This window comes from Kitasatospora phosalacinea (genome assembly GCF_000716545.1).
GTDB classification, from domain to species: domain Bacteria; phylum Actinomycetota; class Actinomycetes; order Streptomycetales; family Streptomycetaceae; genus Kitasatospora; species Kitasatospora phosalacinea.
The window spans coordinates 1-54010 of record NZ_JNWZ01000057.1; the positions used below are offsets into that span (position 1 = coordinate 1).

General features: G+C 76.5%; 30 protein-coding genes and 2 pseudogenes. 11 read left to right on the top strand and 21 right to left on the bottom strand.

Annotated elements, in window-relative coordinates; translation table 11 throughout:
* Positions 1-490 precede the first annotated feature (490 nt).
* The 5 genes and pseudogenes from OO48_RS25200 to OO48_RS25210 all read left to right on the top strand — a co-directional run bounded on the left by OO48_RS25200 (position 491) and on the right by OO48_RS25210 (position 22410).
* A complete protein-coding gene (locus OO48_RS25200) occupies positions 491-709 on the top strand; it encodes an MbtH family protein (protein WP_033220196.1) in 219 nt (72 codons plus the stop codon).
* Between the two features lie 220 nt (positions 710-929).
* Positions 930-2925, top strand: a pseudogene (locus OO48_RS40140) (condensation domain-containing protein); the annotation flags it as partial.
* Positions 2926-3039: 114 nt separating this feature from the next.
* Positions 3040-9181: pseudogene (locus OO48_RS40145) on the top strand (amino acid adenylation domain-containing protein); the annotation flags it as partial.
* Between the two features lie 78 nt (positions 9182-9259).
* Positions 9260-14929 (top strand): non-ribosomal peptide synthetase, encoded by a 5670-nt coding sequence (locus tag OO48_RS40150; protein ID WP_245194793.1) that lies wholly within the window; start codon positions 9260-9262, stop codon positions 14927-14929.
* Positions 14926-22410, top strand: coding sequence for a non-ribosomal peptide synthetase (locus OO48_RS25210; RefSeq protein ID WP_033220198.1), 7485 nt, complete (start codon positions 14926-14928; stop codon positions 22408-22410). The genes OO48_RS40150 and OO48_RS25210 overlap by 4 nt, the downstream gene beginning before the upstream one ends.
* A gap of 93 nt (positions 22411-22503) precedes the next feature.
* Here OO48_RS25210 and OO48_RS25215 read toward each other — a convergent pair whose 3' ends face one another.
* Positions 22504-22884, bottom strand: coding sequence for a bleomycin resistance protein (locus tag OO48_RS25215; protein WP_081952359.1), 381 nt, complete (start codon positions 22882-22884; stop codon positions 22504-22506).
* A gap of 406 nt (positions 22885-23290) precedes the next feature.
* On the opposite strand from OO48_RS25215, the gene OO48_RS25220 reads away from it, so the two are divergent.
* Together OO48_RS25220 and OO48_RS25225 are read left to right on the top strand one after the other, a co-directional pair.
* On the top strand, positions 23291-23893 hold the full coding sequence (locus tag OO48_RS25220) for a hypothetical protein (RefSeq protein ID WP_245194794.1): 603 nt from the start codon (positions 23291-23293) through the stop codon (positions 23891-23893).
* Between the two features lie 14 nt (positions 23894-23907).
* Positions 23908-25062: a hypothetical protein gene (locus tag OO48_RS25225; RefSeq protein WP_051732735.1), complete on the top strand. Its 1155-nt coding sequence runs from the start codon at positions 23908-23910 to the stop codon at positions 25060-25062.
* 197 nt (positions 25063-25259) lie between these two features.
* Here OO48_RS25225 and OO48_RS25230 read toward each other — a convergent pair whose 3' ends face one another.
* Positions 25260-26243 (bottom strand): LysR family transcriptional regulator, encoded by a 984-nt coding sequence (locus OO48_RS25230; RefSeq protein WP_033220201.1) that lies wholly within the window; start codon positions 26241-26243, stop codon positions 25260-25262.
* 219 nt (positions 26244-26462) lie between these two features.
* Between OO48_RS25230 and snpA the strand changes: the two genes are divergently transcribed.
* Positions 26463-27092 carry a snapalysin gene (snpA, locus tag OO48_RS25235; protein WP_033220202.1) on the top strand — a complete coding sequence of 210 codons (630 nt, stop codon included), beginning with the start codon at positions 26463-26465 and terminating at the stop codon, positions 27090-27092.
* 53 nt (positions 27093-27145) lie between these two features.
* On the opposite strand, the gene OO48_RS25240 is transcribed toward snpA, so the two are convergent.
* Positions 27146-27409 carry a hypothetical protein gene (locus OO48_RS25240; RefSeq protein WP_033220204.1) on the bottom strand — a complete coding sequence of 88 codons (264 nt, stop codon included), beginning with the start codon at positions 27407-27409 and terminating at the stop codon, positions 27146-27148.
* Complete coding sequence (locus OO48_RS25245; protein WP_033220205.1) at positions 27406-27660, bottom strand: hypothetical protein; 255 nt, start codon at positions 27658-27660, stop codon at positions 27406-27408. Before OO48_RS25245 ends, OO48_RS25240 begins: the two co-directional genes overlap by 4 nt.
* Before the next feature lie 204 nt (positions 27661-27864).
* Between OO48_RS25245 and OO48_RS25250 the strand changes: the two genes are divergently transcribed.
* Positions 27865-28629 (top strand): sporulation protein, encoded by a 765-nt coding sequence (locus tag OO48_RS25250; RefSeq protein ID WP_033220206.1) that lies wholly within the window; start codon positions 27865-27867, stop codon positions 28627-28629.
* Positions 28630-28659: 30 nt separating this feature from the next.
* On the opposite strand, the gene OO48_RS25255 is transcribed toward OO48_RS25250, so the two are convergent.
* From OO48_RS25255 to OO48_RS25310, 12 genes are all read right to left on the bottom strand, one after another.
* Positions 28660-28935, bottom strand: a complete 276-nt coding sequence (locus tag OO48_RS25255) for a hypothetical protein (protein ID WP_033220207.1) — start codon at positions 28933-28935, stop codon at positions 28660-28662.
* Between the two features lie 119 nt (positions 28936-29054).
* Positions 29055-30344: a diaminopimelate decarboxylase gene (gene lysA, locus OO48_RS25260; protein ID WP_051732737.1), complete on the bottom strand. Its 1290-nt coding sequence runs from the start codon at positions 30342-30344 to the stop codon at positions 29055-29057.
* Positions 30345-30351: 7 nt separating this feature from the next.
* Positions 30352-31626 carry an ATP-grasp domain-containing protein gene (locus OO48_RS25265; RefSeq protein WP_033220208.1) on the bottom strand — a complete coding sequence of 425 codons (1275 nt, stop codon included), beginning with the start codon at positions 31624-31626 and terminating at the stop codon, positions 30352-30354.
* 75 nt (positions 31627-31701) lie between these two features.
* Complete coding sequence (locus tag OO48_RS25270; RefSeq protein ID WP_033220210.1) at positions 31702-33213, bottom strand: class I tRNA ligase family protein; 1512 nt, start codon at positions 33211-33213, stop codon at positions 31702-31704.
* The gene (locus OO48_RS25275) at positions 33213-33566 is read right to left on the bottom strand and encodes a cupin domain-containing protein (RefSeq protein ID WP_033220212.1); all 354 of its coding nucleotides are present in this window, start codon (positions 33564-33566) and stop codon (positions 33213-33215) included. The genes OO48_RS25270 and OO48_RS25275 overlap by 1 nt, the downstream gene beginning before the upstream one ends.
* Positions 33563-34942: a lysine N(6)-hydroxylase/L-ornithine N(5)-oxygenase family protein gene (locus OO48_RS25280; RefSeq protein ID WP_033220214.1), complete on the bottom strand. Its 1380-nt coding sequence runs from the start codon at positions 34940-34942 to the stop codon at positions 33563-33565. Before OO48_RS25280 ends, OO48_RS25275 begins: the two co-directional genes overlap by 4 nt.
* A gap of 22 nt (positions 34943-34964) precedes the next feature.
* Positions 34965-35435, bottom strand: a complete 471-nt coding sequence (locus tag OO48_RS25285) for a cupin domain-containing protein (protein ID WP_081952361.1) — start codon at positions 35433-35435, stop codon at positions 34965-34967.
* Positions 35436-35442: 7 nt separating this feature from the next.
* Positions 35443-39768 (bottom strand): non-ribosomal peptide synthetase, encoded by a 4326-nt coding sequence (locus OO48_RS25290; RefSeq protein ID WP_051732738.1) that lies wholly within the window; start codon positions 39766-39768, stop codon positions 35443-35445.
* 110 nt (positions 39769-39878) lie between these two features.
* The gene (locus OO48_RS25295) at positions 39879-43355 is read right to left on the bottom strand and encodes a non-ribosomal peptide synthetase (RefSeq protein WP_033220220.1); all 3477 of its coding nucleotides are present in this window, start codon (positions 43353-43355) and stop codon (positions 39879-39881) included.
* A 176-nt stretch (positions 43356-43531) separates the two neighbouring features.
* Entirely contained in the window at positions 43532-44998 is a 1467-nt protein-coding gene (locus tag OO48_RS25300) for an MFS transporter (protein ID WP_081952362.1), read from the bottom strand.
* Positions 44992-46407, bottom strand: coding sequence for a hypothetical protein (locus OO48_RS25305; protein ID WP_051732742.1), 1416 nt, complete (start codon positions 46405-46407; stop codon positions 44992-44994). The genes OO48_RS25300 and OO48_RS25305 overlap by 7 nt, the downstream gene beginning before the upstream one ends.
* A gap of 315 nt (positions 46408-46722) precedes the next feature.
* A complete protein-coding gene (locus OO48_RS25310) occupies positions 46723-47709 on the bottom strand; it encodes a DUF5937 family protein (RefSeq protein WP_425338577.1) in 987 nt (328 codons plus the stop codon).
* 85 nt (positions 47710-47794) lie between these two features.
* Here OO48_RS25310 and OO48_RS25315 point away from each other — a divergent pair, with 85 nt between their 5' ends.
* The gene (locus tag OO48_RS25315; protein WP_033220222.1) at positions 47795-48706 is read left to right on the top strand and encodes an aldo/keto reductase; all 912 of its coding nucleotides are present in this window, start codon (positions 47795-47797) and stop codon (positions 48704-48706) included.
* Between the two features lie 62 nt (positions 48707-48768).
* Here the strand turns inward: OO48_RS25315 and OO48_RS25320 are convergent, their stop codons facing one another.
* Positions 48769-49863: a polyprenyl synthetase family protein gene (locus OO48_RS25320; RefSeq protein ID WP_033220224.1), complete on the bottom strand. Its 1095-nt coding sequence runs from the start codon at positions 49861-49863 to the stop codon at positions 48769-48771.
* A 69-nt stretch (positions 49864-49932) separates the two neighbouring features.
* The gene (locus OO48_RS25325) at positions 49933-50361 is read right to left on the bottom strand and encodes a MarR family winged helix-turn-helix transcriptional regulator (protein WP_033220226.1); all 429 of its coding nucleotides are present in this window, start codon (positions 50359-50361) and stop codon (positions 49933-49935) included.
* Between the two features lie 60 nt (positions 50362-50421).
* Between OO48_RS25325 and OO48_RS25330 the strand changes: the two genes are divergently transcribed.
* A complete protein-coding gene (locus OO48_RS25330; protein WP_033220228.1) occupies positions 50422-51183 on the top strand; it encodes an alpha/beta fold hydrolase in 762 nt (253 codons plus the stop codon).
* Positions 51184-51204: 21 nt separating this feature from the next.
* On the opposite strand, the gene OO48_RS25335 is transcribed toward OO48_RS25330, so the two are convergent.
* From OO48_RS25335 to OO48_RS25345, 3 genes are read right to left on the bottom strand one after another with little or no spacing between them, the layout of a single operon-like run.
* Positions 51205-52188 carry an NAD-dependent epimerase/dehydratase family protein gene (locus OO48_RS25335; protein WP_051732743.1) on the bottom strand — a complete coding sequence of 328 codons (984 nt, stop codon included), beginning with the start codon at positions 52186-52188 and terminating at the stop codon, positions 51205-51207.
* 2 nt (positions 52189-52190) lie between these two features.
* A complete protein-coding gene (locus OO48_RS25340; protein WP_033220230.1) occupies positions 52191-53153 on the bottom strand; it encodes a daunorubicin resistance protein DrrA family ABC transporter ATP-binding protein in 963 nt (320 codons plus the stop codon).
* Between the two features lie 35 nt (positions 53154-53188).
* A complete protein-coding gene (locus OO48_RS25345) occupies positions 53189-53953 on the bottom strand; it encodes an ABC transporter permease (RefSeq protein ID WP_033220232.1) in 765 nt (254 codons plus the stop codon).
* Positions 53954-54010: the final 57 nt, after the last annotated feature.

A 54010-nucleotide genomic window follows, 5' to 3' on the forward strand; every position in this document is an offset into this window, starting at 1 on the left:
GGGCGGGGTGGTCGCGGGCGGGGGCGGGGTGGGGGCGTACGGCGGGCGTACGGGAGCACGCCCGGGCCGCAGGGGCGCTCGGGGGTCACGGGGGGAGCGTCGACGGGCGGGCGGAACAGGCCGGGACATACCGGTCGACAATCGGTCGAAACGGTCGGCGGTGCGCACTGACGAGCGAATTGGCATATGACCGGGGCTTTTTCGCATTCGCTCATTTGAATGATTACGCGGGGATCACGGAGAGATCATTCATCGCGACCTCGATGAACCCGACAACGTGATAGGAATAGTTATGTTTTACGGGGGAAGCCGTGCGCCGGGCGGGTCGCCGACGTGCGCGGCCGTCGCACCGCCGTCCCCCGGGAGCGGAACGCGCGGACGACCGCGCCGGGGGGCAGGGGAATACGGGGGCATCACCACGGCGCGTCCGGGAGACCGGCGGGCCGTTCAGCAGTAACACCGGACCGACAACCGACCAGGGGTGGGAAACGTGAGCAATCCTTTCGACGACGAATTCGGGCGCTTCTTCGTGCTGGTGAACTCCGAGGCGCAGTACTCCCTCTGGCCCGCGCACCTGGACGTCCCGGGCGGCTGGGAGCAGGTGGGCGGCGAGGGGTCCCGGCAGGAGTGCCTGGACGTGATCGAGCGGGTCTGGACCGACATGCGCCCGGCCGGCCTGGTCGCGGCGATGGAGTCCGGCACCGGCTGACCCTCCCCGGATTGCCGCGTGGTGGGATTCCCCCGCGCGCACCGGATCGACCGGCGCGGGCCGGGGGCCGCGTTCCGCGGCTCCCGGCGGCATTCCCCCGCGAATTCATCGGGAATTTCTCCCCCACGGGCGTTCCCGGGCCGACCAGGCGGTCGGCCCGCGTCCGTGGTGCTCCCCGTTCACCGCTGGAAATCCCCCACCGAACCGAGGTGTCGTCGGCATGCCCGAAAACCGTCCCGTCCCGTCGGACGAGTCCGCTACCGAACTGCTGGAACTGACCGCGGCGCAGGAGGGCGTGCGGTACGGCCAGCTGCTCGACCCGGACAGTCCGAAGTACAACATCGCCGAGTGCCTGGAGATCCGCGGCGGGCTCGACGAGGAGCTGTTCGCGGTGGCGGTGGACCGGGTGCTGCACCTGTGCGACAGCGCCAACACGGTGCTGGTGGAGCGGGACGGCCGGGTCCGGCAGCGGGTGGTGCGGCCTCGGGAGCCCCGGCGGCGGCTGCGGGTGGTGGACCTGACCGGGGCGGCGGACCCGGTGGCGGCGGCGGAGCGGTACATGGCCGGGGAGACGGCCCTCGTCGACGACGTGGCGGCGCCCGCGCACCACCACGCGCTGCTGCGGCTGGGGCCGGACCTGCACTACTGGTACGTCCGCTACCACCACATCGCGGTGGACGGCCTGAGCGGCGCGGTGCTCGCGCGGGCCACCGCCGAGCTGTACACCCGGGCGGTGGGCGGCGCGGACCCGGCGGCGGTGGCGGTGCCGCCGGGCGGGCGGGCGCTGCGGGAGCTGGTGGCGGACGAGGCCGCCTACCGGGCCTCGGAGCGCTTCGCGGCGGACCGGGCGTACTGGGTGGGGCGGTTCGCGGACCGCGCGGACCAGGGGGCGGGCGGGGGCGGGCTGCTGCGCCGGCGCACCGACCGGGACGGCGGGGGCGCCGGAGGGCCGGGCGCGGGCGGGCTGCACACCGGCGAGACGCTGGCGCTGCCGGTGTTCGACGGGCTGCGGCGGCTGGCCGCGGAGAGCCGCACGACCTGGAGCGCCGTCCTGGTGGCGGCGGTGGCGGCGTACGCGGCCCGGGTCTCCGGCCGCGGGGAGGTCTGCGTGGGGCTGGCCTCGCACGGGCGCCCCGGCGGGCTGCGGGGCGCGGTCGGGATGACCGCGACGATCCTGCCGCTGCCGCTGGCCGTCGAGCCGGGCGTGACGGTCGGGGGGCTGGTGCGGGCGGTGGCCGCCGAGATGCGCGGGGCGCTGCGGCACCGGCGCTTCCCGCGCGAGCAGCTGGCCCGGGAGCTGAACCTCGCGGACGGCGGGGCGCGGCTGACCGATCTGGTGGTCAACATCATGGGGTACGACTACGCGCTGGACTTCGCGGGCAGCCCGGCCACCTCCCGGCTGCTGTCGATCGGGCCGGTCGACGACGTCTCCCTGTTCGTCTCGGAGCGCTCGGAGGGCACCGGCCCGCTGATCGGTTTCGACACCAACCCGGAGCTGTACCACCCCGAGGACGTCCGGCTGCACCAGCGGGCCGTGCTCGGCTTCCTGGCCGCGTTCGCCGCGGCGGGTACCGACGCGCCGGTGGACGGCCTGCCGCTGGTCGACGAGGGGGAGGCCCGGGAGCTGCTGGCCGGCGGGCGGGGCGCCGGACTGCCGGCCGGGGCGGCGCGGGGCGGTCTGCCGGAGGCGTTCGCCGCGCGGGCGCGCCGCCACCCGGCGGCCCCGGCGGTGCGGGACGGCGGCGCGGTGCTCTCGTACGGGGAGCTGGAGCGGGCGGCCGCCGCGCTGGGCCGGGCGCTGACCGGGTGGGGGGTGCGGGCCGAGGACGGGGTCGGCGTCCTGGTGGGGCGTTCGGCGGCGGTGGTGACGGCCTCGCTGGGCGCGGTGGTCGCGGGAGCGGCGTACGTGCCGATGGACCCGGACTGGCCCGGCGAGCGGCTGGACCGGGCGGCCGGGGTGGGCCGGGTGCGGGCCCTGGTGGTCGACGAGGCGGCGGCCGGGCGGGAGTGGGTGGCCGAGGCCGCCGGGCGGCTGCCGGTGCTGGTGGTGGACCGGCTGGGCGGCGTGCTGCGCGGCGCGCCGGAGCGTCCCGGCGCGCTGCCGGGGCCGGTGCGCGGCGACCGGCTGGCGTACACCGTGTTCACCTCGGGCTCGACCGGGCTGCCCAAGGGCGTCGGGGTCACCCACGCGGACGTGGCGGCGCTGGCGGCGGACGCGGCCTGGGCGGACGGGGCGGTGGACGCGGTGCTGATGCACTCGGCGTACGTCTTCGACGCCTCGACGCCTGCGGGTGGTCGCGGCGGGCGGCGAGGCGGCCGCGCCCGACCTGATGCGGCGGATCGCCGGGGCGGCGCCGGGCACCCGGGTGCTGCACGTGTACGGGCCGACCGAGACGACGACGTTCGCGACCCGGTACGAGGTGCGCCCGGAGGCGTCCGGGGTGCCGCCGATCGGCCGGCCGCTGGACGGGATGCGCCTGTACGTGCTGGACGCGGCGCTGCGGCCCGTCCCGCCCGGCGTGGTGGGCGAGTTGTACGTGGGCGGCGCGGGGGTGGCCCGCGGCTACCTGGGACGGCCGGACCTGACCGCGGCGCGGTTCGTCGCCGACCCGTTCGAGGGCGGCGGCGCGCGGGTGTACCGCACCGGGGACCTGGTGCGCTGGACGGCGGACGGCGACGTCGAGTACGTGGGGCGGGCGGACGGGCAGGTGAAGCTGCGCGGCTTCCGGATCGAGCCCGCGGAGGTCGAGAACGCGCTGCTGGCCCTCCCGGACGTGGACGACGCGCGGGTGCTGGTGCGCGAGGACGTCCCCGGCAACCCCCGGCTGGTCGGCTACGTGGTGCCGGCGCCCGGCGCCCGGCCGGACGGCCCCGGCCTGGCCCGCGCGCTGGGGCGGGTGCTGCCCGCGTACACGGTGCCCGGCGCGTTCGTCCTGCTGGACGCGCTGCCGCTGAACGCCAACGGCAAGGTGGACCGGCGGGCGCTGCCCGCACCGGTGGCGCCGGCCGCCCGGACCGCGCCGCGCACCGCGCGCGAGGAGGTGCTGGCGGGCCTGTTCGCCGAGGTCCTGGGCCTGGAGCGGGTCGGCGTCGACGACGACTTCTTCGCCCTGGGCGGGCACTCGCTGCTGGCCACCCGGCTGGCCGCCCGGATCCGGGCGGCCACGGGTGCCGAGGTGGGGCTGCGCGAGGTCTTCGGGCACCCGACGGTCGCCGCGCTGGCGGCCGTCCTGCGCCCTGCCGGTGCCGGTGGCCGGCCCGCGCTCGTCGCGGAGCGCAGACCCGACCCGCTGCCGCTGTCGTTCGCGCAGCAGCGGCTGTGGTTCCTCAACCGGGCGGGGGCCGCCGGTTCGGGGGCGGCCGGGGGCGCGGGCGACGACGTCTACAACGTGCCGCTGGTGCTGGCGCTGGACGGGCCGCTCGACGCGGCCGCGCTGCGGTCGGCGCTGGGCGACGTGCTGGAGCGGCACGAGAGCCTGCGGACGGTCCTCGCGGAGCGGGACGGCGTGCCCCGGCAGGTGGTGCTGGAGCCCGCCGCGGCCGCCGCGCTGGTGCCGCTGGAGGTCGACGCTCCCCCGGCGGGTGACGTGGCGGGTGACGCGGCCGGCGGGCCGGAGGACGGGCCGGTGCGGGAGTGGGTGGCCGGGGTGGTGGCGCGGTCGGCGGCGGAGCCGTTCGACCTCGCCGTCGACCTGCCGGTGCGGGCGCGGCTGCTGCGGCTGGGGCCGGAGCGGCACGTGCTGGTGCTGGTGCTGCACCACGTGGGGGCCGACGGCTGGTCGCTGGCTCCGCTGTGCCGGGACCTGGGGGCCGCGTACCGGGCCCGGACGGGCGGCGGCGGGCCCCAGTGGCCCCGGCTGCGGGTGCAGTACGCGGACTACGCGCTGTGGCAGCGGCGGCTGCTGGGCGCGGACGACGACCCGGAGGGCCTGGCCGCGCGTCAGCTCGGGTTCTGGCGCGAGGCGCTGGCCGACCTGCCGGGGCCGGTCGCGCTGCCGTGGGACCGGCCCCGTCCGGCCGTTCCCGGCCACCGGGGCGGCGCGGTGCCGTTCGAGCTGGACGCCGGGACGTACGGGCGGCTGGTGCGGCTGGCCCGGGAGAGCGGCTGCACGCCGTTCATGGTGCTGCACGCGGCGCTGGCCGTGACGCTGCACGCGCACGGCGCGGGCACCGACGTCCCGCTGGGCACCGCGCTGGCGGGGCGCACCGACGAGGCGCTGGACGAGCTGGTGGGGTTCTTCGTCAACACCGTGGTGCTGCGCGCGGACCTGTCCGGTGACCCGGGCTTCCGTGAACTGGTGCGCAGGGTGGCGGAGTTCGACCTGGCCGCGTTCGAGAACGCCGACCTGCCGTTCGAGCGGCTGGTGGAGGAGCTCAACCCGGACCGGTCCGGCGGCCACCACCCGCTGTTCCAGACCATGCTGGTGCTGCAGAGCCAGCGTCCGGCCGTGCTCGACCTGCCGGGCGTCACCGTGCGGGACCTGTCGGGGCCGCCGTCGACCAGCAAGTTCGACCTGACCTTCTCGCTCACCGAGCTGGACGGGGACGACGGGGTCCGCCTCGGCGGCCACCTGGAGTACGCCGCCGAGCTGTTCGACCGGGGGACGGCGCGGGCGCTCGCGGACCGGTTCGCCCGGGTCCTGGGCCTGGTCGCGGAGGATCCGGAGCTGACCGTCGGGATGATCGACCCGCTGGCGCCCGAGGAGCGCGCGGGGCTCCTGGCGCGGGGGCGCGGCGAGTCGCGGCCGCTGCCGGGCTCCGACGTGCCCGGGATGGTCGCCGGCCGGGCGGCCCGCACCCCCGACGCGCCCGCCGTGCGGGACGCGCGCACCCGGCTGACGTACGCCGAGCTGGACGCCCGGGCCGACGCGCTGGCGGGCGTGCTGCGCGGGCGCGGGGTGGGCGGGGGCGCGCTGGTGGCGCTGGCCTCCGCGCCGTCGGTGGAGGCGGTGGTCGCCATGCTGGCGGTGCTGCGGGCGGGCGCGGCGTACCTGCCGGTCGACCCCGGGTACCCGGCGGCGCGGATCCGGCAGATGCTGGAGGACGCCCGGCCGGTGCTGCTGCTCACCGGGACGGGCGTGCCGGCCGACCTGGCGGCGGGCCCGGTGCCCCGGCTGGCCCTGGACGCCCCGCTCCCGGAGGCGGCCGGTCCGGGAGCGGCCGGTCCGGTGGATCCGGCGGCGGCCGCGTACGTGGTCTACACCTCCGGGTCGACCGGCCGTCCCAAGGGCGTGGTCGTCCCGCACCTGGCGCTGGCCAACCACATGGCCTGGATGGCGCGCCACCTGGAGCTGGCCCCCGGCGACCGGGTGCTGGCCCGCACCTCCACCAGTTTCGACGCCTCCGTGTGGGAGCTGTGGCTGCCGTTGACCTGCGGCGCGGAGGTGTGCGTGACCCCGGCGGAGGCCAACCGGGAGCCGCGCGAGCTGCTCGACTGGATGCGTCGCTTCGACGTCACGGTGGCCCAGTTCGTGCCCTCGCACCTGGCGCTGGTCCTCGCGGAGGAGGGCGTGGAGCCCGCCGCCGCCCTGCGGGCGGTGCTGTGCGGCGGCGAGGCGCTGCCGCGGTCCCTGGCGGCGGCGGTGGCCGAGCGGTGGGGGGTGGCGGTGCACAACCTGTACGGGCCGACGGAGGTGACGATCGACGCGACGGCGCACCGGGTGGCCGGGGCGGAGCCGCCGGCGGCGGGCGGGTCGGTGCCGATCGGGCGGCCGGTGGACGGGATGCGGGCGTACGTGCTCGACGGGCGGCTGCGGCCGGTGCCGCCGGGCGTGGTCGGGGAGCTGTACCTGTCGGGGCCGAACCTGGCGCGCGGCTACCTGGGGCGGCCGGGGCTGACGGCCGGGCGCTTCGTCGCGGACCCGTTCGAGGGCGGCGGGGCGCGGATGTACCGCACCGGCGACCTGGTGCGGTGGTCGGCGGACGGGCTGCTGCACCACGTCGCGCGGGCGGACGAGCAGGTGAAGCTGCGCGGGTTCCGGGTGGAGCCGGGCGAGGTGGCGGCGGCGCTGCTGGCGCTGCCGGGGGTGTCGGCGTCCTGCGCGGTGGTGCGCGAGGACGTGCCGGGGCGGCCGCGGCTGGTGGGGTACGCCGCGGGGGCGGGGGTGTCGGGCGGGGCGCTGCGGGAGGCGCTGGCGGGGGTGCTGCCGGGGCACCTGGTGCCGGAGGCGGTGGTGGTGCTGGACGCGCTGCCGCTGCTGCCGAACGGGAAGGTGGACCGGTCGGCGCTGCCCGCGCCGCAGGACGGGCGCGGCGACGGCCGGGGCCCGCTGGGGGCGCGGGAGGAGCTGGTCGCGGGGATCTTCGCGGAGGTGCTGGAGCGTCCCGCGGTCGGGCCGGAGGAGGGGTTCTTCGAGCTGGGCGGCCACTCGCTGCTGGCGATGCGGGTGGTGGGCCGGGTGCGGGCCGTGCTGGGCGCGGACCTCGCGGTGCGGACGCTGTTCGACCACCCGACGGCGGCGGCGCTGGCCCGGGTGCTGGACCCGGCGGCGCCGCACCGGCCGCCGGTGGTGGCGGCGCGGCGGCCCGATCCGGTGCCGTTGTCGTTCGCCCAGGGGCGGCTGTGGTTCCTGAACCGGATGGAGGGCCCCGGTTCGGTCTACAACCTGCCGCTGGTGCTGGAGCTGCGCGGCGGGCTGGACCCGCGGGCGCTGCGCGGGGCGCTGCTGGACGTGGTGGAGCGGCACGAGTCGCTGCGCACGGTCTTCCCGGAGCGGGACGGCGTGCCGTACCAGCTGGTGCTGCCGGCGGCGCAGGCGGCGCCGTGTCCGCCGGTGGAGGGCGTCGCGCCGAAGGACCTGGAGGCGGCGGTGCTGGCGGCGGTCGGCGAGCCGTTCGACGTGCTGGTGGACGTGCCGTTGCGGGCCCGGTTGCTGCGGGCGGCGCCGGAGCACCACGTGCTGGTGCTGGTGCTGCACCACATCGCGGGCGACGGCTGGTCGCTGGGGCCGCTGGTGCGGGACCTGGGCGAGGCGTACCGGACCCGGCTGGCGGGCGGGGCGGCCCCGGTGGGGCGGCCGTTGCAGTACGCCGACTACGCGCTGTGGCAGCGGGAGCTGCTGCGCGGGGACGGGGAACTGCTGCGGGAGCAGCTGGCTTTCTGGCGGGGCGCGTTGGCGGGCCTGCCGGGGCTGGTGGACCTGCCGTGGGACCGGCCGCGGCCGTCGGTGGCGGATCCGCGCGGCGCGGTGGTGGAGTTCGAGGTGCCGGCCGCGCTGCACGCGGCGCTGCTGGGGCTGGCCCGGTCGGCGGGCAGCACGCTGTTCATGGTGCTGCGGGCGGCGGTGGCGACGCTGCTGCACCGGCACGGTGCCGGGGAGGACGTCCCGCTGGGGGCGCCGGTGGCGGGGCGGACGGACCCGGGGCTGGAGGACCTGGTCGGTTTCTTCGTCAACACGCTGGTGCTGCGCACCGACCTGTCGGGCGACCCGACCTTCCGCGAACTGCTGCGCCGGGTGCGGGAGTTCGACCTGGCGGCGTACGCGCACCAGGACGTGCCGTTCGAGCGGCTGGTGGAGGAGCTGAACCCGGCGCGGGCGCGGGACCACCACCCGCTGTTCCAGACCGTGGTGGTGCTGCAGAACCAGCGGGCGGCCCGGCCCGAGCTGCCGGGCCTGGCGGTGGAGCAGCGGCTGGTGCACAACGGGCTGAGCAAGTTCGACCTGACCTTCTCGTTCTCCGAGGAGGGCGCGGGGCTGTCGGCGGGGCTGGAGTACGCGACGGCGCTGTTCGACCGCTCGACCGCCGGGGCGCTGGCGACCCGGCTGGTGCGGCTGCTGGAACTGGTGGCGGCGCGGCCGGACCTGCGGCTGTCGGGGTACGACCTGCTGACGGCCGAGGAGCACCGGCGGATCGCCCGCTGGGGCACCGCCCGGGCGCTGCCGTCCGGACCGGCCGGCGACGCCGCCGTCGACGCTGCCGCCGCCGACGCCGGGACGCTGCCCGCGCTGTTCGCCCGCCGGGCGCGCTCCGCGCCGGACGCGGTGGCGGTGACGGACGGCGCGGCGGCCCTGTCGTACGCCGAACTGGACGGCCTGTCGGCCGGGTTGGCGGCGGTACTGGCCGGGCACGGGGTCGGGCCGGAGGACCGGGTGGGCGTGCTGCTGGGCCGTTCGGCGGCGGTGGTGGTGGCGTCGCTGGGCGTGGTGCGGGCGGCGGCGGCGTACGTGCCGCTGGACGCGCGCTGGCCCGGCGAGCGGCTGGACCGGGTGGCGGAGGTGGCGCGCCCGCGGCTGCTGGTGGTGGACGAGGAGACCGCGGCCGGGCCGTGGGTGGCGGGGCGCGGCCTGCCGGTGGTGGTGCTGGACCGCCTGGGCCGGGTGCTGCGCGGCGCGCCGGAGCGCCCGGGCCGTCCGGTCGTCGTGCCGGAGCCGCGGGCGCTGGCGTACGTGATGTTCACCTCGGGCTCGACCGGGCTGCCCAAGGGCGTCGGGGTCAGCCACGCGGACGTGGCGGCGCTGGCGGCGGACGCGGCCTGGGCGGACGGGGCGGTGGACGCGGTGCTGATGCACTCGGCGTACGTCTTCGACGCCTCGACTCGCGGGACTGCGGGTGGTGTGCGCGGGCGGCGAGCTGGCCTCGCCGGACGCGATGCAGCGGGTGGCGGCGACGGCGCCGGGCACCCGGGTGCTGCACGTGTACGGGCCGACCGAGACGACGACGTTCGCGACCCGGTACGAGGTGCGGCCGGAGGCGTCGGGGCCGCCGCCGATCGGCCGGCCGCTGGACGGGATGCGGCTGCACGTGCTGGACGGGGCGCTGAACCCGGTGGCGCCGGGCGTGGTGGGCGAGCTGTACCTGGCGGGCCGGGGCGTGGCGCGCGGCTACCTGGGGCGGCCGGGCGCGACGGCGGACCGCTTCGTGGCGGACCCGTTCGCGGCGGACGGCTCCCGGATGTACCGCACCGGGGACCTGGTGCGCTGGACGGCGGACGGCGAGGTGGCGTACGTCGCGCGGGCGGACGGGCAGGTGAAGCTGCGCGGTTACCGGGTCGAGCCGGGCGAGATCGAGGGCGTGCTGGCGGGCCTGCCGGAGGTCGCGGACGCGTTCGTGCTGGTGCGCGAGGACGTGCCGGGCGACCGGCGGCTGGTGGCGTACGTGGTGCCGGCGGCCGGGGCGCGCCCCGGTCCGGCGGCGCTGGCGGGCGCGGTGGGCCGGATCCTGCCCGGGTACATGGTGCCGTCGGCGGTGGTGGTGCTGGACGCGTTCCCGCTGAACCCGAACGGGAAGGTGGACCGGGCGGCGCTGCCCGCGCCGGCCGAGGACGGGCCGCGGCGCGGCCGGGCCCCGCGCACCCCGCGCGAGGAGCTGGTCTGCGGCCTGTTCGCGGACCTGCTGGGCCGGGCGTCGGTGGGCGCGGACGACGACTTCTTCGCCCTGGGCGGGCACTCGCTGCTGGCCACCCGGCTGGCCGCCCGGCTGCGCGCGGCGCTGGACGTGGACGCCGGGGTGCGCACGGTCTTCGAGCACCCGACGCCGGCCCGGCTGGCGGCCGCGCTGGACGGCACCCGGGCGTCGCGTCCTCGGCTGGAGCGGGCGGCGCGCCGACCGGAGGCGGTGCCGCTGTCGTACGCGCAGCAGCGCCTGTGGTTCCTGCACCGCTTCGAGGGGCCGAGCCCGACGTACAACGTGCCGCTGGTGCTGCGCCTGACCGGTCCGCTGGACGCGGCCGCGCTGGAGCGGGCGCTGCGGGACGTGGTGGAGCGGCACGAGGCGCTGCGCACGGTCTTCCCCGAGACGGGGGGCGTGCCGCGCCAGCTGGTGCTGGACGCGGCGGGCGCGGACCTGGACCTGACGCCCCGGGACGTCGACCCGCGGCGGCTGGACGAGCTGCTGTCCGCGGAGACCGCGCACGCCTTCGACGTGGCCGTCGAACGCCCGGTGCGGGCCCGGCTGCTGCGCACGGGGGCGCGGGAGCACGTGCTGGTGCTGCTGGTGCACCACATCGCGGGCGACGGCTGGTCGCTGGCGCCGCTGGCCCGGGAGCTGGGCGAGGCGTACCGGGCCCGCTCGGCGGGCCGGGCGCCGGAGTGGGCCGAGCTGCCGGCGCAGTACGCCGACTACACGCTGTGGCAGCGCGCCCTGCTGGGCGACGAGGCCGACCCGGGAAGCCTGGCGGCGCGTCAGCTCGCCTTCTGGGAGGAGGCGTTGGAGGGCCTGCCGGAGGTGCTGGAGCTGCCGCTGGACCGGCCCCGGCCGGCCGCGGCCTCGTACCGGGGCGACGCGTTCGCCGTCCCGGTGGACGAGGACGTCCACCGGGCGCTGGACGGCCTGGCCCGGGCCCGGGGGTGCAGCCTGTTCATGGTGCTGCAGGCCGCGCTGGCGGCGCTGCTGCGGGCCCACGGCGCCGGGGAGGACGTCCCGCTGGGCACGCCGGTGGCGGGCCGCACCGACGAGGCGCTGGACGGCCTGGTCGGCTTCTTCGTCAACACGCTGGTGCTGCGCACCGACCTGTCCGGCGACCCGACCTTCGAGCAGGTCCTGGACCGGGTCCGGGAGTTCGACCTGGCGGCGTACGCGCACCAGGACGTGCCGTTCGAGCGGCTGGTGGACGCGCTGGAGCCGGAGCGGACCGAGAGCCGCCACCCGCTGTTCCAGGTGATGCTGGTGCTGCAGAACAACGCGGACGCGGAGCTCGACCTGCCGGGCCTGGCGGTCGCGCAGCAGCCGGTGCGCACCGGCGTGAGCAAGTTCGACCTGACCTTCTCGTTCACCGAGCGCCGGGACGGCCGGGGGCGCCCGCTGGGCCTGGACGGGACGCTGGAGTTCGCCACCGACCTGTTCGACCCGGCGACGGCCCGGGCGCTGGCGGTCCGGCTGGTGCGGCTGCTGGGCGTGCTGGCCGGGGACCCGGCGCGGCGGGTGCGGGCCGTCGAGGTGCTGGACGGCGCGGAGCGGGCCGCGCTGGCGGCCGCCGCGCACGGGGCGGTCCGGGCGGGGGCCGGGCGGTCGGTGCCGGAGGCGTTCCGCGCCCAGTGCGCGCGCACGCCGGACGCGGTCGCCGTGCTGGACGGCGCGCGGAGCCTGAGCTTCGCGGCGCTGGACGCCCGCTCCGACGCGGCCGCCCGGCTGCTGCGCGGGCGCGGGGTGGGCCGGGGCGACGTGGTCGCGCTGGCCCTGCCGGGCACGGTGGAGCAGGTGGTGGCGATGCTGGCGGTCGTCAAGGCGGGCGCGGCCTGGCTGCCGCTGGACCCACGCTACCCGGCGGCCCGGCTGCGCTTCGTGGTCGAGGACGCCGGGCCGGTGCTGCTGGTGACGGCGGCGGCGTTCCTGTCCGGGCTGTCCGGCCTGTCCGAACTGACCGGGCTGCCGGTGCTGGTGCTGGACGAGGCGGCCCTCGCGGCGGCGCCGGTGGACGTGCCGCTGCCGGAGCCGGGGCCGCTGGACGCCGCGTACGTGATCCACACCTCGGGCTCCACCGGCCGCCCCAAGGGCGTGGTGGTGCCGCACGGCGCGCTGGTCAACCACATGGCGTGGCTGGCCGGGCACCTGGAGCTGACCGACCGGGACCGGGTGCCGGCCCGGACCTCGCCGAGCTTCGACGCCTCGGTGTGGGAGACCTGGCTGCCGCTGCTGCACGGCGGCGCGACCTGCCCGGTGCCGCCGGAGCTGGACCACGACCCGGCGGGCCTGCTGGCCCGGATGCGCGAACTGGACGTGACGCTCGCCCAGTTCGTGCCCTCGCTGCTGAACCTGGTGCTCGGCGAGACGGCCGGCCGCGAGCAGCCGCCGGCCGCGCTGCGGGCGGTGCTGTGCGGCGGCGAGCCGCTGACGGCCGCGCTGGCCGGGCGGGCGGCGCGGGCCTGGGGCGTCGCGGTGCACAACCTGTACGGGCCGACCGAGGCGACCGTCGACGCCACCGCGCACCGCTGGCGGCCGGAGGTGGACGGGGCGGGCGGCGTGCCGCTGGGCGCGCCGGTGGACAACACCTCGGCGTACGTCCTGGACGAGGACCTGCGGCCCGTCCCGCCGGGCGTGCTGGGCGAGCTGTACCTGGCCGGGGCGGGCCTGGCCCGCGGCTACCTGGGGCGGCCGGGGCTGACGGCCGAACGCTTCGTGGCCTGCCCGTTCGGCGCCCCCGGCGAACGGATGTACCGCACCGGCGACCTGGTGCGCCGGGGCCCGGACGGGCTGCTGCGCTACGCGGGCCGGGCGGACGACCAGGTCAAGCTGCACGGCCTGCGGATCGAGCCGGGCGAGGTGGAGGCGGCGCTGACCGCGCTGGACGGGGTGGCGGCGGCCTGCGTGCTGGTGCGCGGCGGGCGGCTGGTGGCGTACCTGGTGCCGGGCCCGGACCCGCTCTCCGACGCCGAACTTCGGGCCCGGCTGGCGGAGGCGCTGCCGCCCTCGCTGGTGCCGTCGGTGTTCGTGCCCCTGGCGGCGCTGCCGCTGCTGCCCAACGGCAAGACCGACCGGCGGGCGCTGCCCGACCCCGTCCTCCCCGAGCGGTCGGCGGGCGGGGAGGGGCGGGAGCTGACGGCGGACGAGCGGGTGCTGTGCGAGGTGTTCGCGGCGGTGCTGCGGGTGCCGGAGGTCCGTCCCGACGACGACTTCTTCGCGCTGGGCGGTGACAGCATCCTCTCCATCCAGCTGGTCAGCCGGGCCCGCGAGGCCGGGCTGCGGATCACCCCGCGCGAGGTGTTCCTGCACCGCACGCCGGAGGCGGTGGCGGCGGTGGCCGGATCCGCCGCCGAGGGCGGCGCGGCCCCGGCGCGGGCGCAGGACGGCACGGGGACGATGCCGCCGACGCCGATCGCGGCCTGGTTCCTGGAGCGGCCGGGCCCCACCGACGGCTACAACCAGTCCGCGGTGCTGCGCACTCCGGCGGGCGCGGACCGGGAGCGGCTGGCGGCCGCGCTCCAACTGCTGGTCGACCACCACGACGTGCTGCGGATGCGGGTGGTGCGCGCGGCGGACGGCCCGGCGGGTGGCGGGGCGCTGCTGGAGGTGTTGCCGCGCGGCGCGGTGCCGGTCGCGCCCCGGCTGGAGCGGGTGGACGTCGCGGGCCTGGACGAGGAGCGGGTGCGCGCCGTCCTCGCGGAGGCGGGCGAGCGGGCCCGGCGGCGGCTGCGGCCGGCGGACGGGCGGGTGTTCGAGGCGGTGTGGTGCGACGCGGGCGCGGCGGCGCGCGGCCGGCTGCTGCTGGTGGTGCACCACCTGGCGGTGGACGCGGTGTCCTGGCGGATCCTGGTCGAGGACCTGGCCACGGCCTGGCGCGCGGTCGCCGACGGGACGGCGGCGGCGCTGCCGCCGGTCGGCACGCCGTACCGCGCCTGGGCCCGGCTGCTGGCCGAGCAGGGCGCGAGCGGCGCCCGGACGGACGAGCTGCCGCTGTGGGAGGCGGCGACGGCGGCGCGGCCGGGCGGCCCGGCGCTGGACCCGTCCCGCGACACGGCCGGGCGGACCGGGACGCTGACGACCCGTCCGGCGGCCGGACGCACGCGGGAGCTGCTGACCACCGCGCCGCAGGCGTTCCACGCCGGGGTGGACGACGTCCTGCTGACGGCGCTCGCGCTGGCGGTGCGCTCGCGGCGCGTCGAGGACGCGGACGGCCCGGGCGGGGTGCTGGTGGGCCTGGAGAGCCACGGGCGCGAGCAGCTCGCCGAGGGGCTGGACCTGTCGCGGACGGTGGGCTGGTTCACCAGCCTGTACCCGGTGCTGCTGGATCCGGGGCCGCTGGATCCGCGCGACCCGGGCCGCTTCGACGCGGGCCTGGTGGACCGGGCGGTGAAGAACGTCAAGGAGCAGCTGCGCGCGGTGCCGGACCGCGGCGTCGGGTACGGGGTGCTGCGGCACCTGGACCCGGCGGCCCGGGAGCGGCTGGCGGGCGGCGCGGGCCCGCGGATCGGCTTCAACTACCTGGGCCGGTACCCGGCGCCCGGCTCGGGTCCGGCGGCGGACTGGGAGGTGCTGCCGGACGGCGGCGCGCCCGCCGCGGCCGACCCGGGGATGCCGGTGCACCACGTGCTGGACATCAACGCGCACACCGAGGACGGGCCGGACGGGCCGTGCCTGCACGTCCGCTGGACGTGGGCCGCCGACCTGCTCGCCGAGGCGGACGTGGCCGCGCTCGCCGGGGCCTTCGACCGGGCGCTGCGCGCGATCGCGGAGCACTCCGCGCAGCCCGACGCGGGCGGCTGGACGCCGTCCGACCTCCCCCTGGTCTCCCTGGACCAGGCCCAGCTCGACCGACTGAAGAACAAGTGGGGTGGACGCGCATGACCGGGTTCCAGTTGGAGGACGTACTGCCGCTGACGCCGTTGCAGGCGGGCATGCTCTTCCACGCGCTGTACGACTCCGCGGCGGTGGACGTGTACACCTCCCAGTTCGTGCTGTCCCTGGAGGGCGGGGTCGACGCGGAGGTGCTGCGGGCGGCGCTGGGGGCGCTGCTGCGGCGGCACGCCAACCTGCGGGCGGGGTTCCTGCACGAGGACCTGGACCAGCCGGTGCAGGCGGTGGCGGCCGAGGTGCCGGTGCCGCTGGTCGAGCGGGACCTCGCGGCCGGCGGCGGCGACCCCGAGGAGCGGCTGCGGGCGTTCCTCGCCGAGGACCGGGTGCGCCGCTTCGACCTGGCCGAGCCGCCGCTGATGCGCTTCGCGCTGCTGCGCACCGGCGAGGACCGCCACCGGCTGGTGGTCACCAGCCACCACCTGCTGCTGGACGGCTGGTCGGTGCCGCTGCTGCTGCGCGAGCTGTTCGAGCTGTACGCGCGGCGGGGCGACGCGTCCGGCCTGCCGCGGGTCGCCCCGTACCGGAACTACCTGGCCTGGCTGGCCGGGCAGGACCGGGACGCCGCGCTGGCGGCGTGGCGCTCCGCGCTGGCCGGGGTGGAGGGGCCGACGCTGCTGGCGGGCCGGACGGCGGCCGCGGCGCACGCGGGCGAGCTGCCCGGGGCGGTGGTGCTGGAGCTGGACGAGGCGCTGGCCGACCGGCTGCGGGCCACCGCCCGGGCGCACCGGCTGACCCTGAACACCCTGGTGCAGGGCGCCTGGGGGCTGCTGCTGTCCCGGCTGACCGGCCGCTCCGACGTGCTGTTCGGGACGACGGTGTCGGGCCGGCCGCCGGAGCTGCCGGGCGTGGAGTCGATGATCGGCCTGTTCATCAACACGGTGCCGGTGCGGCTGGCGGTGCGCCCCGGGGAGAGCCTGGCCGCGCTGCTGGCCCGGTTGCAGGACGAGCAGGGCGCGCTGCTGGGCAGCCAGCACGTCGGGCTGAGCGACGTCCGGGCGCTCACCGGGCTGGACGAGCTGTTCGACACCCTGGCGGTGTTCGAGAACTACCCGCTGGACCGGGAGGGGCTGCGGGCGGCCGGCCGGGAGTCGGCGGGCGGCCTCGTGGTGACCGGGATGACGGGCGCGGACGCCGCGCACTACCCGCTGACGCTGACCGTCGCCCCGGGCCGGACGCTGCGCTTCACCTTCGCCTTCCGCCCGTCCGTCTTCGACCGGGCCGTGGTCGAGCGGGTGGCGGACCGGCTGCGGCTGCTGCTGTCCGCGATGGCCGGGGACCTGGAGGTGCGGGCCGACGCGGTGCCGGTGCTGTTGGACGGCGAGGGCGGGGCGCTGCTGGCCCGGGGCACGGGCGCGCCGCTGCCCGCCGCCGTCGTCGGCGACCTGGCGGCGGCCGTGGCCCGGGTGGCGGCCGAGCGGCCGGACGCGGTGGCGGTGGGCGGCGTCGGCGAGCACCTGACCTACCGGCAGCTGGACGCGGTCGCCGACGACCTGGCGGGGGCGCTGGCCGGTCTGGGCGCGGCCCCGGAGGAGGGCGTGGGGCTGCTGCTGGGCCGCTCGGCGGCGCAGGTCGCGGCGCCGCTGGCGGTGCTGCGGGCGGGGGCGGCGTACGTGCCGCTGGATCCGCGCTGGCCGGCCGAGCGGCTGTCGGCGGTGGCCGCGGCGGCGGCGCCCCGGCTGCTGGTGGTGGACGCGGCGGGCGCCGCGCACCCGTGGGTGCGCGCGCTGGGCCCCGGGGTGCGGGTGCTGACCGTGGACGGCGCGGGCCGGGTGCTGGAGGGCGCCCCGGCCGTGCCCGGGCCGCTGCCGGGCCCGGCGGACGGCGGGCGGCTGGCGTACGTGATGTTCACCTCGGGCTCGACCGGCCGCCCCAAGGGCGTGGGCGTCACGCACGGCGACGTCGCCGCGCTGGCCGCGGACCGCACCTGGGACGAGGACGGCGCGGGCGGGGCGGTGCTGCTGCACTCGGCGTACGCCTTCGACGCGGCGACCTTCGAGCTGTGGGTGCCGCTGCTGCGCGGCGGGCGGGTGGTGCCGGCCCCGGAGGGGGTGCTGCAGCCCGCGGCGCTGCGGGAGGCGGTCGTCCGGGACGGGGTGCGGGCCGCGTTCTTGACCACGGCGCTGTTCAACGTGGTCGCCGAGACCGATCCGGGCGCGCTGGGCCTGCTGCGGCTGGTGGCCTCGGGCGGGGAGGCGGCGGCGCCGGGGGTGTTGCAGCGGCTGGCGGCGGCGTACCCGGGCACCCGGGTGCTGAACGCGTACGGGCCGACCGAGGCGACCACCTTCGCCCTGCTGCACCGGGTGGGCCCCGGGGACGGGCCGGAGGGGGTGCCGCCGGTCGGCGGGCCGCTGGACGGGGTGCGGGCGCTGGTGCTGGACGGTGCGCTGCGGCCGGTGCCGGAGGGCGCGGAGGGCGAGCTGTACCTGGCCGGGCCGGGGGTGGCGCGCGGCTACCTGGGGCAGCCGGGGCTGACCGCCGCCCGGTTCGTCGCCGACCCCTTCGACCCGTCCGGCGGGCGGATGTACCGCACCGGGGACGTGGTGCGGTGGGGGGCGCGGGGCCTGGAGTACGTGGGGCGGGCCGACCAGCAGGTGAAGTTGCGCGGGCACCGGATCGAACCGGGCGAGGTGGAGGCGGTGCTGCGGGCCCACCCGTCGGTGCGGGCGGCGTGCGTGCTGGTGCGCGAGGACCTGCCGGGCGACCGGGCGCTGGTGGCGTACGTCGTCCCGGCGGCCGGGCGGGTCGCGGACCCGGCGGCGCTGGTGGCGCACGCGGGGCGGCTGCTGCCCGCGTTCACGGTGCCCTCGGCGGTGCTGGTGCTGGAGGCGCTGCCGCTGACGGCCAACGGGAAGCTCGACCGGGCCGCGCTGCCCGCGCCGGGCGCCGGGGCCGTCCGGGCGGCGGGGCGGGCGCCGCGCGAGGGGCGGGAGGAGATCCTGGCCGGGCTGTTCGCCGAGACGCTGGGGGTGGACCGGGTCGGCGCGGACGACAACTTCTTCGCGCTGGGCGGCAACTCGCTGCTGGCGACGCTGCTGGTGGGCCGGATCCGTTCGGCGCTGGACGCGGAGGCCCAGATCCGCACCCTGTTCGAGCACCCGACCGTCGCCGCGCTGGCCGCGGCGCTGCGGGACGCCGGCCGGCCGACCCGTCCGGCGCTGCGCCCGGGGCCGCGCCCGGCGCTGGTGCCGCTGTCGCACGCCCAGCGGCGGCTGTGGTTCCTGCACCGGATGGACGGGCCGTCCGCGACGTACCACATCCCGTTCGCGGTGCGCCTGGACGGCGTCCTGGACGTGGACGCGCTGCGGCTGGCCTGCGCGGACGTGGTGGCCCGGCACTCGGCGCTGCGCACGCTCTTCCCGATGGACGGCGACGGCCCGGTGCAGCGGGTCGTGGCGCCGGGGGCGGTGCGGCTGCCGTTCGCGGTGGAGGACGTGGAGCCGGGCAAGTGCGCCGACCGGATCGCCGCGGCGGTGGCCGAGCCGATCGACGTGGAGCGCGAACTGCCGCTGCGGGCGGTGCTGCTGCGCCTCGCGGCGGACGCGCACGTGCTGGTCCTGGTGGTGCACCACATCGCGGCGGACGGTTCCTCGCTGGCGCCGCTCTTCCGCGACCTGGGCGCCGCCTACCGGGAGCGGCTGGCCGGGGCGGCGCCGTCCTGGGGGCCGCCGCCGGTCGACTACGTCGACTACACGCTCTGGCAGCACGCGCTGCTGGGCGGGGAGGACGGTCCGGACGGCCTGCTCCACACGCAACTGGCTTACTGGCGCGAGGCGTTGGCTGGGCTGCCGGAGCGGGTCGAGCTGCCCGTGGACCGGCCGCGGCCGGCCGGGGGCGGGCACGAGGGCGCCACGCACCGCTTCGCGGTCGACGCCGCCACCGGACGGGCGCTCGCCGCGCTGGCCCGCTCGGCCCGGTGCAGCGAGTTCATGGTGCTCCAGGCCGCGCTGGCGCTGCTGCTGTCGCGGCACGGCGCCGGGGAGGACGTCCCGCTGGGCACCGCGGTGGCCGGGCGCACCGACGAGGCGACGGTCGACCTGGTGGGCTTCTTCGTCAACACCCTGGTGCTGCGCACCGACCTGTCGGGCGATCCGACGTTCCGTGAACTGCTGGACCGGGTCAAGGAGTCCGACCTCGCCGCGTACGCCCACCAGGACGTGCCGTTCGAGCGGCTGGTGGAGCTGCTGAACCCGCCGCGGGCCGGGCACCACCCGCTGTTCCAGACCATGCTGGTGCTGCAGAACCACTCCCCCGCCGCGCCGGTCGAGCTGCCGGGCCTGCGGGTCGAGCCGGTGCCGGTGGACCTGGGTGCCGGCAAGTTCGACCTGTCCTTCACCTTCGCGGCCGACCCCGGTGCGGACGGCGGCTTCCTGGCCACCGTCGACTACGCGACCGCGCTGTTCGACGCCGGCACCGTCGCCGCGCTGGCGGAGCGGCTGGTGCGGCTGCTGCGGGCGGTCACGGCCGACCCGGGCCTGCCGCTGCACGCGTACGGGGTGCTCGACCCGGACGAGCGGGCCCGGCTGGAGCGCTGGGGCACCGGCCCGGACGCCGACCTGCCCGGCCCGGCCTTCCCGGAGCTGTTCGCCGCGCAGGTGCGCCGCACGCCCGACGCCCCGGCGGTCCGCGACCCGCGCGCCGTGCTGACCTACCGCGAGCTGGACGCCCGCGCCGACGCGCTGGCCCGGCGGCTGGTGGCGCACGGCGTCGGCCCGGAGGACCGGGTCGCCGTGGCGCTGCCCCGCGACGGCGGCCTGGTGGTGGCGCTGCTGGCCGTCCTGAAGGCGGGCGCGGCCTACCTGCCGCTGGACACCGCCTACCCGGCCGCCCGGCTCGCCTACATGCTGGCGGACGCCGCGCCCCGGCTGCTGCTGACCACGTCCGGGGTGCGCCGGGGCCTGCCGCCCTCGGACGTGCCGCACCTGGACCCGCAGGAGGTGCCCGCGGCGTCGGCGGCGCCGGCGCCGCTGCCGCCGGTGGACCCGGCGCACCCCGCGTACGTGATCTACACCTCGGGGTCCACCGGCCGTCCCAAGGGCGTGGTGGTCACCCACCGGGGCGTGGCGGCGCTGGCCGCGACGCAGCGCGGGCGGCTGCGGGTGACGGCGGACAGCCGGGTGCTGCAGCTGGCGTCGGTGAGTTTCGACGCCGCGTTCTGGGAGCTGTGCATGGCCCTGCTGTCGGGGGCCTGCCTGGAGCTGGACGACCGGGAGGCGCTGCTGCCGGGCCCGGCGCTGGCGGAGCGGGTGCGCGCGCACGGCGTCACCCACCTGACGCTGCCGCCGGCCGCGCTCGCGGTGCTGCCGCCGGACTCGCTCCCGGCCGGGACGACCCTGGTGCTGGCGGGCGAGGCCTGCCCGCCCGCGCTGGCCCGCTCCTGGGCGCGGGGGCGGTTCCTGGTCAACGCGTACGGCCCGACCGAGACCACGGTGTGCGCCACCATGAGCGGCTTCCAGGCCGCCGACGGCCCGCTCGCGCCGGAGCGCACCGTGCCGGTCGGCGGCCCGGTCGACGGCGCCCGGGTGCGGGTGCTGGACGCCCGGCTGACGCCCGTCCCGCCGGGCGTGGTGGGCGAGTTGTACGTGTCGGGCGCGGGCCTGGCGCGCGGCTACCTGGGGCGGCCGGGGCTGACCGCCGCCCGGTTCGTCGCCGACCCCTTCGACCCGTCCGGCGGCCGGATGTACCGCACCGGCGACCTGGCCCGCTGGGGCCGGGACGGGCAGCTGGAGTACGTCGGGCGGGTGGACGAGCAGGTCAAGCTGCGCGGGTTCCGGATCGAGCCGGGCGAGGTGGAGGCGGCGCTGACCGCGCTGCCGGGCGTGGCCGCGGCCTGCGTGCTGGTCCGGGAGGACCGTCCGGGCGACCGGCGCCTGGTGGCGTACACCGTGGGCGGGGACGGGCCGGAGGCGCTGCGGGCGCGGCTGGCGCAGGTGCTGCCCGAGCACCTGGTGCCCGCCGCGTTCGTGCCCCTGGACGCGCTGCCGGTGACGCCGAACGGCAAGGTCGACCGGCGGGCGCTGCCCGCGCCCCTGGTCCCGGCGGCGGCCGGGCGGGGGCCGCGCACGGAGCGGGAGCGGGTGCTGTGCGAGGTGTTCGCGGAGACCCTCGGCGTGCCGGAGGTCGGGGTCGCGGACGACTTCTTCGCGCTGGGCGGGCACTCGCTGCTGGCGGTGGCGCTGGCCCGGCGGATCGAGGAGCGCTGCGGGCGGCGGCTGTCGCTGCGGGCGCTGTTCGCGGCGCCGACGGTGGAGGGCGTCGGCCGGCTGCTGGACGGGCCGGTCGACGGGCCGGGGGCGGCCCGTCGCGCGGAGGCGGTCGACTGGGCGGCCGAGGTCCGGCTCGCGCCGGACGTCACCGCCGCCCGCCGGAGGCCGGCCCGCCCCTCCCCCGTGCCGCTGCTGACGGGCGCCTCCGGGTTCCTCGGCGCGTTCCTGCTGCGCGACCTGCTGGAGCTGACCGGCGGCCCGGTCGACTGCCTGGTGCGGGCCTCCGACGAGCAGGACGGGGCCCGGCGGCTGGAGGAGAACCTGCGCCGGTACGGCCTGTGGCGGGAGGGCTACCGGCCCCTGGTGCGGGCCGTCCCCGGCGACCTGGGCGCACCGGGCCTGGGCCTGGACCCGGGTGCCCGGGCGGCGCTGCTGCGCCGGCTCGGACCGGTGCTGCACAACGGCGCCCGGGTGAACTTCGCGGCCGGCTACCGGGAGCTGCGGGCGGCGAACGTCGGCGGCACCGAGGAGCTGCTGCGCCTGCTGGCGGAGTCCGGCTCGCCCGGTCTGCACCACGTGTCGACCACCGGCGTCTACCCGCCGGTCGGCGCCCCGGCGGCCGGTGCCCCGGCGGCCGTCACCGAGGGCACCCCGACCGGGCCGGTCGAGGCGCTGCCGGACGGGTACGCGCGGAGCAAGTGGGTGGCCGAGGGCCTGGTCGTGCTGGCGCGCGGACGCGGCCTGCCGGTGGCCGTGCACCGTCCGGGCCGGATCAGCGGCGACACGACGAACGGCGCCTGCCAGGACCGCGACCTGCTCTGGCAGCTGATCAAGGGCTGCCTGCAGGCCGGCGCCGTCCCCGACCTTCCGGCCGGCTCCACCGGCTGGGTGCCGGTGGACTACGTCAGCGCCGCGGTCACCGCCCTGGTCGGCGCCGGCCGCACGGGGACCTTCCACCTCACCCACCCCGACCCTCCGGGCCTGGACCGGGTGTTCGCCGTCGCCGAGACCCTCGGCTACCGGCTGCGCACCCTGCCCGCCGAGCAGTGGCGCGCGGCCGTCGCGGCCCGCCACGACAACGCCGCGCAGCTGTTCCTCGGCGAGGGGGGGACGTCCGACGCGGCGCCGGCGGCCGCGCGCCGCTTCGACTCCCGCCGCACGGCCGGGGAGGCGGCGGAGCTGGGCGTGCGGCTGCCCGTGCTGACCGACGAGGTCCTGGTGCGCTACCTGGCCTACTTCCGGGAGACGGGGTTCCTCCCCGCGCCGTGAGGCGGCGGACGGGGGCCCCGGAGCCGGGGCGGTCGGCGTTGCCCGGCCGCCCCGGCTCCGGGGGTCGGCGCGGTGCGGCGGGGCCCCGGGGGCTCAGCGGCCGAGCGGGGAGCCGACGCGGTGCAGGGTGCCGTCCGGGTCGACGTAGCCGAACTCGCGCAGCCCGTACGGGGTGTCGACCGGACCGGTCAGCCGTCCCGGCGGGTCCGCCGCCGCCCACTCGGCGTGCACCGCGTCCGCGTCCGACACGTACAGGTAGACGACCGCGCCGGTGCGCAGCGGATCGTGCTCCGCCCATTCGGTCAGGTGGAGCTCGACCGCACCGCGCGAGACGAAACCGTATCCGGGCCCGCCCCCGTACCGTTCGGTCGCGAACCCGAGGCGACCGTAGCGGGCCAGGGCGGCGGCCAGGTCGCGGACCGGGACCACCGGCGCGATCCGTTCGAACGCGGCGGGGCCGGGCTGTGCGGACACGCACTCCTCCGAGGACGGACGGTGGGTGCGCCCGGGCCGGGCGCGCCCCTCGGGAGAAGTATCCGGTCCGACTGCGGGCCGGCGGTACCCCGCCCCTCGGCCGGCGATCGCGTCACGCGTTCCGAAGCGCCAACCGGCATGGAATACAAGGGAATTGCTCCCATTGCGCACGACACTGCGCGTAGCACTGCGTATAGCACCGCGGAACATACCCGTCCGGACCGGCCGACATTGGCACCGAACCGCCTTTGGCCACAGTCCGCACCAATGCGTTCCAGGTGCTCACGAATCATCAAAATGGCGACAATAAAAGGGACTTGACCCACCATCGGATTTCCACCAGGCTCTGCTTGGCGGTGACCATTCAAGGTTCCGCGGAATCCCCCACACCCTCAGGGAGTGTCCCTTGCCCCGCTCGTACCGGGTGGCGGCCGTCTTCGCGGCAGCCGCTGTCATGCTCACGCCCACATTGGCGCAGGCGCAGTCCATCGACAACATGTACCCGACCGGCAACTACTACCCGACCTGCTACGACGGCAGCCTCTCGCAGGGACACTTCTGCCAGACCGACAACGCCGACCTGACGGTCTACATGCAGGGCTCGCTGAGCTCCGGCGCGAAGAGCACCATCAAGTCGGCGCTCAGCTCCTACTACAGCCCCACCGACCTGGCCGTCTCCGTCAAGTCCTCGGGCGTGTACACCGGTTCGTCGGAGACCGACATCATCTACCAGTCCGGCACGCTGTCGGACTCCTACATCGGCATGACCTGGTGCGACGACGCGGTGACCAGCACCAAGTGCGACCAGCACTACATCCGCTTCAACAAGCACTTCGGCATCAACAAGTCCGACGCCTGCCACGAGACCGGCCACGCCGTCGGCCTCACCCACGGGAACAACGCCTCCCCCAGGGTGGACCCGAACAACACGGTCGTCGGCTGCATGACCGAGATCGACACCTACTACCTCGGGGCCAACAACCGGGCCGAGATCAACGCGACGTACTGATGGGGACCACGGACATGACCACTCGCCGCCGCATCGCCGCCGCCCTCGCCGTCACCGCCGCGGCCACCGCCGTCGCCGTGACCCTCGGCACCGGCACCCACCACGCCCCCGCGACGCCCGCGGCCCCCGCCCCCACCGGGCACCGGGTCATCCTGGCCGACGCCAAGGAGCGGCTCCCCTCGGACACCGCCCAGGACTGGGTCTCCTACGGCGACCACACCGTCGTCGCCAAGGTCACCGCCGAGACCGCCGACACGCCGTCCGCCGAGGAGCAGGCCTCCGGGGAGGGCTACGTCAGCCGCACGGTCACCCTGGCCGTCCAGCAGACCCTCTGGGACCGCAGCGGGGCCCCCGCGCTGCCCGCCGGCCTGACCCTGACGGTGGACGGCTGGGCCTTCACCGGCTCGACCCGGACCCCGCTGTCGACCGAGGGCTCGCGGCTGGAGGTCGGCCACACCTACCTGCTCACCCTGGCCCGCTTCGCCAGCGGCGAGTGGGCCCCGATCGGCGGCGGCGCCCGCCTGCCCTACGACAACAGCACGGTCGGCAACGGCGAGTACGAGGGGACGGCGGTCACCCCGGACTCGCTCATGAAGATCGCCGCCTCCGGGCCCAACTCCACCAACGCCGACCCGGGTTCCGGCGCCGACGCGTCCGCCGACACCGCCCCGGCCACGGTCCTGGACAAGGTGGTCGGCCAGGGCGGCACCTCGGTGGCCGCGCTGCTCACCGGGACCGCGCCCGACCCGGTGGCCCAGCAGAACTTCGCGCTGGACCCGGTGGCCCGCCGCGCGGCGGTCGTCGGCACCACCGCCCCGCAGGACACCTACTGCTCGCTGGCGGCGCCGCTCGACCGGTCCGCCGGCAGCGTCCTCACCCGCGCCGAGCTCGGCAGCCTGCTCCAGGAGCTCGCGGGCAAGGCGACCGGTAGCGCCGCCGGCTACGCGACCACCCTCGCCGCCTACGACAACGGCGACACCACGGTCACCGCGGTCCAGGCGGCGGCCGCCCAGGCCGCCCTGACCGCGGACCTGAACAGCACCTGCGGGCTGACCGTCTCGCTCGACCCGTCCCCGGCCCCGTCGCCCAGCCCGTCCGCGAGCGCGTCGCCGAGCCCGTCGCCGAGCCCCACCGGAGGCGGCAACACCCCGCCGCACACCACCGGCTGACGGATCCCACCGGCCCTGAGCGGGGCGCACGCGATCAGCGTGCGCCCCGCTTCGCCGTGCTTGCCCCGCAGGGGCCCGGCCCGGCAACCAGTACGCCGTCCGCCGGGGCCGTGGGCCGCTCCGCGTGAGCGGTGGCCGTCCGGGGGGGGCGGCCGGGGGACGGCGCCCGGGGAGGACCGGCCGCCGGTCCTCCCCCGTCAGGTGGGCGGCCCCGCCGGGGCGAGGAGGGTGTGCAGGGAGCGGTCGTGGCGGCGCAGCCAGGCCCGGTAGTCGGGGTTGGCGCCGGCGAGGTCGAGGTAGGCGTGGCGGAGGTCGGTCCAGAGGCCGTCGAGTGCCGGGCCGCCGACGGTGTCGGGGCGCCAGGTGAGCAGCAGCCGGACGGCGATCGGGTCGCCGTGGACGGGGCGCAGGACGGTGCCGGGGCCGGGCGGCGAGGTGGGCTGGCAGGGGCGGACGGCTTCGCCGGAGGCGACGAGTTCGGCGGCGGTGGCGTTGTCCCGGACCTGGATGACCCGCGGGTCGAGTCCGGCTTCGGCGAAGACCCGGCGCAGTGCGGCGTACTCGTGGTCGGCGGTCGGGTCGACCATCCAGGTGTCGTGGGCGAGGTCGGCGAGGCTGACGACCGGCCGGCCGGCGGCGGGGTGGGACTCGGCGAGGGCGACGAACTGGGGTTCGCGGGCGACCAGCACCCGCTGTTCGGTGCCGGCGGGCACGCGCAGCGGGAAGCCCTCGCTCTCGTGGACGAAGGCGGTGTCGAGCTGTTCGGCGGCGACCAGGTGGAGCAGGGCGATCGCCGAGATGTCGATGTGGATGGTGGTGTCCGTCTCCGGGATCCGGTCGTGGATGCGGCGCAGCCAGGCGGGGACGGCGCGGCTGCCGACGCTGCCGATCCGGAGCCGGCGGCGGCCCGGTCCGGCGGCCTCGGCGCGGGCGGCGGCGACGAGGGCGTCCATCTCGGTGACCACGGGCCTGGCGCGGGAGAGCACCCAGTGACCGAGGGCGGTGGGGCGGCTGCCGGTCCGTTCGCGGGTGAACAGCCGTCCGCCGATGGCCCGTTCGATGCGGTGCAGTTGGGTGGTGAGCGAGGGCTGGGTCATGCCGAGCCGACGGGCGGCCTTCCGGACGCTGCCGGTGTCCGCGATCGCGCACAGCACCCGCAGGTGTCGGACGTCGAGCTCCATCACGGGAGCATAACCAGGCGCCCCCGATCCGCCAAGAGCATGTCAAGTGCCGCCCGTGGGACGCCAACCCCGCTCCCCCGCAAGGGCATTGACCCGGGCTATCGCCGGTTGCCATCTCCGCGCCCCGGCCGACCTGCCCCAAGCTCGGTGCAACAACCCGTCACCGCCTCCCGGACGGCCTCCCCACGGCCCCCGGGACCCGCGAAATGGAGTCCCCACATGAACCGCTCCATGACCGTGCTCGCCGCCGCCCTCGGGCTGGTCCTCGCGGCCGGCACCGCCGCCGTGCCCGCCGCCGCGGCCACCCCCGCCCAGGGCTACACCCCGTCCGCGAGCATCGCCGCCGACTCCGCCGAGGCGGCGGGCAACCAGGCGTTCTACGAGGCCGTGATGAAGTCGGCCCGCGCCAAGCAGGCCGCCAACCCCTACCTGCTGGCCGTCACCGTCACCTACGACGCCAGCCAGGCCCCGAGCTTCCGCACGATCATCTCCCAGAGCGCGCAGATCTGGAACTCCTCGGTCACCAACGTCCAGCTCCGCTCCGGCACCAACGCCGACTTCCGCTACTACGAGGGCAACGACTCCCGCGGCTCCTACGCCTCCACCGACGGCCACGGCAGCGGCTACATCTTCCTCGACTACACGCAGAACCGGCAGTACAGCTCGCTGCGCGTCACCGCCCACGAGACCGGCCACGTGCTCGGCCTGCCCGACCACTACTCCGGCCCGTGCAGCGAGCTGATGTCCGGCGGCGGGCCCGGCACCTCGTGCACCAACCCGTACCCGAACGGCACCGAGCGGTCCCGGGTCAACAGCCTCTGGGCGTACGGCCTGGCCGCCGCCGGCTGACCCCCGCACGTCCGAGGCGGCCGGCCCCGGGCGGGGCCGGCCGCCTCGGCGCGCTACAGCACGGTGAGGGTGATCACCCACAGGTGCGGGTCGGGCGGGTCGGGCAGCACGACGTAGTGGGCGATCAGTTCGGGCAGGACGATCTGCCGGACCGTGTCGTCCAGGTCCGCCCGGTCGCCGGGCGGCCACGACCAGGGGTCGCGCACCGCGGCCTCCAGGGCGACCTGCAACTGCTTGCACTGGTCCGTGGTCAGGACGGCGCGCACCAGGTCGGCGGCCTCGCGGGAGAGCCGGGCGCGGAAGGGTCGGGAGGTCACCGGCCGAAGACGTCCTCGAAGTCGACCCCGCCGTCCTCCGGGCGCCCGGCCCGGTTCCAGGCGTGGACGGTGGCGGCGGTGAGGGCCTCGGCCCGGGCGATCCGCTCCTCGCGGGTGCCGTGCGCGGCCCGGTAGTCGGCCGTCAGGACCCGGCCGAGGTAGGTGTCGGGGTCGATGCCCGCGCGCGCGGCCTCGGCCCTCAGGTGGGCCACCACCTCGTCGTCCAGACGGGTCGTCAGCTCAACGGTCATGCACCGATGGTACGGCCCGGACCGGCCCGCCGTACCGGAACGGCGGACCCCGGACCCGGTGACGGCCCCGGTGACGGGCCCGGCGGCGGGGCTGACGGGGCGTCACGCGGGCGAGGGGCTGCGGGAGGCCGGCGGTCGATGGCAAAGGGCGGGCAAAGTACGATCGGGGGCTCGTGGTCCTGAGTCTGTGAGGAGTGTCCCCGGATGGTGTTCAAGCGGCTTCTCGGCGCCCTGGGTGTCGGCGGTCCCACCGTCGACACGGTGCTGTCGACCCCGGCGGTGTGTCCCGGCGGGAGCGTGCACGGCCGGGTCGACCTGGTCGGGGGTGAGCGGGACGCCGAGATCAACGGGATCACGCTCTGCCTGGCGGCCCGGGTCGAGGTGGAGTACGAGGACGGGGAGGGCCTGACCACCCGGGAGTTCGCCCCGGTGCGGGTCTGCGGGCCGCTGCGGTTGGCGGCCGGGGAGCGGCGGTCGGTCCCGTTCGCCTTCCCGGTGCCGTGGGAGACGCCGTTGACGGCCATCGGGGGGCACCACCTGTCGGGCATGGCGCTGGGGGTGCGCACCGACGTGGACATCGCGGGGCAGTTGGACCGGGGGGACACCGATCCGCTGGCGGTGGAGCCGCTGCCGGTGCAGCAGCGGGTGCTGGAGGCGATGTCGGCGCTGGGCTTCCACTTCCACCGGGCCGACCTGGAGGCCGGGCGGATCCACGGGACGGGGCAGACGCTGCCGTTCTACCAGGAGATCGAGTACAAGGCGGCGCCGCAGTTCGCCGGGCGCTGCAACGAGGTCGAGCTGTCCTTCGTCACGGATCCGCACCGGGTCGAGGTGGTGCTGGAGTTCGACAAGCGCGGCGTGTTCCACGGCGGCGACTCGGTGCGGACGTTCGTGCTGGACCACGGCGCCGGCCGGCACGACCTGACCGGCACGGTGGACGGCTGGATCCGCGGCGCGCTGGGGCACTGAGCGCGCGGCGCGGAAGCGGCGGGCGGGCCCCTACGGGGTGTCCGCCGTCCAGTCCCAGCGCCGGGGGTCGGCGGGGCGCGGTTCGTAGTGGGAGCGGCCCTCGGCGCCGTGCCGGCCGAGGTGGGTGGGCAGGGCGGCCCCGGCGGCGAGCGCCTCGCCGCTCCAGCCGGTGACGTCCAGCAGGAGGCCGTCGAGGGGGCCGCCGACCAGTTCCCGGTAGGTGCGGCCGGGACGGGGGCCCGGGTCTTCGTGGTCGGCTCCGTAGACCCGGCCCCGCAGCAGCAGTTCGTCGTACGCGTCGTCCATCCGACCAGGGTGGCACCCAGGTCCGACATCCCGGCGGGCCCGGGGCCGCGGGGCGCCCGCGTGACCCGGGGCGGGCGCCCGTTCCGTCCGGCCGGGGCGGGGGGACGGGCGCCGCGGGTTCAGTTCAGCGGGTCGGTCTCGGCCGCGAGCATCTCGGCGACGCTCTGGCGGCGGCGGATGAGCCGGGCCTCGGCGCCGTCGACCAGGACCTCGGGGACCAGCGGGCGGGAGTTGTAGGTGGAGGACATGCTCGCGCCGTAGGCGCCCGCGTCGTGGAAGACCAGCAGGTCGCCGATCTCGGTGCGCGGCAGCGGGACGGAGTGGACGAGGCCGCCCTCGGACTGGGTGAAGACGTCGCCGGACTCGCACAGCGGGCCGGCCAGGACGGTGTCCAGCGGCTCGTCGGTGCGGGGGGTGCCGCTGTCGCCGTCGAGGACGGAGACCCGGTGGCTGCTGCCGTACATCGCGGGCCGCATCAGGTCGTTGAAGCCGGCGTCGGACAGCACGAACCAGTTGCTGCCCATCGGCTTCTGGGCGCGGACCTCGGCGGCCAGGACGCCGGAGCCCGCGACCAGGAAGCGGCCCGGTTCGATCTCCAGCCGGACGGGGTGGCCGAGTTGGGCGGCGAGTTCCTGCCGGGCGGCGTCCCACAGCCGGAAGTAGCGTTCGGTGTCGACCTCCTGCTCGCCGGGCCGGTAGGGGACGGAGAGGCCGCCGCCGGCGGAGATGGCGCGCACGTCGCGGCCGGAGATCCGGACCTGCTTGACCATGGTCTCGCAGACGTTCTCCAGGTGGCCGTAGTCGACCCCGGAGCCGATGTGCATGTGCAGGCCGATCAGGTCGAGGCCGTGGCGGTCGACGAGCGCGAGGCTCTCCTCCAGGTGCTCGTGCCAGATGCCGTGCTTGCTGTGCTCGCCGCCGGTGTTGGTCTTGCGGCTGTGGCCGTGGCCGAAGCCGGGGTTGATCCGGATCCAGACCGGGTGGCCGGGCGAGACCCGGCCGACCTGGTCCAGCATCTGCGGGGAGCCGGCGTTGACCGGGACGCCGAGTTCGACGACCCGGCGCAGGGCGCTGCGGCTGAGCAGGTCGGCGGTGAAGACGATGGGTTCGTCCGGGCCGCCGACCCGGTAGCCGGCGAGCAGGGCCCGTTCGACCTCTCCTTCGGAGACGGCGTCGACCAGGACGCCCTCCTCGCGCATCAGGCGCAGGATGTGGATGTTGGAGCAGGCCTTCTGCGCGAAGCGGATCACGTCGAAGGAGCGCAGCTTGGCGATCTGGGCGCGGATGGTCTGCGCGTCGTACGCCCACAGCGGGGTGCCGTGTTCGGCGGCGAGGGCCGCGAGGCGGGGGCCGTCGATGGCGCCGGGGAGGGTGGGCAGCCCGGTGGGGGCGCCGGCAGGGGAGGTCATGGGGTCTTCAGTCCTTCTCACCGATCATCAGCTCGATCCCCAGATCTTCCTCCAAAGCGTGGAGGATCTGCTCGGCTGCCCGAACCACGGACAGATGATCTTCGCCGCGCAGGATGAAGCGGGCGACGATCTGCCCGGCGGCGACGGTCCGGCCGGGTCCGGTGCGGTAGCTGTCGAAACCGACGACCTGCAGGACGTCGGGATGGCGGGCGGCGCGTTCCAGGGTGGCGGCGGCATCGAGGGTGCCGCCGTGACGGGCCATCACCTTGCGCCCGCCGACGCAGCCGTCGGTCGGGGCGGGGGCGTCGACCCCGGCGGCGGGGTCGAGGATCTGCAGGAGCCCGGTGAAGACGTCGGTGCCGGTGGCGTGCTTGTAGATGGTGGGCAGGGCGCCGCCCATGACGCGGGGGTTGACCTCGACGAGGACGGGGCCGCGCTCGGTGTGGATGATCTCCAGGTGGAAGACGCCGAGGTCGAGGCCGAGGGCGCGGCAGACCTCGACGGCGTAGGAGACGCAGGCCTCGCGCTGCTCCGGGGGCAGGTTGGAGGGGATGTAGGAGCCGAGCTCGACCACCTCGTCCTGGGCCCAGCGGAACCGTCCGGAGACGCAGTAGGGGATGAACTCGCCGTCCTTGACGCCGAGTTCGACCGAGACGAGCGGGCCGGTGAGGTACTCCTCGACCAGCACGCCGCGCCGGAACTGGCCGTGCCAGCCGGCCGGGACGGCGTCGAGTCCGGTCAGGACGCCGCGGCAGCCGTCGGCGGCCTCCCCCGGGGTGCGGGCCACGTAGGAGAGCAGGCTGTCGCCGCCGGACGGGGGCTTGAGGATGACGGGGTAGCCGATGCGTTCGGCGGCGGCGAGGACTTCGGCCTCGTCGGCGGCCAGCGCGTACCGGGCGGAGGCGAGTCCGGCCCGGTCGAGGGTCTCGCGGCAGCGGTCCTTGCGGCGGGCGGTCAGGACGGCGTCGGGGTTCGTGCCGCGCAGTCCGAGGGTGCGGCAGGCGTGGGCGACGGCCTCGGTGGACATCTCGTGCTGGCTGGTGACGACGTCGATGGGGACTTCGGCGTGGCGGGCGGCGAGCGCGGCGGTGACGGCGTCGGCGTCGGTGGTGGCCAGGCCGTCGACGAGGTGGTCGACGGCGCCGAGGATCCGCAGGTTCTGTTCGGTGGGCGGGTAGAGCGGGTCCGCGGACTGCAGGAAGGTCACGCGGTGGCCGGCCTCCGTGGCGAGCCGGACGGCTTCCAGGGCGGCGGGGTTGGAGTCGACGAACGCGATGTGCATGGTGGTCTGCCTTGCTGCGGTCGGGTGCGGGACCGGCCCGGCCCCGCGGGTCGGGGGCCGGGCCGGTTGGGGTGGTCAGAGCGGGTGGGAGATCAGCCCGTCCAGGCGCGGGACGGTGCCCCGGGGGACGGCGGCGCAGCGCTCGGCGAGGGCGGCGGCCAGGTCGGGCAGGAGCGGGGCGGCCTGTTCGGCGAGGACGCGGACGCCCTCGGCGGCCAGCGCGGGGTCCTGCTCGGCCCTGGCGGCGAGCAGGGCGAGCAGGTTGGCCGTGCTCTCGGCGGCCTGCCGCAGCGAGAAGGTCTCCAGGGCGTAGGCGCGGCGCATGCGGTCACGGTAGCGGTCGAGCAGCGCGGTGGTGCCGGGCCCGGCGGGGGCGGGGCGCCCGGTGTGCGGGGCGAGCGCGGCGGCGAGCGCGGTGAGCGGCGCGTGCAGGCGGGTGCGGACGCTCCGGGTGAAGGCGGCCTCGGTGAAGTCGGAGACCTGGTGCTCGGGGTTGTCCAGGGCGAGGTGGAAGCGGACGTTGTCGGCGCCGTACTTGCCGACCAGGTCGCGGGCCCAGATCAGGTGGCGCCGGCTGGTGGAGAACTTGGAGCCCTCCAGGTGGTAGAACTCGTTGGTCACGATGGCGGTGGGGGTGAGCAGGCCGCCGTGGGCGAGGGCGAGTCCGAGGTGGGCGAGCGAGAAGTAGAACGTGTTGTCGTAGCCGAGGAACTGGACGAGTTCGTAGCCGGAGTCGGCGGCCCAGACGTCGCCCCGGTGGTCGGGGGCGCGGCGGGCGCGGGCGGTCTCGCTCATGACGCGCAGGCCGGGCAGCATCTCGGCCCAGACGTTGAACACCTGGCCCTCGAAGCCGTCGATGCCCACCGGGATGCCCCACTGCGCGGGGTAGCTGACCGGGAAGTCGGGCAGCGGGCGGGCGAGCATCTCCTGGACGAAGCGCAGCACGTGCGGCCGCATGGTGGCGGCGCGTTCGCGGTAGAAGTCGGCGAAGCGCTCGCGGTGGTGCTCCAGCGGCAGGACGAGGATCTCGACCTCGCGCGGCTCGGTGGCGTCGGCGGCGGCGCCGGTGCTGGTGGGGAACAGCAGCGAGCCGGCGTCGTTGGGGTGGCCGCAGTTCTCGCAGATGGCGCCGCAGGTGGCCACCAGGCACTCGGGGCAGTGGCCGGTGGCGAACGCCTCCAGCAGGAAGCGCCCGGTGGTGGCGCAGTACGGGAACGTCCAGGTGCGGCGCTCCAGCTTCCCGGCGCGGTACAGGTCGGTGAAGAAGGCCCGGACGTCGGCGCGGTAGTCGTCGTCGGGGCTGGTGAAGGCGTCGATGTCGATCCGGGCGAGGGCGAGGGTCTCGCGGATCTCCTCGTTGCAGCGGGCGGCGAGTTCGACCGGGTCCAGGCCCAGGCGCTGGGCGGTGGTGACGACGTAGGTCTGGTGGTCGTCGCCGCCGGAGGCGTAGAGGGCGGTGTGGCCGAGCATGCGCTGGGCGCGGCTGAACACGTCGGCGCCCAGGTAGGGGCCGGAGAGGTGGCCGACGTGCAGGTCGCCGTTGGTGGTGGGCGGGGTGGCGGTGACCAGGAAGGCGCGGGGGGCCATCACTCGCCTCCGAGCGGGCCGAGCGACCAGACGGAGAGCAGTTCGAGTTCCTCGGTGGCGGAGGCGTTCTCGAAGTGGTGGACCTGGTGCCCGGCGACCACGATGGCGTCGCCGGGGCCGATCCCGGCGCGTTCGCCGTCGACCTGGACGGTGCCGCTGCCGCGCACCACGTAGAACTGCTCGTGGTCGGCGTGCGAGTGCGGGGTGGTGGCGGTGCCGGGGGCGACCGTGCACACGCCCATGCCGGTGTCGGAGGGGCCGGGGCGCTGCCAGGGCAGGATCCGGCGGAACTCGCAGCCGTACTCCTCGCGGGTGGGGGCTTCGGCCCGCCGCTGGATCTGGATGCCGCTCATGCGTGCGCTCCTTGCAGGAGGTGGTCGGTGGGGGTGGACGGGAGGGTGCCGGGCCCCCGCGCGGCGCCGGTGGCCTCGACGGCGTCGAGGATGTCGCCGGCGCGGTGGGCGATCAGGGAGAGCAGGGTGCTGGTGAGGCCGTGGGTGTGTTCGGCGGCGCCGTGCAGGAAGACCTTGGGGGCGAAGCCGGGGGCGGTGCGCACCGAGTAGTCGCGGTCGACGAGCAGCCGGCCGTCCTCGTCGCGCAGCAGGTACCGGTCGATGCCGGCCAGCAGGCCGCGGGCCTCGGTGAAGTCGTAGCCGGTGGCGAGGACGACGGCGTCGTACTCCTCGGTGCCCTCCTCCCCCGTGAGCAGGTCGCGCAGGGTGGCGGCGGCGCCCGCTCCGGCGGGGTGGCAGGCGGTGAGTTCGGTGAAGCGGCGCACCGCCAGCCGCTGCCCGCCGCGCACCCGCTGGTCGTAGAGGAGTTCGGCGACGGCGTCGATGTCGGTGTCGTCGACGGCGGCGTAGTTGGTGGTGCGCAGTTCGGCGAGGATGCCGCGGCGGCGGGCCGGGTCGGCGCCGTGGAACAGGTCGACCGCGGCGGGGGCGAAGATGGCGTTGGCCAGGGCGCTGCTGTTGGCGGGCTGCAGGGCGAAGCCGCGGTGGGCGAGGGTGACGGCGGCGGCGGGGAACTCGGCCGCCAGGTACTGGAAGGCCTCGGCGGCGCTCTGTCCGGCGCCGACCACCAGGAAGCGGTGCGGCAGGTCGCGGCCGCGCCGGTGGAAGGGCTCGATGCCGGTCAGGAAGGCGCTGTTGTGGAAGACGGCGCCGCTCTCCCGGGCGGCGGCCCCGACGCCGCGGGGGACCACCGGGGAGCCGCCGGGGGCCACCGAGACGTGGTCGGCGGTGGCGGTGTGCCGGGTGCCGTCGGGGCCGCGGTGGTCGACCTCGAGGTGGGTGACGGTGCCGTCGGGCCCGGTGGCGGGGCGGATCGCCTCGGCCCGGTGCCCGTAGCTGGCGTAGCCGGGCAGCCGGGCGGCGGCCCAGCGGAAGTACTCGACGAACTCCCGCCGGGTGGGGTTGAGGGTGGCGAGGTCGAGGAACTGCTCCAGCCGGCCGTGGGCGACCAGGAAGTTGACGAAGCTGAACGGGCTGGTCGGCTCCCTGGGGGTCACCAGGTCCTTGAGGAAGGCGACCTGCATCCGGGCGCCGGGCAGCAGCATGTCCGGGTGCCAGGCGAAGGTCTCGCGGGCCTCCAGGAAGTGCACGCTCCCCGCGCCGCCGGCGCCCGCCCGGGAGGCGTGCAGGGCGGCCATGGACAGGTGCGAGGGACCGAACCCGATGCCGAGCAGCCGCTGGTGCGGCAGGCCGGCGGTGGCGGGGGACGTGGTCATGGTGTGTCGGCCTCTTCCCGGGTCAGCCGGCCTGCGCGGACGGGTCGGACGGGTCGGACGCATCGGCAGGGGCCTGCTCGGGCCGCCCGGTGGTGACGGGCGTCGCGGTGGCGAGGGCGGGGCCGCCGCCGGGGCGGTAGTGGGCGTAGAACTTCTTGGTCGGCTCGACCACCTCCCACGTCCCGGTGAAGCCGGCCGGCACCACGATGGTGTCGCCGGGGTGGAAGGTCCGGGCGTTGCCTTCCTCGTCGGCGATCACGACCTGGCCGTACAGCATGTGGTAGAACTCGTCCTCCTCGTAGACGGCCCGGAACTTGCCGGGCGTGCTCTCCCAGATGCCGGCCGTGAACGCGCCGTCGGGGCTGGCGAACTGCAGCGTGTTGGTGATGGCGAGCTCGCCGGCGATCCACCGGTCGGGGCCCTTGCGGACGTGGCGGACTTCGCCCTCGCTCTCGCCGAAGACGACGATGTCCTTGATGCTCCTGCTGCTCACGGGTGTCTCACTTCCTGGTGGTGGCGGGCTCTGCGTGGTCGGCGCGGCCGGTGCGGCCTGCGTGGTCGGTGCGGCCTGCGTGATCGGTGCGGTCGGCGTGCCGGTCGAGGATCCGGGCGAGGCGGTGCGCGGCGTCCGCCCGGACGACGGTGTGGTGGGTGCCGGCCTCGGTGCGGACGTCGGTGCCGGGCGGGACGAGCGCGCCGGGGTGCGCCTGCGCGGGCGTCAGGCCGGGGAAGGCGTCGGGGCGTTCGCCGCCCGCGCGGACGAAGGTCTGCGGGCAGCGGCCGGGCAGCGGGCGGGGGCGGTGGGCCAGCAGCAGCCGGTACAGGGCGCGGTACTGGTCGTGCAGGGCGCGCAGGGCCTGCGGGGGCTCGTCGGGCAGGTGCCGGGCGGCGAGGTGGCCGAACGGGTCGGGGTGCCCGGCGGGGACGCGCAGGTCGGGGGCGCCGGTGTCGTCCCGGCCGAGGTGGTCGGCGAAGAAGCCGGCCGCGGTGGCGGCCTCCCCCGCGTCCGCCGTCGCGCGGGCTCCGGGTGCGGCCACGAAGCTGTCGACCAGGGTGAGCGAGCGCGGGGCGTCGGGCAGCCGGTGGGCGATCTCGGCGGCGAGCACGCCGCCGAGCGACCAGCCGAGCAGGTGGACGGGGGTGCCGAGGGCGGCGACGGCGGCGGCGTACTCGTCGGCGAGTTCGCCGAGCGTGCCGGGCAGTTCGGCGGCGGGCGGGCTCTGCAGCCCGTGCACGGCGAAGCGGGCCGGCAGGGCTTCGATCAGGTCGCGGTAGCCCAGCAGGTGGCCGCCGACGGGGTGGACCAGCACCACGGTGTCCGGGCCGCCCTCGCGGACGGGCAGCAGGGTGCGGCGGCCGCGACGGTCCAGGAGCGCGCACTGCCCGGCGATGGTGCCGGCCTCGAACAGGCTGGACAGCGGCAGGCGGACCCCGAACTCCTCGCCGATCAGGCGCAGCAGCCGCACCGCGCTGACGGAGCTGCCGCCGCTGGCGAAGAAGTCGTCGTCGACGGAGCGGACGGTGGTGCCGCAGACCCGCTGCCACAGTGCGGCCAGGGCGCGTTCGCGCTCGGTGCGCGGGGGCCGGCCGGGGGCGGGGCCGTCGCCGGCCGGGCCGACCGCTCCCCCGGCGTCGGCTCCTGCGGCTCCCACGGCTCCCGCAGCTTCGGCTTCGGCTTCGGCTTCGGCTTCGGCTTCGGCGGCGAGGGCGAGCAGCGCGCGGGCGTCGCGCTTGCCGTTGGCGGTCAGCGGCAGCGCGGGGACGCGGTGGACGACGCCGGGCACCGCGTAGCCGGGCAGGACGGCGGCCAGGCCGGCCCGCAGGGCGGCCGGGTCGGGACCGGGCCCGTCCTCGGCGGGGACGACGAAGGCGGTCAGTCGGCTGTCGGCGCCGGTGCCGGTGACGGCGCAGGCGGCGGCGCGCACGCCGGGCTGGGCGGCGAGCTGCTGCTCGACCTCCAGCAGGTCGACCCGGTAGCCGCGGACCTTGGCCTGGCTGTCGGCGCGGCCGAGGAACTCCAGGGTGCCGTCGGGCCGGTAGCGGGCGTGGTCGCCGGTGCGGTAGAGGCGCTCGCCGGTGCGCGGGTGGCGCGGGAAGCGTTCGGCGGTCAGTTCCGGCTGGCCGTAGTAGGCGGCGGCCAGGCCGTCGCCGGCGATGTACAGCTCCCCCGGCACCCAGTGCGGGACGTCGGCGTGCCCGGCGTCGAGGACGTGGTAGCGCTGGTTGGCGAGCGGCAGGCCGTAGGGGACGGACTTCCAGGACGGGTCGAGGTCCTCCACGACGTGGTAGTTGGACCAGATCGAGGCTTCGGTGGCGCCGCCGAGGGCGACCAGCCGGGCCTCGGGGCAGGCGGCGCGGATCCGGGCGGGCAGCGGGAGCGGGATCCAGTCGCCGCTGAGCAGGATCAGCCGCAGCCCGCCGAGGACGTCGGCGGCGCGCTCGCCGAGGTGGTCGAGGAGCATCTCCAGCAGGGCCGGGACGGTGTTCCACACGGTGGCGCCGCTGTCGAGCACCCACCGCGCCCACAGTTCGGGGTCGGGGCGGGGGCCGCACGGGGGGACGACGACGGCGGCTCCGGCGTGCAGGGCGCCGAACAGGTCGAAGGCGGAGAGGTCGAAGTGCAGTTCGGACAGCGACAGCAGCCGGTCGTCGGGGCCGACGCCGAAGCGCTCCACCATGTCCCGGACGGTGTTGCGCAGTCCGCCGTGCGGGATGGCCACGCCCTTGGGGGTGCCGGTGGAGCCGGAGGTGAAGATGACGTAGGCGAGCGCGTCCGGGTCCTGGGCGGGCAGTTCGTACGCGTCGTCGTCGGGCGCCTCGGTGAGCGGGCGCAGCGCGGTGGTGGTGGGGGCGGCGGGCCCGGGCAGCGCGGCGGCCAGCCGGGCGCCCTCGTCGTCGGCGAGCAGGTGGGTGATGGCGTGCCGTTCCAGCAGGGCGGCGATCCGGGCGGGCGGCCAGTCGACGCCGAGCGGGACGTAGCCGGAGCCGTGGGCGAGGGCGGCGAGCGCGGCGAGGTACTGGGCGGGGCCCTTGCGGGCGAGGACGCCGACCAGGCCGCCGGGGCGGGCGCCGGCCCGGTCGAGGTCGCGGGCGGTGCGGGTGGCGGCGGTGGCGGCCCGCCGGTAGCCGACGGCGCCGTCGGCGCCGATCAGGGCGGGCCGGTCGGGGGTGTGCGCGGCGCCGGTGCGCAGCCCGTCGAGGACGTCGCCGGGGGCGGTGGGGCGGTGGGTGCGGTTGGCGGCGCGGCGGGCGGCGAGCAGCGCTTCGGGCAGGTCGGGGTGGTGGGTGGCGGTCCAGCTGCGCGGGTCGTCGGCGAGGCGGTGCAGCAGGTCGGCGTGGGCGGCGGCGAGTTCGGCGACCAGGCCGTCGGGGAAGGCGTCGGTGACGTGGTCGAAGGTGCAGACGAGTTCGCCGTCCTCCTCGGAGACCTGGTGGTCGAGCAGGACCTGCGGGGTGTGCATGGCCTTGAACAGCAGCTGCCAGCCGTCGGCGGTCAGGTGCGGGGGCAGCGCCTCGCCGGCGGTGGAGTCGAGGCCGGAGGCGAAGACGAACGGGCTGGCGACCGTCGCGTCGGGGCGGGTGCGCCGGGCGCGGCGGGCGAGTTCGACGGCGGAGAGCCACACGTGCGGCAGGTCCGCCATCAGGCGCTGCTGGAGGGCGGTGGCGCGGGCGGTGAAGGTGTCGGCGGTGCCGTCGCACTCCAGCAGCAGGGTGCTGCCGAAGTTGCCCGCGCACTCGTCGACGCCGGTGCCGGCGGTGTCGCCGGCGAGCATGCCCCGGGTGGCGACCAGCACGGTGAGCGCGAAGGACTGCTGTCCGGACCAGCGGCGCAGCAGTTCGGCGTAGGCGGCGCACAGCACGGTGTTGGCCGACAGTCCGGCGTCGCGGGCGCGTTCGCGCAGCCGGGCCCAGACGGGGGCGGGCAGGCGGTGGCGGACGCGGGCGAAGCGGGCCTCGGCGGGCGCGGCGGTGTCGGGCAGCGCGGGCGGGGGCGGCAGTTGGGCGGCGCGGCGGGTCCAGTGGGCGACGGCGTTGCGGTGGGCCTGGCTGTCGCGGTGCCGCTCCAGTGCCTCGGTGTAGCGCCGGAAGAGCCCGGGCGGGGTGGGGCCGGTGAGCGGGCGGCCTTCGTAGGCGGCGGCGAGGTCGCGGCAGAGCAGGCCGATGGAGCGGGCGTCCAGGACGAACAGGCGCAGGGTGATCAGCACGTACGCGGTGTCGGGGGCCAGGTGGACGGTGCAGCCGAGCTGGGTGCCGGACTCCAGCGGCGGCAGGTGGTCGGCGGCGTGCTCGCGCAGGCGCAGGAAGGCGGCGCGGGCCTCGGCGGGGGTGAGGTGGCGGTGGTCGGTGACCTGCGGGCCCCAGTGGTCGGGGAGGTCGGTGACGTGCTGGCGGCCGTCGGGGTCGAGGGCGGCGCGGAGCATCTCGTGCCGGGTGAGGACGGTGCGCAGGGCGGCCGTCCAGCGGGGCAGGTCGAGGTCGGGGACGGCGAAGCCGTGGGCGAGGTGGGCGGGGGTGCGCAGCTGCGGGTAGTGCGTTTCGCCGACGTGGTAGGCGCTCTGCAGGTCGGTCAGCGCGAAGGGCGTGCCGGCGGGTGCGGGGGTGTCGGGCGGGAGGGCGGGTCCGGGCAGGCCGGGGTGGGCGGTGACGGCGGCGAGGACGTCCGGTTCGGCCGCGGTGAGGCGCTCCAGCAGGGGGCGCGGGGTGGCGGGCGGTGCGTCGACGACCAGCCGGCCGCGGCGGGAGCGCACCAGGACGCCGTGCTCGGCGAGTTCGCCGAGCAGGTCCCGGGCGTCCTGCGCGGTGGTGCCGGACGGGGGGTGTTCCATGGTGCTGCCTCTCTGTGCCGGTGGGCGGGCCGGTCGTCGACGTGGTGCCTGGCCGGTGCCGGGCCGGGCGGCGGGTGCGCGGTGGGCGCCCGCCCGGCCCGGCGGGGTGGTCAGCCGGTGTGGCCGTCGGGGTCGGCGGCCAGGCGGTGGACGGTGCCGTCGGCGGTGAACAGTTCGCTCAGTTCGAAGTCGAAGCCCTCGCTCTGGGCGAGTGCGACCAGCCGCATCGCGGCCAGCGAGCTGCCGCCGAGCGCGAGGAACGGCGTGTGGATGTCGATCTCCTCGGTCTGCAGCACCTGGGCCCACAGCCGGGCGAGGGCGATCTCGTCCTCGGTGCCGGGCGGGGTGGTGACGGCGGCGGTGGCGGCGGTGCCGCGGGCCGGGAAGAGCGCGGTGTCCCCGGCGGGCGCGGGGGCGGGGGCGGGCCGCTGCTCGGCGAGGTGGCCGGTGAGCTTGCCGACGGTGGTGGTGCCGCCGTCGGCGATGGCGGTCAGCACGCCGCGGAAGGCGTCCAGGATGCGGGTGACGGCTTCCTCGGAGAAGAACGCCAGGTCGTACTTGACCTGGAAGAACAGCTGCTCCTCGGGCATCGCCTCGATGGCGAAGGGGTAATTCGTCCAGCCGACGTAGCGTTCCTGCCGGACGTCGATGCCGCCGCGGCCGGTCCAGCCGGTGCCGCGGGGGAAGTTCTCGAAGATCAGCAGGGACTCGAACAGCGGCTGGCCGCTGGGCAGGTCGGTGCGCTGCTGGATCAGCGGCAGCGGGTAGTGGTCGTGGGAGCGGGCGGCGACCTGGGTGCGCTGGACTTCCTGGAGCCAGTGGCCGATGGGCTGTTCCCGGTCGAGGACGACGCGCATGGGCAGGCTGTTGATGAAGATGCCGACGATGTCCTCGACGCCGGCCAGGCCGACCGGCCGGTGGGTGATGGTGATGCCGAAGCAGACGTCGTCCTGGGCGCTGAAGCCGCCGACGACGACCGCCCAGGCGCCCTGGACCAGCGAGTTGAGGGTGAGCCGGTTGGCGCGGCCGTAGGCGAGCAGGCGCTCGGTGAGCTCCTCGCCGAGGTCGAGGCGGGCCTCGGCGTGCATCTCCTGGGAGCTGGCGGAGAGGCCGAGCTGCGCGGAGGCGCCGATGACGGTGGGGCGGCGGAACCCGGCCAGGCGCCGCAGCCAGTAGTCGCGGGCGCCGTCGGTGTCCTCCTGCTCCAGGAAGGCGACGTAGTCGCCGAAGGAGCGGGTGGGGCGCAGTTCGGGCCGCCGGCCGTCGAGCCGGGCGTGGTAGATCTCCAGCGAGTCGCGCAGCAGCACGAACAGCGACCAGGCGTCGAGGATGAGGTGGTGGTAGCTCATCACGAGCTTGTAGGTGCTCTCGCCGAGCCGGACCAGGGTGAGCCGGAACAGCGGGGCGCGGTCGTAGGCGAAGCCGCGGCGGCGGTCGTCGTCGAGGTAGCGCTCCAGCAGCTCGTGCTGTTCGGCGGCGTCGTGGCCGGTCCAGTCGAGGACGGTCCAGCCGAGTTCGGCGGTGCGCTGGACGGCCTGCAGCGGCTCGGACAGGCCGCGGGTGGCGATCCACACCCGCAGGATCTCGTGCCGGTCGACGACCTGCTGCCAGGCGCGGTGGTAGCCGTCGAGGTCGAGTTCGCCGTTCAGGGCGTACAGGAACTGCTCGAAGTAGACGCCGGAGTCCGGGTCGAGCATCGAGTGGAAGAGCATGCCCTTCTGCATCTCGGTGAGCGGGTAGACCGTCTCGATGCCGTCGGGGTCGGCGGCGGCGGCGCGGACCGCGGCGAGGTCGGCCTCGGGGACGGTGAAGGGCCGGACCTCGACCGGGCCGGTGTGCTGCGGCCGGTCGCGGTCCTGCTCCTCGACGAAGGCGGCGGTCTCGGCGACGGTGGGGGTGGCGAAGACCTGGGTGGCGCTGAGCGCGATGCCGTCGCGGTTGGCGCGGGCGCTGATCAGGAAGCCCTGGATGGAGTCGCCGCCGAGGGCGAAGAAGTTGTCGTGGATGCCGACCCGGGGCAGGGCCAGGGCTTCGGCCCACAGCTCGCAGAGGTAGCCCTCCAGGTCGGTGCGGGCGGGGGTGTACTCCTCGGCGAGTTCGAGGTGGGCGCCCTGGAGGGTCTGCAGGGTGCGGCGGTCGACCTTGCCGTTGTGGGTCAGCGGGATGGCGTCGATGACGGTGAACGCGGCCGGGACCATGTAGTACGGCAGCCGGTCGGCGAGGTGGGCGCGGATGGCGGCGGCGGTGGGCGGCTCGGCCCCGCAGGTCAGGTGGGCGACCAGGCGCTGGTGGCCGCCGGTGTCGCGCAGGCCGGAGGCGACGGCGCCGGTGACGCCGGGGACCTCCAGCAGCCGGGCCTCGACCTCCCCGAGTTCGACCCGGTAGCCGGCGATCTTGACCTGGTCGTCCATCCGGCCGAGCAGTTCGAGGCTGCCGTCGGCGCCCTGCCGGGCCAGGTCGCCGGTGCGGAAGACCCGGCCCTCGGGGGTGTCGGCGAACTTGGCGGCGGTCAGCTCGGGCAGCTCGTCGTAGCCCTCGGCGATGCCGGTGCCGGCCAGGCACAGTTCGCCGGTGGTGCCGGCCGGGACGGGGCGCAGCTGCTCGTCGAGGATCCGGGGGGTGAGTTCGGCAGGGTGGCCGACCGGCACGAAGCCCTCGTACGCGGTGCCGGGCAGGCACTCGTAGTAGGTGCTGTACAGGGCCTCGGTGAGGCCGTACACGTTGAACAGGCGGGCCTTCGGGCCGGCGGCGAAGTACGCCTCGGGCAGCGCGCCGGGCATCACGTCGCTGCTGCAGAACACGTACTTCAGCGAGGTGTTGGCGGCGAACGCCGGGTTCTCCAGGATGCCGGCGAGCAGCGCGGGGACGACCATCAGGGTGGTCACCGAGCCGGCGTTGATCAGCTCGACCAGCCGGTCGGGGTCCTTGTGGCCGCCGGGCGGGACGATGACGACGGCGCCGCCGGACAGCACCGGCCAGAAGACCTCGCGGACCAGGTTGGTGATGCTGAGGGTGGTGCGCAGCAGCTGGCGGTCGCCGGGCTGGAGCGGGAAGGTCCGCTGCAGCCAGCGCTGGCCGGCCAGCAGGGCGCGGTGGGTGAGCACGACGCCCTTGGGGGCTCCGGTGGAGCCGGAGGTGTAGAAGATGAACGCGACGGCGTCCTCGGCGAGTTCGGCCGGGGCGGCGAGCGGGGCGTGGTCACCGGTCAGCAGGTCCTCGACGGCCAGCAGGCGCACGCCCTCGGGGGCGTCGGCGTCGAGCAGGGCGCGTTCGGTGAGCACCACCCGGGCGCCGGAGAGGGACAGGATGGCGCTGCGGCGGTCGGCCGGGTCCTCCGGGTCGACGGGGACGCAGACGCCGCCGGAGCGCAGCGCACCGAAGACGGCGGGCAGCAGGTCGAGCGAGCGGGACATCAGCAGGCCGACCCGGTCGCCGGGGCGGACGCCGTGCGCGGCGAGGCCGGCGGCGATGCGGTCGGCGGCCGCCTCGGCCTGGCCGTAGGTGACCGAGGCGTCGTCGAGGAGGGCGACGGTCCGCGTGGGGTTCGACTCGGCCTGCGTGCTGAGCAGGTCATGCAGGAACGACATGCGTGGACACCATTTTCCGTGGGTTCGTTCGGTGCGTGGGTTCGTTCGGTGCGTGGTGGCGGTGGGGCGGGCGGCGCGGGCCCGGGGGTGCGGTCCCCCGGGGCGCGCGGTGGCGGCGCCGGGTGGTGGTGGCGCGCGGCGGGGCGTCGGGTGGTGGGGCGTCAGGTGGTGGGGCGTCAGGTGGTGGCGGGCGGCGCGGGGCTGTCCTCCGCGGTGTCGTCCTCCGCGGGGACGGGCCGGACCGGGGGCAGCAGCACCCCGACGGCGATCGGCAGGGCGCCCGCGACGACGAACACCCAGCGGGTGCCGGCGAGGGCGGCGAGGGCTCCGGCGAGGGCGGCGCCCAGCGGGATGACGCCCCAGGTCAGCCAGCGGTAGGCGGCGTTGACCCGGCCGAACAGCTCGGTGGGGATGGTCGCCTGACGGTACGACAGGACGGCGACGCTCCACACGGTGGAGAGCAGACCGTAGCAGAGGAACCCGGAGGCGACCACCGCCACCGAGCCCGCTCCCGCGGACAGGAAGCAGAACCCGAGCAGGGGCGCGCCGAAGCGCATCACCCGCTGTTCGCCGACCCCGCGCAGCACCCGCCCGGCGGTCGGGCCGGCGGCGATGCTGCCGACCGCCAGGCAGGTGAGCAGCAGGCCGTAACCGGTGGTGGTCAGCCCGAGCGGGCCGGGGGCGACGGCCCACAGCGGCAGGATGGTCAGGCACATCGCGTACGCCAGGTTGTTGGCGGCGGCGGTGGCGGCGAGCCGGAGGAGGTCCGCGCGGCCGCGGAAGTAGCGCAGTCCTTCGCCGAGTTCGCGGACCAGGGCGCGCAGCCGGGCGGGCCGCTCACCGGGCCGCTCACCGGACCGTTCCCCGGGCCGCTGCTCCGGCGGGGCGGCCGGTGCGGGTGGCGCCGGTTCCGGCGGGGCGGTCTGCGCCTGGACGGTCTGCGGCGGGGCGGTCTGTGACGGGACGGTCCGCGGCGGGGGCGGGGAGGGCAGCAGGCCCAGCGCCCACACCGTCACCAGGTAGAGCAGGACGGAGGCGGCCAGGCCGCCGCCGGCGCCCACGGCCGCCGCGTAGCCGCCGAGGGCGGGGCCGAGCAGCTGGGCCAGGAAGGTCTGGGTGGACTGCAGGCTGGCGTTGGCCCTGGCCAGGTGCGGTTTGGCGACCAGGCGGGGCAGTTGGGACTGGGCGGCGACGTCGACGAAGCTGCCCGCGCAGCCGACCAGGAAGGCGGCCAGGGCGAGCGCCCAGAGCGTGAGCCGGTCGGTGGCGGCCAGGGCGCACAGCAGGGCGACCATGGGCAGCCGCACGGCCGAGGCCCAGCGCATCACCGTCCGCGGCGGGTAGCGGTCGGCGGCCACGCCGGCCGGGAGGATGGCGATCAGCCAGGGCAGCCGCACGGCGAGGCCGACCAGGGTGATGCCGAGGGCGGAGCGGGTGATGCCGAGGGCCAGCAGCGGGACGGCGGTCTTGTAGATGCCGTCGGCGAGGTCGGAGGCGACCACGGCGGACTGGAACAGCCGGAAGGGCCGGCCCAGCCGGGCGCCTCCGCCGGCCGGGGCTCCGCCGGGGTCCTCGGGGCGGTCGGCGTCCTCGGTGCCGACGGTGCCGACGGGGCGGTCCTCCGCCCGGCGCCGGGTCAACATCGGTCCGCCAGCAGGACGGTGCTCATCACGGCGCCGTGGTGGGCGTTCAGCACCGGCCCGCCGCCGGGGACGCCGTGCCGCACCAGCACCCCGGAGGGGGCGCCGCCGAACATGAACGGTCCCAGCACGAACGGGACTTCGGCGCGTTCGACGGCGCCGGTCCGCTGGTCGGCGAAGTCCAGCGCGAGCAGGTCGGGCCGCACGTGGCGCTGCAGGACGTGGCGGCCCTCGCGGCGGGCGCGCAGCAGCGCCCGGCGCCACTGCTCGTCGGTGGTCTCGGGGCCGAGCACGACGCCGCTGCCGCCGTAGCCGCCGACCGGCTTGAGGACGAGTTCGGCGCGCCGGGCGAGCGCCCGGCGCAGCGTGTCGTCCTCGGTCCCGTCCGCCGCGCCGTCCTCGGGACCGGCGGGGAGCAGCGCGGTCCACGGGACGTGGCGCTCGACCAGTTCCCGGTCGGGGTCGGGCAGTTGGTCCCGGTCCTGCCAGAGCCAGGCCATGGTGGTCTTGTCGCTCAGCAGCCAGGTGGTCTCGGGGGTGTGCATCGCGACCCGGCCGGCCTTGACGGCCCGCACCAGGGCGTCGAGGCCGGGGCCGGCCGGCTGGTCGTGGGCGAGGAACAGCCGGAACACGGCGTCCACCCGGCGGCCGTCCAGCAGCAGGTCGTCGTCGGCGCCGTTGGTGAGCCGGTCCATGGTGCAGGCGACGGTGTCCATGCCGTGCCGGCGGCCGCTGTCGCACATCGGGCCGAGCCAGCTCAGGAACGCCTCGGCGTCCTCCAGGCCGGGTGCCGCGCCCTGGCGGAAGACCGGGATGGCGACGCGGGCGCCCTCGGGGAGGGCGAGCGAGGTGCGGATCTCGGCGAAGCGCGCGTCGACGGCGGAGGCGGGGGCGTGGACGCGCTCGCCGCCGGGGACGAGCCGGTGCAGGTCGCGGAAGCGTTCGGCGAGCAGGTCGGCCTGGAGGGTGCCGCCCAGGGCGCCGTCGATGTTGAACTCGACGAAGTACGGGACGCCGTCGGCGTACAGGACGTCGGGGCGGGCGGCGACCAGCAGTCCGTCCTCCAGCGGGGCGGAGCGGTCGAGCAGCGGGGTCTGCTCGGCGGGGACGCCGAGCGCGTCCTGGAGTTCGCCGGCGTTGCCGGCGCGGCGCCGGCAGGCGTCCAGCACGAGTCGCATCAGGCGGGCGGAGATCCGGCCGACCTGGTCGTAGTGGGCGCGGTCGAGGACCATCGGGCGCAGCGGGCGCCAGTCGCCCTTGGTGCCGGCGATGCCGTCGTGGATCTGCCGCGAGCGCTCGGCGGAAAGGCTGGTGACGGTCTTTCGGAAGTCCCGGGGAAGCAGGTTCCAGATGTCTCCGGGTGCACCGGGCGCCTCGGAGGAGAGCCGCAAACGATCGCCTTGACTGTCCATGCCCCCACACGGTTTCTGCGTGTTCCGGAAGAGAGGGCGGCAGGGTTCGGGTGTAACCGGCCACTGTCCCCCCGTCGCCGGCGGCAACGTATCAGCGGCTCGGGGCGGCGGCCGGCTCGGCGGAAGCCGGTCTTCCGCTTGGATCAGGGGCGGGCCGGAGAAGCTGCGGGATTCCTTCCCCAGCGGAAGATATTCTCCGCCGCCCTCACCGGATATCGAAAAATATCAATATGCGATCATGTAACGGTCATCTACCCCCGCCCCCTGGGCGGGCGCGAAATGGTGACGTTCCGTCACGAACGGCCGGGCGGGGGGTCAGCGGGCCGCCCGGAGGACCGTTTCGGCGACTTCGGTGCGGGCGTACAGGACGGTGCGCCCGGCGCGGTGGGAGGTGACGAAACCGGCCTCGCGCAGGGCGGTGAGGTTCTGCGAGACGTGGGCCGCGGAGAGGCCGGTGCGGCGGGCCAGTTCGGTGGTGGAGGCGGGGGTGTCGAGCTCGGCCAGCAACCGGGTGCGGGCCCGGCCCAGGACGGCGGCCAGCGCCTCGGTGGCGGCGGTGGTGCGCGGCTCCCAGAGCCGGCCGGCGCCGCGGGCGCGGTAGGCCAGCTGCGGCGGGTCGGGCGGGCTGATCCGGGTGGACAGGCCGGGGCCCTTGAAGGCGGTGGGCACCAGGAGCAGGCCGCCGCCCGCGGCGTGCCGGGCCAGCGTCCTGGCCCGGCGGGCCAGGTGCAGCCCGGAGCCGTCCCAACTCACCTGTGGGTGCAGCGTGTTGAGGAGGTGCCCGGTGCCGTGGCGGGCGGCCTGCCGGGCCCGGTGGAAGACGTCGGCCTCCAGCAGGGCCCGGATCCGCGGCCAGTACGGGGCGAACGCCAGCTCCCAGTGGGTCTCGATCTCCCGCAGCAGCTGCGGCAGCCGGGCGGCCGGGTCGGCGTGCAGGGCGCGCGCCTTGGGACCGGCGCCGCCCAGGTGGTGGCGCAGGTGGTCGAGGTCGGCCCGGATCCGGTCGGCGGGGGTGGCGGCGATCGCCGCCAGTTCCTCGTCCAGCGCCGGGGCCGGGCCGGCGGGGGCCGGGTTGAGGAAGTCCGGCACGTAGCCGGCGCCGGGCGGGACCAGTTCGGCGAGCCAGCCCCGGTCCAGGCCGGCGGCGGCCGCCCTGGGCCGCACCTGCGCGAGCCAGCGCCGGTGCACCGGGTCGGCCGCGCCGGAGGCCGACAGGCGGTATCCGGTGGTGAGTTGCCACATCGGCGAGACCGCGAACCGGATCCGGGCCACGTCACCGGCCGGGAAGAGCAGCTCCGCCACGGCGTCCCCCTCCTGCCGCTGCCGGGGATTCGGGCATGTCCGAATCGGTGGCCGCCACTGTAGCCGCCGGCCGATCATCTCCGGCATGACCCCACCACCGATGATCACCGCCGCCGCGGCGGGCACCTGGACCCTGGGAGACCTGGAGGTCAACCGGATCGGCTTCGGCGCGATGCGGCTGGCCCAGAGCGGCCCGGCCCTGGTGCCCGGCGCGGTGCCCCGCGACCGCGGGCAGGCGGTCGCCGTGCTGCGCCGGGCCGTCGAACTCGGCGTGAACCACATCGACACCGCCGCCTTCTACTTCTCCCCGCTGCGCTCGGCCAACGAGCTGATCAACCGCGCGCTGTCCCCCTACCCCGACGACCTGGTGATCGCCACCAAGGTCGGCCAGCCCCGCGACCCCTCGGGGGCGTGGCTGCCGCACGCCCGGCCCGAGCAGCTGCGCGGCCTGGTCGAGGAGAACCTGCGCCAACTCGGCCGCGACCACCTGGACCTGGTCAACCTGCGCGTCGTGGGCGCCGGCCCGGTCGCCGAACGCTTCGGCGCGCTGGCCGAACTGCGCACCGCCGGGCTGGTCCGGCACCTGGGCCTGTCCAACGTCCTGCCCCACCACCTGGCCGAGGCCCGGGCCATCGCCCCCGTGGTGTGCGTGCAGAACATGTACGGCCTGGGGGTCCGGCCCGAGCAGGACCCGTTCGTGGAACTCTGCGGCGAGCAGGGCGTGGCCTTCGTCCCGTTCTACGCGCTCGCCGCCTCGGGCCGGCAGTACGGGGCGGCGGACGGCGCCGAGCACCCGCTGGTCACCGAGGTGGCCCGGGCGCACGGGGTCTCCCCCGCGCAGCTGCGGATCGCCTGGACGCTCCACCGCGGCCCGCACGTCCTGGCCATCCCCGGCACCGGCGACCCGGCGCACCTCGCCGCCAACGTGGCGGCCGGCGCGCTGCGGTTGTCCGGGGACGAACTCGCGCTGCTGGACGCGCTGCACGGCGGGGGGTGAGGGCCTTCCCGGGCAGGGCCCCGGGGCGGCGGCGCGGTGGGTGGCGGGCGGCGGGCCGGGGTTCAGCGGTCGCGGGTGGTGGACCAGGCCGGGAGGTGGGCGAAGAAGGCCGCGGCCTCCGGGCGCCAGCGGTCGCCCCAGCCGGCCGCCAGGTCGGCGGCCCGGCGGGCGTGCCGGGCGGCTTCGTCCCGCAGGGCGCGGTCGATGCCGTGGGCGCGGGCGATGCGGCGGACCGGGGCGAGGGCGTCCTCGTCGGCACCGGGGGCGCCGAGGACCGCGTGCAGGGTCTCGCGCTCGGCGGGGTCGGCGGCGGCGAGCAGGGCGCGGACGAGGTAGCTGCGGCGGCCGGAGCGGAGGTCGGTGCCGAGGGGCTTGCCGAGGGTCCGCGGGTCGCCGAAGAGGTCCAGCCAGTCGTCGTGGATCTGGTTGGCGATGCCCAGCGCGGTGGCGTACCCGCGCAGTTCGGCGTCGTACGGGGCCGGGTCGGCGCCGGCGGCGAGCAGGCCCAGCCGGAGCGGGGCGAGCACCGAGTAGCGGGTGGACTTGTACTCGGTGACGGTGTGCAGGAACGCGGTGTCCGGTTCGGGCGGGAAGTCGCGCTCCAGGTCGAGGAGTTGGCCGTTGACGGCGTCGGCTCCGGCATCGACGGGGACGGCGGCCATGGCGAGGGCGCGCTCGGGGGGCAGGTCGCCGGTGAGCAGGACCCGGACGGCGAGGAAGGCGGCCAGGTCCCCGGCGAGGACGGTGAGGGCGAGCGCGGTGTCGGGCCGGTCGGGGAACTCCTCGCGGTAGGACCGGTGGGTGGAGGGGCCGCCGCGGCGCTCGGGCGAGCCGTCGATGAGGTCGTCGTGGATCAGGCCGTGGGTGTGCAGCAGTTCGATGCTGAGGGCGGCGGCGTCCAGGCCGGGCACCGGCCGGTCGGTGACCAGGGCGGCGGCCTCGTGCAGCAGGGCGACCCGCAAGCGCTTGCCGCCGCGCAGGGAGAGTTCGCGGACCAGGGCGAGGGCGCGGGCGGGGAACCCGCCGTGCGGGGGCGCGTCCAGGGTGCCGCCCGCGGCCGGGTCGGTCAGGGAGTCGAAGTAGGCCGCGAAGCGGGTTTCGAAGCGGCGCTGGTGGGCGGCCGCGCGGTGCAGGGCGGCGGTGAGGACGTCGGTCACGCCGCCAGGTTTTCACGCCGCGGCGGGGTGGCGGGCGCGGGGCGGGGCCGGTGGCCCTAAGCGGCCGGGTCAGCGGGCCTCGGCGGCGGGGTCGGGGGCCAGGGTCCGGAGCAGGCGCAGCAGGGTGGCCCGGTCCTCGGCGGGGAGCGGGGCGAAGTGGGCGGTCAGGACCTCGTCCGCGACCTGTTCGCCGGCGGCGAGGACGCGTTCGCCGGCGGGGGTGAGGTGGTGTTCGAGGCGTCGGCCGCGGCCCGGTTCGCGGGTGACGAGGCCCTGGGAGACGAGGCGTCCGGCGAGGGTGCCGAAGGACTGCTCGGTCTGGAAGGTGACGGCGGCGAGCTCCCGGGCGGAGGCGCCGGGGCGGCGGGCGACCGCCCGGAGGGCGTCCCACTGGGCGAGGGTGGTGCCGACGGCGGTCAGGGCGGTGTCGAGGGCGCGGTGCTGCCGGTACTGGACCTGCTTGACGGCCTGGCCGAGGACGTGGAGCTCAGCGTTCATGCTCCCACCCTACTCGCAACTAAACTAGCTTAAATAAGCATCCTTAGTTATGGTGGGCGCATGACCACCGAACCCCTCCTCACCGAGGCCGGCACCGGCCGTCCCGTCCTGCTCCTGCACGGCGGCGGCGGTCCGGCCACCGTCGCCCCGCTGGCCGGCCACCTGGCCGGCTCCGCCCACGTCCTGACCCCCGTCCACCCCGGCTGGGACGGCACCGAACGCCCGGCCGCCCTCCTCCGGGTCGCCGACCTCGCCGACGCCTACCTCGACCTGCTGCGGCGGCGCGGACTGCGCGACGTCCTGGTGGTGGGCTCCTCGCTCGGCGGGTGGATCGGCGCCGAGATGGCCCTGCGCGACGGCCCCGGCGGCGAGGACGGTGGCGCGACGGTCACCGGCCTGGTGCTGATCGACGCCGTGGGCATCGGGGTGGACGGGGAACCGCTCGCCGACGTCTTCGCCCTGGACGCCCGCGGCCTCGCGGAGCACTCCTGGCACGACCCCGACCGCCACTTCGTCGACCCCGCGACCCTGCCCCCGGCCGAACTCGCCCGCCGCCGGGGCAACGCGGACACCATGCGCGCCCTGGCCGGCGACCCCTACATGCACGACCCGGGCCTGCGCGAGCGGCTGCGGGACGTCCGGGTGCCCGTCCTGGTGCTGTGGGGCGAGAGCGACCGGGTCGCCACCCCCGGGTACGGCGCGGCCTACGCCCGCGCCTTCGCCGACGCCCGCTTCGTGACGGTGTCCGGGGCCGGGCACCTCCCCCACCTGGAGCGGCCGGAGGTCGTGTTCGCGCACCTCGACGCCGTGCTGGCGGGCTGAGGCCGCTCCCGACCGCCGTGCTCAGGCCCGGGCGCCGACCAGGTGGCGGGCGAACCAGGCGATGGTCCGCGCCAGGCCCTCGTCGGTGTCGACGGCGGGCTGCCAGCCCAGGACGGTGCGGGCCAGGGTGATGTCGGGGCGGCGCATCGCGGGGTCGTCGCCGGGGCGTTCGACGAACTCGACCGGCGAGGCGGAGGCGCACAGCGCGCGGATCCGGTGGGCGAGTTCGAGGATGGTCAGCTCGGCGGGGTTGCCGAGGTTGATCGGGCCGGGGTGCCCGGCGGCGGCCGCGGCCAGGATGCCGGCGACGGTGTCGTCGACGTGGCACAGCGAGCGGGTCTGGCCGCCGTCCCCGGCGACGGTGAGCGGCCGGCCGGCCAGCGCCTGGGTGATGAAGGCGGGCACGGCGCGCCCGTCGGTGGGGCGCATCCGCGGGCCGTAGGTGTTGAACAGCCGGACGATGACGGTGTCGGTGCCCCGGGCGGTGCGGTAGGCGGTGGTGAGCGCCTCGGCGTAGCGCTTGGCCTCGTCGTACTGGCTGCGCGGGCCGATCGGGTTGACGTTGCCCCAGTACGTCTCGGGCTGCGGGTGGACGAGCGGGTCGCCGTAGACCTCGGAGGTGGAGGTCAGCAGGAAGCGGGCGCCCTTGCGGCGGGCGAGTTCGAGCGCGTGGTGGGTGCCGTGGGCACCGGCCCGGAGGGTTTCGACGGGGTGGCGGGCGTAGTCGTGCGGGGAGGCGGGCGAGGCGAGGTGGACGACCAGGTCGACCGGCCCGTCCACGTCGAAGGGGTCGCAGACGTCCTGGTGGCGGAAGGTGAAGCCGGGGTCGTCGGCGCGGTCGGCGAGGTTGTCGAGGCTGCCGGTGAGCAGGTTGTCGACGCACACCACCTCGGTGCCGGCGGCGCGCAGCCGGTCGCACAGGTGCGAGCCGACGAAGCCCGCGCCGCCGGTGACCACCGCGCGGCGGACGTCCGTCAGGGGTCGGGGGTCGGGGGTGGCTGCCATGGTCAGGACTCCTCCAGCGAGCGGCCGGTGCGGGCGAGGAAGACGTCGTCCAGGGTGGGGCGGTGCAGGGCGATGGTGGCGGTGGCGATGTCCGCCCCGCCCAGGGTCCGCATGATCTGCGGCATCGCGCTCTCGCCGGTGTCGACCGACAGCCGCAGCGCGCCGTCCCCGCGCAGCTCGGCGCGGCGGACGCACTCCTGGGCGGTGAGCACCTCGGCGGCCTTGGGCGCCAGGTGGGGTTCGGCGACGGTGACGGTGACCACCTCGCCGGCGACGGAGCGCTTGAGCTCGGCCGGGGTGCCCTCGGCGACCAGGGTGCCGCCGTCGACGATGGCGATCCGGTCGCAGAGCGCGTCGGCCTCGTCCAGGTAGTGGGTGGTCAGGAACACCGTCATGCCCGCGTCGCGCAGCCGGCGGACCTCGGCCCACAGCCGGGCCCGGGCGGCGGGGTCGAGTCCGGAGGTGGGCTCGTCCAGGAACAGCACGGTGGGGCGGTGGACCACGCCGAGGGCGAGGTCCAGCCGGCGGCGCTGGCCGCCCGAGTAGCCGCGGCAGGGGCGGTCGGCGTACTCGGCGAGGTCGAAGGAGTCGACGGCGGCGGCGGCCCGGGTCTGCGCCTCGGCCTTGCCCAGGCCGTGCATCCGGGCCTGGAGCACGAGTTCCTCCCGGGCCGTCACCTCGTCCCAGGTGCCGCCGCCCTGGGCGACGTAGCCGATGGCGCGCCGGACGTCGGCGGGGCGGGCGATCAGGTCGGCGCCGGCCACGGTGGCCCGGCCGCCGTCGGGCGGGAGCAGGGTGGCGAGCATCCGCAGGGTGGTGGTCTTGCCGGCGCCGTTGGGGCCGAGGAGTCCGAAGATCTCGCCCTCGGCCACGTGCAGGTCCAGTCCGGCCACGGCGTCCACGGTGGTGGCGCGGCGGCGGCGGCCGGTCCGGTAGGACTTCCGCAGTCCGCTGGTCTCGATCATCGGGGTCCTTCTCGTGCGGGGTCGGGGGAACGGGGTCAGCGGACGGCGCGGGCGAAGCGGCGGGCCGACCAGAGCAGCGCGGCGAGGGCGACGGCCGCCATCAGGGCGAGACTGTGCCAGACCGCCGGATCGCCGGGATGGCCGGTGAACAGGGCGCGCATGCCGGTCACGGCCCAGCTGAACGGGTTCCAGTCGGAGACCCGGCGCAGCCACAGCGGGGCCAGCGCGAGCGGCAGCAGGGTGCCGGAGAGCAGCATCAGCGGCTGGGCGAGGTTGTTGACCAGCTGGCCCAGCACGTCCGGGTTGCCGACCTTGAGCGCCAGGCCGTAGGAGACCGCGGAGCTGGTCAGCGAGATCAGCGCGAGCAGGAGGTAGGCCAGCAGCAGGTCCGGGACGCGCACCAGCAGGCCGAGCGGGATCGCCAGCACGATGATCACGGCGGCCTGGACGGCCAGCACCACCACGTCCCGCAGCGAGCGGCCGAGCAGCAGCGCGACCCGGCTGACCGGGGTGACCCGGGCCCGTTCGATCACGCCGGAGCCGAGTTCGGCCAGCAGGCCGAAGCCGACGTACAGGCCGCCGCCGAGGGCGAGGGCGACGAGCATGCCGGGGACGTAGATCCGGTAGGCGTCGGCCATCGTGCCCGCGCCCATCGAGGCCAGGGCGGGCTTGAGCAGCGGCGCGAACAGGGCGAGGTAGACGACGGGTTGGGCGACCCCGAGGAAGATCTGCAGCGGGGAGCGGGCCATCAGCAGCAGGTGCCGCTGGAACACCAGCCAGGTGTCGCGGAGGCTTTTCACGGTGGGCGTTTCCTGTTCGGGGCGGGATCGGTCGGGGCGGGATCGGGGGTCAGGGGC

Bases quoted from the DNA above. Each gene is read 5' to 3' on its own strand.
- OO48_RS25330 (WP_033220228.1), top strand. From the start codon at position 50,422: ATGACCACCGAACCCCTCCTCACCGAGGCCGGCACCGGCCGTCCCGTC.
- OO48_RS25305 (WP_051732742.1), bottom strand. From the start codon at position 46,407: ATGGACAGTCAAGGCGATCGTTTGCGGCTCTCCTCCGAGGCGCCCGGT.
- OO48_RS25325 (WP_033220226.1), bottom strand. From the start codon at position 50,361: ATGAACGCTGAGCTCCACGTCCTCGGCCAGGCCGTCAAGCAGGTCCAG.
- OO48_RS25275 (WP_033220212.1), bottom strand. From the start codon at position 33,566: ATGAGCGGCATCCAGATCCAGCGGCGGGCCGAAGCCCCCACCCGCGAG.
- OO48_RS25210 (WP_033220198.1), top strand. From the start codon at position 14,926: ATGACCGGGTTCCAGTTGGAGGACGTACTGCCGCTGACGCCGTTGCAG.
- OO48_RS25245 (WP_033220205.1), bottom strand. From the start codon at position 27,660: ATGACCGTTGAGCTGACGACCCGTCTGGACGACGAGGTGGTGGCCCAC.
- OO48_RS25280 (WP_033220214.1), bottom strand. From the start codon at position 34,942: ATGACCACGTCCCCCGCCACCGCCGGCCTGCCGCACCAGCGGCTGCTC.
- OO48_RS25295 (WP_033220220.1), bottom strand. From the start codon at position 43,355: ATGTCGTTCCTGCATGACCTGCTCAGCACGCAGGCCGAGTCGAACCCC.
- OO48_RS25265 (WP_033220208.1), bottom strand. From the start codon at position 31,626: ATGCACATCGCGTTCGTCGACTCCAACCCCGCCGCCCTGGAAGCCGTC.
- snpA (WP_033220202.1), top strand. From the start codon at position 26,463: ATGAACCGCTCCATGACCGTGCTCGCCGCCGCCCTCGGGCTGGTCCTC.
- OO48_RS25335 (WP_051732743.1), bottom strand. From the start codon at position 52,188: ATGGCAGCCACCCCCGACCCCCGACCCCTGACGGACGTCCGCCGCGCG.
- OO48_RS25270 (WP_033220210.1), bottom strand. From the start codon at position 33,213: ATGGCCCCCCGCGCCTTCCTGGTCACCGCCACCCCGCCCACCACCAAC.
- OO48_RS25300 (WP_081952362.1), bottom strand. From the start codon at position 44,998: ATGTTGACCCGGCGCCGGGCGGAGGACCGCCCCGTCGGCACCGTCGGC.
- OO48_RS25250 (WP_033220206.1), top strand. From the start codon at position 27,865: ATGGTGTTCAAGCGGCTTCTCGGCGCCCTGGGTGTCGGCGGTCCCACC.
- OO48_RS25230 (WP_033220201.1), bottom strand. From the start codon at position 26,243: ATGGAGCTCGACGTCCGACACCTGCGGGTGCTGTGCGCGATCGCGGAC.
- OO48_RS25290 (WP_051732738.1), bottom strand. From the start codon at position 39,768: ATGGAACACCCCCCGTCCGGCACCACCGCGCAGGACGCCCGGGACCTG.
- OO48_RS25340 (WP_033220230.1), bottom strand. From the start codon at position 53,153: ATGATCGAGACCAGCGGACTGCGGAAGTCCTACCGGACCGGCCGCCGC.
- OO48_RS25225 (WP_051732735.1), top strand. From the start codon at position 23,908: ATGACCACTCGCCGCCGCATCGCCGCCGCCCTCGCCGTCACCGCCGCG.
- lysA (WP_051732737.1), bottom strand. From the start codon at position 30,344: ATGACCTCCCCTGCCGGCGCCCCCACCGGGCTGCCCACCCTCCCCGGC.
- OO48_RS25315 (WP_033220222.1), top strand. From the start codon at position 47,795: ATGACCCCACCACCGATGATCACCGCCGCCGCGGCGGGCACCTGGACC.
- OO48_RS25255 (WP_033220207.1), bottom strand. From the start codon at position 28,935: ATGGACGACGCGTACGACGAACTGCTGCTGCGGGGCCGGGTCTACGGA.